This is a genomic window from Sphaerisporangium sp. NPDC049457 (genome assembly GCF_055586705.1).
This window is the reverse complement of the sequence record NZ_JBVJHR010000006.1, coordinates 241,519-299,189: the sequence shown is the minus strand read 5'-3', so window position 1 is coordinate 299,189 and position 57,671 is coordinate 241,519. Positions and strand designations below refer to the sequence as shown.

The window sequence follows — 57,671 nt, the reverse complement described above, 5'->3', positions numbered from 1 at the left end:
ACCGTTCGCCGGCGCCGGCACGCCCTACCACGACCCGCCGATCCGGCGCCGATTCCACCCAGCACACAGGGTGAAGAGCTCAACCTGGCGGTGATTCTGTTCGCCGTCATATCGGGTGAAGGGGCACCTCCTGGTGCCGATCTCATTAAGTGCCGCACCCAATGAGGTGCCGCACCTGAGGGTTGGTTCTATTTGGCGCTGCGCCGGATGAATGCGCACCGGATGAGGGCACGCGGTTATCGGGTCAGGTGTCGCCGAGGGGGTGGGCGGGGTGGAAGGTCATGGTGGCGTGGGAGGCGGTGAGGGTTAGGAGGGCGTGTTTGGGGAGGCCCAGTTCGCTGAGTTCCTTGGCGATGGGGTGGTTGCCGAGCCTGATCAGCGCTCCGCCGGGGCGGGTGCGGACGCCGCGAGGGCGTACCGTCCAGGGGATCCGCCGGGTCAGGCCGTCCAGGCGCGTGTAGGCGTCCGTGGTGATCGGGCCGCCCCCGAGCATGGGGAGTCCAGGACCGCCTCTGAACCTGGGAAGACCGGGGTCGCCCGTTATGGGCAGACCGGGCACGGGCATGCCGGGACGGATCAGCAGGTCGATCACGAGGCGGCCGTCCTTGCGCAGCACGCAGCGCTTGTACGGGGAGGACAGCCGGAGGTCGACCTCGGCCAGCTCCTTGGGGAAGCCCCAGATGGAGCGGCCGGCGGCCAGGGTGAACCCTTGGTCGACCGGCAGCCAGTGGACGAAGGCCCCCGCACCGTGCAGGCGGAGGTCCTTGAGCCCGGACAGCGTGCTGCGCCCGGGCGGACCAGCGGCGTCCGGGGGACGGACGAGGAATCCCATGCCGAACTCGTTGTAGGAGCCGAGGTCGCCGTCGGCGTAGTGGATGAAGCCGAGCACGCACAGGGCCTTGCCGGGGAGGACCTCGGTGACGTCGAGATCGGCGTAGGCGAGCACCGCGCGGGCGGCGTCGGCCCGGACCAGGTACATGGCGGCGCAGATGGCGGCGTCCCGTACCTCCACCGGCATGGTGACGCGGCGTCCCTGAATGAGGTGGCTAGTCACAACGTCCAGTACACCAATCGAGGATGCGGGGCGCCAGCCGTGGGAAGCCCCGGATCGTCCGGCTCACCCGTGTGGCCTCGCGGGCGGGTGCAGCGGTTGGTCAGGCTAGGGCGGCGTGGTGGAAGGTGGGGGCGGGGGCCGGAGCGGCTGCCCATTCTTCGAGGTGGGTGACGAAGTCGCGGGCGTGGTCGGGCCAGTGGTACTGGCCGCGGGCCTCGGCGTATCCCCGGGCGCCCATCACGGCCCGTCGTTCGGGGTCGTCGCGCAGCCGCAGGACGGCCTGGGCGACCGCGTCCACGTCGCCGTAGGGGACGATCATGCCGCAGTCGGCCCGGCCCACGATGGAGGCCGCCAGCGGCAGCGGCGTGGTGATCACCGGCACGCCCCTGGCCATGTACTCGATGACCTTGGTCGGCAGGGACTGCCGGTAGTTGGGCACGTCGTGCAGCAGCGAGAGCCCGGCGAGGGCGCCCTGGGCCATGCGGAGCGCGTGGTTGTTCGGCACGTACCCGAACCAGTCGAGCAGCCCCTCGCGCTGCGCGTCGCGCAGGAACGGGCGCACCGCGGCGTCTGCGGCGCCGATCAGGTCGAGCCGGATGCCGTGCGGCCGGAGCCTGCGGGCCAGCTCGATCATCTCCAGCGCGCCCCTGGCCTCCGACAACTGGCCGATGTACACCACCCGGCCGGCGCCGGGCAGCGGCGGCGGCGTCTCGGGGACGTACGTGGTGTTCGGGATCACCGGGTGGTCCCCGACGAACCGGTCGCGGTAGGCGGACTCGGCCAGGATCAGGTGCAGCCGGCGCTCGGCGCGGCTCTCGATCCGGCGCAGCAGGCCAGGCAGCATCCGGCGCGCGGGCGCGGGAAGGTAGGTCTTGGTGTCCAGTGCGCCCACGATGTCCTCGTGTACGTCCCACACCGTCGTCGGCCGCCGTCGCGGCAGGGCGAACAGCAGCTCCAGGTCGTGCACCAGCAGCAGGTCGGCGTCCTTGACGCCCCGCCGCAGCGCGCCGCGCGCCGCGTTCAGCGCGTGGCCGCGGTGCAGGCCGACGGCGCGGGGCACGTCGATCGCGCGGATCTCCTGGGGCGGGGTGACGTTGCAGTGGGTGAACGGCGCGACATAGGTCACCTCGTGCCCGGCGTCGAGCAGCGCGCGGATCTGCCGGTGCATGATCCGCGCGTCCTCCGGATGGTGGACGATCGTGCCGACACATACCTTCATGCGTCGATGTTGAGCGGCGTTTCCTTCTTGCCCGGGTGCGGACCGTGAATCGCGGAGGAAATGCCGCTGAACATCCGCCGCTACGGGGTGGCCTGCTCGACCCGCTTGGCCGGTCTGCGGTAGAGCCAGGTGAGGCGCGGTTCGAGCAGCCACTTGAACACCGTGCGCGTCTCGGGCAGGCACAGCACGATGGCCAGGGCGAAGGCGCTGCTCATGATCGCCATGACGCCGAGCGGGCCGCGCAGCCAGGGGTAGCTCAGCCAGCCCATCTCCTTGGCGATCATCACGGGGATGCCGTGGAGCAGGTAGCAGTAGAGCGTGCGGGTGCCGAGGTCGGAGAACCAGGTGTTCCTGCGCGGCACCAGCGCCAGGACCGCGAGCGAGACCGTCAGCGCGGCGATCAGCAGGCCCGCGCGCATGCCCATGCCCATCCACCACGACAGGTGCAGCTCGGCGTAGCTGTCCTTGTAGTACACCGGGTCGAGCGGCACGTGCGGGGCGAGAATGATCGCCACGCCCGCCGCGCCGACGAGCGCCACGACGGAGAGGACCTTCACCCAGACGCGGTTGAGCATTTCGAAGTGGTGCGGCTGCAGCCACAGGCCCAGCACGAAGAACGGCATCAGCCCGAAGAAGCGGTCCATGCTGAAGTCGCCCGGCAGGTCGGACAGGCCGGCGAGCAGGTAGACCGCGATCGCGATCGGCAGCGGGTAGCGCATGCGCTTCCACACCGGCGTGGAGAGCCGCCACAGCAGCAGGGCGAGCAGGTACCAGTTGAGCCAGGCCGGGTCGATGATCGTCAGGCTCCATTTGTGGCCGAGCGCGAAGCGGAGCACGGCGTAGCCGATCTCCACGATCACGTACGGCACCAGGAAGGTGTCGACGAGCTTGTTCGTCTTGGCGTTGGAGTTCCAGAAGTTCCGGCTCAGGTAGCCGCTGATGATGACGAACAGCGGCATGTGGAACACGTAGATGAACAGGTAGGCCGAGCGCGAGGAGTGCGCCGACAGCGTCGGCACCAGCGCGTGCCCGGTCGGCACCAGCGCGATGAGCAGGAACTTCACGTTGTCCAGGTACGGCTCGCGGGGCCGCTTCGCCGGCCTCGGCGGCGGGGCCTCCTCCGGCGTGGGGTCCTCCCAGCCGCCGGGCTCTCCGCCGGGGTGCCGGCCCGCGGGCGGCTGCGACCAGGCGGCGGACGCGGGCATGGCCGAGCCGGGCCCTGACAGGGCCGAGCCGGGCCCTGGCCGGCCCGGCGGCGTGCCCGGGCTCGCCTGCGCGCCCGGGTTTCCCAGCGTGCCGGGGTCCTCCTGCGGGATCGCGGGCCGCTGCCAGTACGAGAACCCGTCTGAGACGGCGTCGGACGCCGGCTCCTGCGACGGTGCGCCGTGCGCGCCCGAGACAGGACCGGACGCCGGCCCTCGCGACGGTGTGCCGTGCGGGCCCGTGGACGTACCGGAGCCCTGCGCGCCGGGGAACGCGCGGGAGCCGTGCGGGCCCGTGGACGTGGCGGAGCCCTGGACGCCCGGGTACATGCCGGAGCCGTGCGGGCCTGTGGACGAGCCGGAGCCCTGACCGGCAGGGTAGGCGCCGGAGCCCTGGCCGCTCGGCTCCGCCGACGATGCGTGGCCTGCCGGGCGGTCGTCCCAGGCGGGGCGGTCGAACGTGAACGTCTCGGGGTCCTCGTCGGCGGGCGTGCCCGCGGAGTGCGCGCCACGCCGGACGCGACCTGCGCTCCCCGGCGCACCGGCGGGGCCCGGGGCGCCGCCGCGGCCGTCCGTGCGGTCGGAGCCGCCGAAGCCGTCGGTGCTGCCGAAACCGGTGGCGCCGCTCGTGCCGGCGGCGCTCATCGTGCCACCGGCGGCCGTGGTGCCGTCCGGGACCGGCCAGCGCGGCTCCCCTGCGTGCTCCCCGCCCGTGGGGGGCCGGTGACGATCCCAGGCGCCCGTAGGTGGCTCGGCGTAGTCGGGAACGGGCCAGCGGGCGGTGGGCGCCTCTTCCTCCCCGGCGCCCGGACCGGTGCCCGCACCGGTGCCCGCACCGGTGTCCATGCTGGTATCCATCGGCGCCTGTCCTCGTTCGTCGGGCGGGACGGTCGCGCCGGCGTCGGTGGAGACGCCGTCGGTGCGCGAAGCCGGAACCTGGAAGGAGGATCTGGTGTCACTCACGGGGGAAACGCTCAGCTATCTGTCGGGAGACCAGGGGTAGCTTCTGACTGTGGCGGGTGCCCTCGCCCGATGGCGGAACGGAACGCGGGACACGCCCGCCAGATCATCCACCCTAACGCGCCGATCTCCAAATGTCGCGACGGAGGCCGAACTTCAGCTTGCCGGATCGCTTGACAATGTCCACCAGATCATGTCAAAAGCGCTCAGGTCGGGTCGTCTTTCGGCCCTGGTCTCCCAGCCCTGCTCTCCGAGTCCCGGTTCCGAGCCTCGGTCTCTCCAACTCACTGTGCCGACGTCGGTCTCCCGGCCTTCGGTCGGCCGACGTCGGTTTCCCGGCCTCACACCTTGCGGCGGAGTGCGCGGTGGGCGGCCAGGCCGGCCAGTGCCGAGGCCAGCGCGGACAGGATGGCGGTCTCGGTCCACTGGAACCGCCAGAACCGCGTGGGCGGGTGGTAGTAGACGGCGAACCGGTAGCCCGCGCCGAACAGGCACTGCTCATACGCCCGCTGGTTGCGGTCGCCGCGCCCGGCGTCGGGTTGGTGCGGGCAGACGTTCGCGGGGGCGTCCGTCAGTTCCCTGCCTGCGGGGTCGACCCACGTCGCGCGCACCAGCCGCGCGTCGGTGTCGGACAGCACGGTGGTGCCCGTCAGCACGGTGCGCGCCGGCTCGGCGTAGTGCGCGCTGAGGCCGAACAGGGTGAACATGGTGACGGCGATCCCGGCCACGACGAGGGCCATCGCCGGCAGCGTCCGCCGGAACAGCACCCCGGCCGCCGTGCCCAGCGCGAACGCGTACAGCCACCACGCCGCCGGCACCACGCCGACCATGTTGAACACGCCCGGGTTGCCGAACGACGAGTCCGCTCCCTCGCGGAACACCTGCCGCCACAAGCCGACCATCGCCGACAGCAGCAGCCCCCCTGCGACGACCATGCCGCCCAGTACGGCGAGCTTCACGGCCAGCCAGCGGCCGGCGGGCACCGACTGCGTCCAGGCGAGCTTGTGGGTGCCGCGCTCGTACTCCCGGCCCAGCACGGGCGCCCCCCAGAACGCGCCGATCAGCGCGGGGGCCACCAGCGGCATCCAGCCATAGATGGTGTAGATGGCGTCGTACCGTTTGGCGAGGGCCAGCGCCAGGTTCCAGCAGGCGGGCCCGGGGCCGGGACAGCCGGGTGGCGCGTTGTCGGCGATGTACAGTTTCGCCTCCACCGCCGAGCCGAGCAGGAGCAGGCCGAGCGCGGCAAGCAGCGCGGCGGTGACGAGGATCTGCGCGCGATGTTGCCGCCAGGTCAGCCAGATCACGCGCCCACCTCCGCGAGCCGGGGCAGGGCGGCGGACTGCGGGTTGCGCAGGTAGGCCATCACCAGTTCCTGCAGGTCGGCCGGGCGGGCGCTCCAACGCGGGTCGAGCACCGGCGTGCCCCGCACCAGCAGCCGGGCCTGCCGCGCGGTGACGTTCTCCTCCACCACGGTCGTCCTGGCGGCGACGCCGCCGGCCAGTTCGGCGGGCCCGGACAGCACCTGGTGCCCTGCGAGCAGGTCGTCGATGTCGCCGCTGACCTGCACCCTGCCGCCGTTCAGCACGATGAGCCAGTCGCAGGTGTCCTGGATGTCGGCGACGACGTGCGAGGAGATCAGGACGGTCATCCCTTGCTCGGCGACCTCCACCATGAGCGCCCGCATGACGTCGTGCCTGGCCAGAGGGTCGAGGTTGGCCAGCGGCTCGTCCAGTGCGATGAAGTCGGGGCGTTTGGCCAGCGCGACGGTGAGCGCCACCTGGGCCTGCTGCCCGCCGGAGAGCTTGGTGACCTTGCGGTCCAGCGGGATGCCGAGCCGTTGGAGCCTGCCGGTCGCGTACGGGCCGTCCCAGCCGGGGTTCAGCCGGCGTCCGAAGGCGAGCGTCTCGGCGACGGTGAACCCGTCGTACAGGGGCTTGTCCTGGGCCATGAACGCCACTTCGCCCGCGACCGAGATCGTTCCTGCCGTGGGGGTGAGCAGTCCGACGAGCGCGTGGATGAGCGTGCTCTTGCCCGCGCCGTTGGGGCCGACCAGGGCGGCGACCCGGCCGGCCGGGATGGACAGGGAGCAGTCGCGCAGCGTCCACGCGCGCCGGCGGCGGACGCCGAGGCCGGTCGTCTGAAGTGCGAGGCTCACGCGATGCCCTCCCGGAACGCGTCGGTCATCGCCAGGGTGAACAGCGTCTCCATGTCCTCCCTGTCGAGACCGGCGTCGCGTGCCTGGCGCACCCACGCGTCGAGGCCGTCGCGCAGGCCGGCGTGGCCGGCCAGCCGGGCGCCGCCGATCGAGCGCTGGACGAACGTGCCGAGGCCGGGCTTGCCGGTCACCAGGCCCTCGCGCTCCAGTTCGCGGTACGCCTTCAGGACGGTGTTCGGGTTGATGGCGAGGGCGTCGACGACCTCGCGCGCGGTGGGCAGCTTGTCCCCCGGGCGTAGCGCGCCCACGCGCAGGGCCTGTTTGACCTGCTGCACGAGCTGGAGGTACGTCGAGACCCCCGATCTGCGGTCAAGGTGAAAGTCGATCATCGAGTCCGGAACGCCCCTTCACTATATAAGTAGTGAAATAGTGTTAGAAGAGGTCGCCGCTTGTCAACATGCCGAGGGCCGCTCCGGCTGGAAGGCGTCCGTGCGGAGAAGGGAAACGAAGAGGCCCGGCCCCGCGAGGGGACCGGGCCTTTCGCCGGTCGGCTTCGCCGCCGGTGCCGCCGTGTGGGTCAGGTGCTGCAGACGTCGGTCTTGGAGTCCACGACCCGGGCGCTGTCGGGGATGGTGACCGGCACCTTGATGTTCTTGAAGTCGGCCCCGATGACCAGCTGGATGATGGGGGAGCCGGGCGGCGGCGTGGCGTTCGCGCCGGCCGCCGGGGTGGAGGGCGTCACGGACGGGGTGAACGGCTGGAGGAGGCCGGCCTTGACCTTGCCCGCGGCCGGGGTGACCTTGGGCACCAGCTTCGCGGCCACCGGGTCGGCGTAGTCGGCGCCGTCGGCGGCACTCTTGGCGTAGAGCAGCATGGTCTTCGGCCGGTCGGTGCCGTCGGCGTTGCGCGCGTCGCCGACCTGGGTGACCTTGAAGCCCTGCGCCGCGAGCGCCTCGGCGACCTCTCTGGCCTTGCCCGCGGTGTTGGTGCCGTTGACCACCTGGACGCGCACCTGGCCCGGCTTGACCGCCGGCTTGGCCGGCCCCGTGGTGGAAGAGGACGCGCTCGGCTTGGGGGAGGGGGTGACCTCGACGTCCGTGCGCAGTGACTCGAACATCTTGCCCGCGTCCGGCTGCTTCCACTGCACGCGGTTCTTGTCCGTCGGGTACGGCTCCCAGGGAACCGTGACGAACTTGACGCCCTTGGCGGTGAGGCTGCGCGCGCTCTGAGCGATCTGGATCAGCGTGTCGACGTCGAGCTGCGGGTCCATCACGACCGAGTGGGCGCCCGCCTTGACCAGGTTCAGCAGTTTGCCGGGGTCGGTCAGAGTGTCGCCGCTGGTGGCCTTCTTCACGACCTGGGAGAGGAAGATCTGCTGCCGCTTGATGCGGCTGATGTCGCTGCCGTCGCCCAGCGAGTGGCGGGCGCGGACGTACGCGAGCGCCATCTCACCCTTGACGATCTGCTTGCCCGCCTGCAGGTGGAGCTTGGCCTGGCGGTCGTCCACCGCCGTGGGCACGCAGATCTGGATGCCGTCCAGCGCGTCGACGATGGCCTTGAAGCCGGTGAAGTCGACCTTGATGTAGTGGTCGATGCGGATGTTGGTGTTCGCTTCGATCGTGTTGATCGTGCAGGCCATGCCGCCCTCGTTGAAGGCGGAGTTGATCATGTCCATGCGCGGGGGCATGGCCACCTTGGTGCGGGCGTTCTTGCATGCCGGGATCTGCACCATCGAGTCGCGCGGGAAGCTGATCAGCGTCGCCTTGTCGCGGTTCGGCGACACGTGCATGAGGATGATCGTGTCGGTGCGCTCGCCCTGGTCGCCCATGTGCTGGCCGTACTTCTTGTTGTCGCCGGCGCGGGAGTCGGAGCCCACCAGCAGGACGTTGAGCGCGCCGGTGGCGTTCACCGGCCGGTTGGCGTTGAGATCGCCGCTGACGTCCTCCGTGCGGACCTCGCCCAGCACGTTGCGGTAGAGCGTGTAGCCGGTGAGCGCCAGCAGCACCATGACGCTGGTGAGCGCGACGCTGACGTAGGCGAGGAGGCGCATGCGCCCGCCGCCGCCGTGCGGGGCGCGACCGCCGCCTCCGCCGCCCCCGTTCCCGCCGCCGCCGCGACGCCGGCCTCGGCCGGGCTCGTCAGGGGGAGGAGGGGGCGCCTCGACCGGAACGCCTCTCTGGCGTCTGCCGCGCGGCTCGTCCGTCACGGGGAAGTCCTGTGGCCCCGAGGGGTGGTTCTCGTACGGGCCGTAGGGGCCCGCGGGCTGTACCGGTTGCCGGGTGTCCGGAGGGACGTCTCTGCGGCGACGGCTTCCCTCGCGGGGCGGGGCGTCGGGGGGAGGCTCCATCGCGCGGCCGCGGCTGGACCGGCGACCGGGCGCGGAGGACGCCGTCCGGTGATCTCTGACCGTGGCGCCGTGTCGGTGCTCGCTCATTTCGTCAAGAGGGTAGTCACCGGCCAGACTCTGGGCGGCATGATCGGGGGAACAGGCGCAAGATCATGATTACTCCAGAGGGGGTCGATCCGGCGGCCAAGCATACCGACACGAGGATATTTCCGGGAATGACGTAATTGTGGGCTTTACCGGAAGTTCACAGGATCAGCAGCTCATGGCCGTCATGACCGCTCCGTCTGCCTCGCCGTCAAGAGCGCGGCGGCGAGACACGCCAGCGGTACGGCGGGCAGGACATAGCGGTAGTCGAACTCCGCGGTGGCCGCCGGAACGGCCAGCAACGACACCGCCATCACCCACGGCAGGCCCCACGACGGCCGTCTCGCCTCGCGCGGCCGTGCGCGGCGGTACCCCCACACGCGCGCGGCGGCGACGCCCGGGGGGAGCAGCAGGACGGTCAGCAGCACCGTGCCGGGCAACGCCGCCACGTCCTGGTAGCGGCGCATCCACCCCGCGAACGGCTCGACGACGCGCGTGTCGACCGGACCCCGCTCGTAGCGCACCGCGAGGTCGGCGCCGCGCACGGCCGGGTGGCGGTCGGGCGGCGGGGGCGTCCTGTCCGGGAACTCGTAATAGTCATAGGTCTGCTGGTCGGGGTAGACCGGACGGCCCCAGGCGAACGAACGGACCAGTTCGGACAGCACCGAGGCGGCGTAGTCCATCGGCTGGCTGCGCAGCGCGAGGAACGCGAACCGCCCGGCGAGCCGGTCGGTCTCGGCGGTGAAGGTGATGCCGGGCAGCGCCACCAGCGGCGCGTCCGGCGCCCAGACGTACTCCTGCGACGGCGGGCGGCGCGAGGGCGGCCTGCTGTCGCACAGCACCGCGAGGTCCGCAGGCGGGCGCATGACGGCGCAGTCGGCGAACGACATCGTCCGGCCGTACAGGAACACCCCGTTGGAGCCGACGATGCCCACCCGGTGGTAGGTCGCCCAGAACCACGCCCCGTACCCCACGATCGGCACCGACGCGACCAGCACGAGCGCCAGCACCGCCACCAGCCGCCCGCCGAACGCGAACCGCCCCGCGCCGCGCATCCCTGACCGGCGCGGCCCCGGCCCAGGTGTCCCCGGCTTCGGTGTCGCTGATTCAGCTGTCGCCGCCCCGGATATGTCCGCGCCGCGTACGCCTGGGCCGGGGCGGCGGACCAGCAGCCACGCCGCCACCACCACGAGCAGGGGGAGTCCCACCGTCCGGGTCAGCGTGGCCGCGCCCAGCAGCGCGCCGGCGGCGCAGAGCGAGCGCCGGGTGCGCCCGCCCAACAGCACGAACACCGCCGCCACCAGCAGGAAGGCGAACAGCGTGTCAGAGACGAGCAGATGCTCAAGCTGCACCTGGTAGGCGTCGAGCAGCACAGGGGCCGACGCGAGCGCCGCCGCCCAGGCGCGTCCACCGGCGCGCGTCACGGCGGCGTACACCAGCACGCCGATGGCGAGCCCGAGCAGATGCTGGACCAGCGCCACGAAGCCGAACCCGTGGAACGGCTCCAGCAGCCGCAGGAACATGGAGTACCCGGCCGGGCGCACCAGATCGGGACGCGGATGCAGCGCCGTCACCACATAGGTATAGGAGTCGGGGAACCACAGCGCCGGCCGGTAGCCCAGCATGGCCACCACTCTCAGCGCCACACCCAGCCCGAGCACCCCGGCGAACCATCGGTGCGCCCGCAACACCTCCCGCGAACGGGCGGACCACTCCGGGGACGGGCGCAGGCGCAGGCCACGCCGGGCCGAGGGCGGCCGGGACGACCCTGTCGTCCCGCCGCGCACCCCTGAGCCCTGCCCAGCCGCGACCACTCGACCCCCAGCCATCGTTGCGGCGCTTCCTGGCGACCGGGGAAGGCCCGGCGAAGCCCGCTGCCATGAACACCGGTGCCCGAAGGCCGGGCACGCGCCGTTACGTTACCCGTCCCCCGCCCGCGGGCGGGCTCCCGCACGCCCGCCACCCACCTCCGCTGGTCGTCCGTGGCGGAGCGTTAGGCTCGCGGCGGTGATGGACGGAATCTGGCGCGATCGCTCGTGGTGGCCGCCGGCGAGCCGGGTGCTCGCGGCGGTCACGGTCATGCCCGTGCTCGCGCTGACCGGCTGGCTGCTCGCCGGGTTGCCGCTGTTGCTGGCCGGCTGGTTCCGCCCGTTGCCGGCGTTCCTGCTCGGCGGCGCCCTCGCCGTGGTGCTGTGCGCGTACGGCGCACGGTCCGGAGGATGGCGGAGGCGGCGTCCGGCCGCCGAAGGCCTCGAAAGCGTCGAAGGTGCCAAGGGTGCCGAGAGCGTCGAGGGTGCTGAGGGCGCGGAAGGTGTCGGGAGGGCCGAGGGCGGGGCGGAGGTGGCGGACGCCTCGGGCGGGCATGTGTGGGCGGTCCTGGCCATCGCGGTCGCCTCAGGGGTGTTCAACTGGATCTTCCACACCGAGCAGCTGATCGTCCGCCGAGACCCGGCGACGTACGCGCAGTACACGGCGTGGCTCGCCGGGAACGGCCGCCTCCCCATCCCCTATGCCACGGCGGCGTTCGGCGGGCCGGACCCGGCGCTGCGGTTCGACAGCATCGGGTTCTACGACTACGGCGGCGCGGTGGTCCCGCAGTTCATGCCCGGGGCGCCGCTCGTCGACGCCATCGGCGACTGGCTGGCGGGGCTGTCCGGACTGCTGATGATGCCGCCGGTGCTCGGCGCGCTGGCCGTGCTGACCGTGGCCGGGGTCGCCGCCCGGCTGGCGGGCGCGCGGTGGGCGCCGGTGGCGGCGCTGACGTTCGCGGTCGCGCTGCCGATCCTCTACACCTCGCGCACCACGTTCAGCGAGATCCCGTCCCTCATCCTGATCTTCGGGGGCATGGCGCTGCTCGCCGACGCGCGCGGCCGGTCGCGGGGGATGGCCGTGCTCGCCGGGCTGGCCCTCGGGCTGGCCGTCCTGGTGCGGGTGGACGGGCTGCGCGACGTGCTCCCGGTGCTGGCGTACGCGGGACTGCTGATCGCGCTGCGCGGCCGGGGTGGCCGGGCCGGGGCGTACGCGCGGATGGGCGTGCCGCTGCTCGGCGGCCTGCTCGCGGGAGCCGGCCTGGGGTTGGTCGCGGCCTTCTTCCTGTCCAGGCCGTATCTCACCTATCTGTCCGACTCGGTCGTGCCGCTGCTCGCCATCTGCGGGGTGGTGCTGGCGCTGACCGCGGCGGGCGCGGTGGCGGGGCCGAAGGTGGCGCCGGCCGCGTGGAACGCCGTGCGCGGGTGGCGTCCGGCGCGCCGCCTGCCCGAGGTGGCGGCGGCGCTCGTCGTGCTGGTGATGGCCGCGTTCGCCGTGCGCCCGTGGGTGCAGACCGTACGGCGGGTGCCCGCCACGACGGAGGACACGCTCAACTCCATCTTCATCACGTGGACGCAGCAGGCGAACGGGCTGCCGGTCGACCGGTCCCGCCTGTACTCGGAGCAGTCGCTGTACTGGGTGATCTGGTACGTCGGCGTGCCCGTGGTCATGCTGGCCACGCTGGCCGCCGCGCTCATGGCGCGGCGGGCGGCCCAGGGCAGGGGCCTCCTCTGGCTGCTGCCGCTGGCGATCATCGGCTGGACGACCGTGACCACGTTGTGGCGACCGGCCATCACACCGGACCACCCCTTCGCGTCGCGCAGGCTCGTGCCGGTGGTGATCCCGGGCCTGATCGTCCTTTCGGCGTGGGGCCTGCGCTGGGCGTGGGAGAAGATCCGCGACACCGGGTACCGGCCGGCGGCGCTGCGCCGGCTGACCGCCGCGGGCGCCGTGCTGCTGGTGGCGCCCGCCGCGGTCACCTCGATCGGCACGGCCTTCACTCCCGTGGAGCGCGGGGAGGCCGCGGCGGTGCGGAGGCTGTGCGCCGCGCTGCCGCGTGACGCGTCGGTGCTGATCGTCGAGCGGGTCACCGGCGACCGGTTCACGCAGGTCGTCCGCGCCATGTGCGACCGGCCGGCCGCGCAGGTCCGCCTGGCGGGCGGGACGGACGCGCCGCCGCCGGCGGGCTCTCCGGCGCTGACCGTCCAGGACACCGGCCGGGCGGAACCGGGCCGTGACGTGGCGGCGGCCTCCGACGTGTCCCGCCTGGTCCAGCGGGTGCGCGCGGCGGGGCGCGTCCCGGTGCTGCTGGCCGCCGAGCGGCTGCAGTTGGTGCGGTACGGGACGCCCGAGCAGGTGGTGCGGCTCCGCGCCCGCCAGGACGAGCGCTCGTTGGTCGACGCGCCCAACGGCACCTGGTCGTTCTCCGTCGACGTGTGGATGGTCGTCCCGCGGCCCGAGTGAGGACCGCCGGCCTGTCGTCCGGCGGATGGAGTCTTCGTGCGGCCCGTCGTCCGGCGGATGGAGTCTTCGTGCGGCCCGTCGTCCGGCGGATGGAGTCTTCGTGCGGCCCGTCGCTCGCGGGTGGAGTCTTCGCGGTTGACGGCGGGTCGTCGAGATCGGAAGAGTTGCGGCATGAACTGGCGAGTGGAGCCGCCGGAGACCGACGAGGAGCTCTCGTTCGGGGGCGGCGACCCCGAGCGGGAGTCTCGCTTCCGGACGTGGGAGACCGCAGGCAGGCGGTGGGCGGCCGCGCACCGCAAGCTGCTCGCGGCCGGGGCGGCCGTCGTCGTCCTGCTCGCGGCGGCGGGCGGCGGTGGGTGGCGCCTGTACCAGGAGTCCCGTAAGCCGCTTCCTCCGCCGGACGTCGCCTTCCCCGCGCAGAACGACTTCTGGGTGTTCCTGTGCAGGACCGGCTACTGGGATTGCAAGCCCGATGAGGTGCGGGCCGCCAGGGATGTCGGTCGTATCGAGGCGGAACTGCGCGCCATCGATGAGGTCGCTTCGCTGAGGTTCGCCGGAGCCGAAGAGCAGTACCGGAGGGAGTCCGAGCAGGGCGTCGCCTACGACCAGAACGGCACCCCGATCCCCCTCACTCGCGACATGTTCACCGATGCCTTCGAGGGGGTGCTCGGCCACCCGGATCTGTTCGCCCCGATGTCGGCGCGCGCCCTTCGGGTCGCGGGCGTGGCGGCGGTCGAGCGGCGGCCGACGAGCTTCTGGCGGGACAAGGCGAACGTCACGGTCGCTCTGTGCGGCCTCGACGCCGAACAGATGTGCCCGCAGTTCGACTACCGGTCGCCCACGGACGACGAGAGACAGGCCATCGTGGACCGGATCCGCGAGGTGGACGGGGTGGAGGAGGTCTACTTCGAGGACCGGGAGCACGCGTTCGAGCTCGCCAAGCACTACTACCCCGAGGGCCGGTCGGGACCTCCGCCCGTCACGCTGAGCACCATGGACGAGTCCTTCCAGGTGAAGATCTCCGGCCCGGACGCCTTCAAGCGCATACGGGACGCCGTTGGGAACGTGCCGGGCGTGCGCACGGTGCGGCCGGTGCGGTGAGCCGCTTCGTGAGGCTCCACCGCCTGGCGGGCCGGACGAGGCGGATAGAGGAGCACGTCACGTGAATCACCAGGTGGAAGGCGCGGAGGCCGGTGAGGAGCTGTCCTTCGGGAGCGGTTCCGAGCGCGAATCGCGGTTGTCGGCCTGGGAGGCGGCGCTCAGGCGGTGGGCGGCCGCGCACCGCAGATCGCTGGTGGCCGCGCTGGCCGTCGTGGTGCTGCTCGCACTGTCGGGGGGCGGCGGCTGGTACCTGTACCAGCGGTCCAGGACACCGCTGCCGCCGCCGGACGTCGCGTGGCCGGTCCAGAACCGCTTCAGGGTGATCCTGTGCGACAGCCCGTGGCCGCGTTGCCCGGACGACGCCGCGCGGGCCATCAGGGACCCGCGGAGCGTGGAGCCGGCGCTGCGCGCGGTGCCGGGGGTCGTCTCGCTGCGGTACGAGACCCCTGAAGAGCAGTACCAGAAGTGGCGGGCGGCCCAGAACGTCGAGCCGCAGGAAATCGTGAGCACTCCGAACCTGTTCGCGCCCGCGTACGTCGGCGTGCTCGCGAGTTCCGCCGCCTACACGGCGGTGGCCGCGCAGGCGGGGCGGATCGCCGGAGTCTGGATGGTGCATCGCGAACCGGTGGATTTCTGGCAGGGCACGGCCGAGGTGACGGTGACGTTGTGCGGCAACCGCATCGAGGAGGTGTGCGCGCCGCTGCGGAACCGGCCGCTCAAGGACGAGGAGAGGCAGGCGATCTTCGACAGGATCCGTGAGGTGGACGGGGTGGAGGAGGTCTACTTCGAGGACCGGGCCCACGCGTTGGAGCTGGAGCGGTTCTACTACCCCGAGGGACGGCCGTACGGCGCGCCTCTCGTGCTGGCCAACATGGACGAGTCCTACCGGGTGAAGATCGCCGGCCCGGACGCCGCCCAGCGCCTGAAGGCGGCCCTGCGAGGAGTCCTGGGCGTCCAGTCCGTCGTCCCGCTGTAGTGCCGAGGCGGTGTGGGCGGGGACGCGGGAATAGGTGCTGGGGGGTTGGGAAGGGTGACGAAGGGGACGGAAGGGTCCCGGATGGGGTTCAGGGGCAGTCGGATGCCGGCCGAGCACTGTATCCTCGCCCGACGTGAGTGTGACCGAGACGCCTGAGACTGGATCCGCCGTGGACGCCAAGCCATATGTGACGATCGTTCTGCCCTGTTACAACGAGCAGGATCACGTCATCGCCGAGGTGGAACGCGTCTGCGGCGCGATGGACGCCAGCGGTTACACCTACGAGCTGGTCGCCGTGGACGACCACTCCACCGACGAGACGCTCGCGCGGCTGCGCGACGCCGCGCCCCGGTTCCCGAACATGCGCATCGTCGCCTTCCACCGCAACGGCGGCTCGGGCACGGTGCGCCGCATCGGCACCCAGGACGCGCGCGGCGAGATCGTCGTGTGGACCGACGCCGACATGACCTACCCCAACGAGCGCATCCCCGAGCTGGTGCAGATCCTGGAGAAGGATCCGACGATCGACCAGGTCGTGGGCGCGCGCACCAGCGAGCAGGGCTCGCACAAGATCCTGCGCGTGCCGGCCAAGTGGTTCATCCGCAAGGTCGCCGAGCGCCTGGCCGGGCAGGAGATCCCCGACCTGAACTCCGGCCTGCGCGCCTTCCGCAAGTCGGTCTCGCTGCCGTACCTGCGGCTGCTGCCCCCCGGGTTCTCCTGCGTGACGACGATCACGCTGGCGTTCCTGTCGAACCAGCACGACGTGCACTACATGCCGATCGAGTACAGCAAGCGGGCGGGCAAGTCGAAGTTCAGCTTCATCTCCGACGCCTACCGCTACATCCTGCAGGTGCTGCGGATGGTGATGTACTTCAACCCGCTCAAGGTGCTGATGCCGCCGGCGATCTGGCTGGTCGTCATCGCGATGGGCAAGGGCGTCGTCGACATGATCCGGCACCCCTTCTACTTCCCGGCGAGCACGGTGATGACCTTCCTCTCCGGGTTGATCATCGGGTCTCTGGCGCTGCTCGCCGACCTGATCGTGCGATCACGGGGCGAATGACGTGCGCGTCGCCATCGTCGGGCCGACCTATCCGTACAAGGGCGGCGGGGCGCAGCACACGACCGAGCTGGCCCACCGGCTGACGGCGCTCGGCCACGACGTCGTCATCGAGTCCTGGCGCGCGCAGTACCCGTCCTTCCTGTACCCGGGGCAGCAGACCATCTCCTCGCCGGAGGGCGAGCCGTTCGCGCACGTCCGGCGCGATCTCGACTGGCGCCGCCCTGACGGGTGGCTGCGCTGCGGGCGCCGGCTGCGCGGGGCCGACCTCGCCGTGCTGACCCTGCTCAGCCCCGTGCAGGTGCCTCCCTATCTCGGCATCGTGTCAGGCCTGCGCCGCGCCACCGAGGTGGTCGCTCTCTGCCACAACGTGCTGCCGCACGAGCGCAAGGCGTACGACGCGCCGCTGGTGAAGGCCCTGCTGCGGCGGGTCGACCGGGTCCTCGCGCACTCGGAGGAGCAGGCGGCGCTCGCCCGCGGGCTGGCGCCCGCGCCGGTGCGGGTGGCGGGCCTGCCGCCGCATCTTCCCGCCAAGGGCGAGTACGCCGCGGCGGCCGCGGGCGGAGTGCGCCGCAGGCTGCTCTTCTTCGGCATGGTGCGCCCGTACAAGGGCCTGGACCTGCTGCTGCGCGCCCTGGCGCAGGTGCCCGGCGTGTCGCTCACGGTGGCCGGCGAGTTCTGGGGCGGCCTGGACGAGACGCGCGCCCTGGTCGCCGAGCTGGGCCTGGGCGACCGCGTCGAGCTGCGGCCCGGGTACGTGGCGGCCGGCGAGGTGCCTGCGCTGTTCGCCGGGGCCGACGCCCTGGTGCTGCCCTACCGGTCGGCCACGGCCAGTCAGAACGCCTGGCTCGGCCACGAGCACGGCCTGCCGGTCATCGCCACCCGGGTGGGCGCGCTCGCCGACCACGTCACCGACGGCGTGGACGGCCTGCTCGTCGAGCCGGGCTCGGCGGAGGCGCTGGCGGGGGCGATCGCCCGGTTCTACGAGGACGGCGAGCCCGAGCGGCTGCGCCAGGGCGTCAAGGCCGTGGACCCCGAGCCTTACTGGGCCGCGTACGCCGCCGCCTTGCTCTCCGCGGGCGCCTGACCGCGCGCCGCCACGAAGCCGATGCCGGCCCAGACGGCGTCGGACAGCGTGAACGCCAGCCGGGACACCACCGCTATGACCAGCGCGTGCGGGGCGTCCAGGACGGGCGTGAGCACCAGCACCATGGCCCCCTCGCGGACGCCGATGCCGGCCGGGACGATGACGGTCAGCAGCCCGGTCACCCAGGCGAGCGCGTACGCCCCGGCGGCGACGGCCGGCAGCGACGGGCCGCCGGGGGCCATGTCGCGGAGCAGCAGCCAGATGTGCAGGCCGTAGAACAGCCAGCCGGCCATCGTCCAGGCGGCCGCCACGAGCATCGCCGACCCGGGGAGCACCTGGTCGAGACGCTCCTTGCGGGCGATCCTCAGCGCGAGGTTGAGCCCGAACGTCAGCACCCGGGGATGCAGTCCCACCACGATGAACGGGATCAGAAGCAGCAGGTACCACGCCTGCCTGGCCACGTCCTGCGAGGTCAGCGGCAAGGTGACCGCGGCCAGGCCCAGCGCGCAGCCGAGCGAGATCACCAGCCCGACCACGGTGGCGCCGAATGTGCGGCGCGGCGGGGAGCCGTGGTCGCGGGCCAGCTCGATCATCGCGGCGAACGCCCACACCGAGCCGGGGACGTACTTGCCGAGCTGCCCCATGAACAGCACCTTGGCGGCGACCCGCAGCGGCAGCGGCGAGCCGAAGCCGGCGAGCACCACCTGCCAGGCGACGAGCATGAATCCGAGGCCGACCATGACGGCGGCGAAGGATCCGGTCACCGTCCACCACGAGAGCCTGCCGAGCGCGGCGACGGTGCCGCTCCAGTTGCGGGACAGGCCGTATGCCAGGAAGGCGAGGGCGACGAGCGCGAGCCCCACCCGGAGCAGAGGACTTGATCGCAGCCGGCTCAACATCCGCCCAGCGTACGACGAGCTGTTACCCGCCGGTAGGCCCGCCCGGCCCGTCTTGTCCGATCATGGACTTCGGTTGACCATCCGGATCACGAGCGTCCCGCCCCTGTGGACAGGGCCCTCGGCGCGCCCGCCACGCACTAATGTTGGGCGTCGTGGGCACTGAACGGGTGGCGCAGCTTGCGTATTCGGAGATCCAGGCGGCGATGCTGGACGAGGCGAAGCGGCGCCGCAAGGCCTCCAAGATCATCGCGGTGCTCGCGCACTTCCTGGGCCGCGATCCCGCCCCCGAGGCCGGCGCCCCCGGGGTGCTCGACGGGCTGACCGTCGCCGACATCGGCTGCTCGGCGGGGTTCATCGCCGACGAGCTGGCGTCGGCGGGCGCGCGGCACGCGTTCGGGGTCGACATCGACGTGCCGGGCCTGCGCAAGGCCGCCGAGCGGTTCGGCGGGCGGGTGGAGTTCGTCTGCGCCGACGGCACGGCGCTGCCGTTCCCCGACGGCTCGATGGACGTGCTGGTGCTCAACCACATCTACGAGCACGTGGTCGACCCCGACGCGGTGGTGCGCGAGCTGCACCGCGTGCTCGCCGACGACGGCGTGCTCTATCTGGGGCTGGGCAACCGGCTCGGGGTGATGGAGCCGCACTACAAGCTGCCGTTCCTGTCCTACCTGCCGCCGTCGCTGGCCGACCGCTACGTGCGCGCCTTCGGCCGTGCCGACCACTACTACGAGCGGTTCCGCACCCGGGCGGGGCTGCGCCGCATGCTCGCCGGCTTCCACGTCTGGGACTATTCCTTCCCCGTGCTCGCCTCGCCCGAGCGCTTCGCCGGCGCCGAGCTGTTCCCGGGCGCCGTGGGGCGGGCCGCGCAGGGCACGCTGGCGCGGACGCCGCGCCCGGCGCTGCGCGCGCTGCTGCCCGTCGTGCCCACCTACCTTTGGGTGGCGACCAAGACGCCGCGCCGGCCGCTCGGGCCGGCGCTCCCGCAGCCCCCCGAACCGGTACGCACCCCGTGACCGGCACGCGTCCCGTGACCGCTCCGCCTCCTCGCGTGACCCGCAAGAAGCTGATCCGGCTGGCGTTCCTGCTGGTGGCGCTCGGGTTCGGGGTGTGGGCCGTCGCAGGGCGGTGGGCGCAGGTGGCCGACGGCTTCGCCCGGCTCTCCTGGCTGCCGCTCGCCGGTTCGCTGGTGGCCGTGATCGCGGCTCTGGCGGCCGGCATGCTGATGTGGCGCGCCCTGCTGGCCGATCTCGGGTCGCCCTTGCCGCTCGCCGGCGCCGCCAAGGTGTTCTTCGTGGGCCAGCTCGGCAAGTACATCCCCGGGTCGCTGTGGCCGGTGCTCGCGCAGATGGAGATGGGCAAGGATCTCGGCGTCCCGCGCTCGCGCAGCGCCACCGCGTTCTTCCTGACATATCCCATCTATCTGGCCAGCGGTCTGTCCGTGGCCGCGCTCACCCTGCCCGCCTTCGCCGGTGACTCCGTGGCCCGGTACGCCTGGCTGCTCCTGCTGCTCCCCGTGCTGGTCGCCGCGCTGCACCCGCGCGTCGTCAACGGCGTGCTCGGCTTCGGCCTCCGCCTGCTCAAACGGCCGCCGCTCGAACGCCCGCTGAGCCGCCGCGGCGTGCTCGTCTCGGCGGGCTGGGCCCTCGCGGGCTGGGTCGCCTACGGCGCCGCCCTGTGGCTGATCGTGGCGGGGCTCGGCGCGACCGGCCCCCGCGCCCTGGCGCTGTCCCTGGGGGCGTTCTCGCTGGCCTGGTGTCTGGGCTTCATCGTGGTCATCGCGCCCGCCGGGGCGGGGGTGCGCGAGGTGGCGCTGGTCGCGGCGCTGGCGCCGGTGCTCGACGCCGGGCCGGCGCTCGCGGCGGCGCTGTGCTCGCGGCTGCTGGTCTCGCTGGGCGACCTGGCGTGCGCGGGGCTGGCGGGCCTGGCCGCCCGGCGCGCGGAAACCGTTCCCGCCGCCGCCCATCACGACTGATTTTCGGCATTCGTTGCCCGTGCGACGTCCTAAATGCGTGTCATATCTCTCACGATTCGGGGGACCCTCGCAATAGAGTGAATCCGATAGGGGATCGGGGGGAGAGGGCCGGCGGCGGCCGGCGGGACACAGGGGTGCCTCTGCCGGCTCGTACCGATCTGGTGCTCTTCGCCCGCGCGGTCTCCGCATCGGCCGGCACGGAGATCGGAAGGGAGCGATCGCTCTTGACGCCTCGAGTGCTCGTCGACGCCGCGGCGGTGCCCGCCGACCGCGGCGCGTTGATCCGGTACGTCGACGGGCTGGTCGCGGCCCTCGACCGGGCGGGCGCCGACGTCTCTGTCGTCTGCCAGCGGGCCGACGCCGAACGCTACGGCAAGATCGCGCCGTCCGCCCGCATCCTCGCCGGGCCTCCCGCGATCACCAACAGGGCCGCCCGGCTGGTCTGGGAGCAGACGGGCATCCCGGTGCTGGCCCGCCAGGTCGGCGCGCAGGTGATCCACGCCCCGTACTACTCCATCCCCCTGCACTGCGGGCTGCCCACGGTCGCCACCGTGCACGACGTCACCTGGTTCACCGAGCCCGACCGGCACGACAAGGTCAGGTCGTCCTTCTTCCGCGCGGCGACCCGCACGGCGGTCCGCAACGCCGAGCGGGTCATCGTGCCGTCCAAGGCCACCCGCGACGAGTTGGTGCGGGTGCTCGCGGCCGACCCGACGCGCATCGACGTCGCCTACCACGGGGTCGACCGGGCGCTGTTCCACCGGCCTTCCGACGACGAGATCAAGCGGGTGTCCGGGCGGCTCGGCTTGCGCGGCCGCCCGTACGTGGCGTTCCTCGGCGCCTTCGAACCGCGCAAGAACGTCCCGAACCTGGTGAAGGGCTTCGGCCAGGCGGTCCGCGACCTGCCGTCGCCGCCCGCGCTGGTGCTGGCGAGCGGCGCCGGCTGGAGCGACGAGGTGGACGATGCGATCAGCGGGCTGCCGGTGACCGTGCGGGTGGTGCGGCCGGGCTACCTGTCCTTCGCCGACCTGCCCGGCTTCCTCGGCGGCGCCGTCGTGGTCGCCTTCCCGTCCCGCGGCGAGGGTTTCGGGCTGCCCGTGCTGGAGGCCATGGCGTGCGGGGCGCCGGTGCTCACCACCCACCGCACGTCGCTGCCCGAGGTCGGCGGGGAGGCCGTCGCCTACACCGAGCCGGACGCCGAGAGCATCAGGGACGCCCTGCGGGCGTTGCTGGAGTCCTCCGAACGCCGCCGCTCGCTGGCCGAGGCGGGGATGGCCAGGTCGCGGGAGTTCACCTGGGATGCCTCTGCCGAAGCGCATCTGCTCAGCTATCAACGGGCGGCCGATCAGTGAGCTAGCCTCACGATGTGACGAGCAGCTACTCGCCGGAGTCGGCGCACCTTGAGGCCATTCTCCTAGTCGGCGGCCAGGGCACCCGTCTGCGCCCCCTCACCCTGAACACCCCCAAGCCGTTGCTTCCCACGGCCGGCGTCCCCTTCCTCGCCCACCAGCTCGCCCGCGCCAAGTCGTTCGGCGTCCGGCGCATCGTCTTCGCCACCTCCTACCGCGCCTCGATGTTCGCCGAGGCGTTCGGCGACGGCTCCTCCTTCGGCCTGTCGCTCGAGTACATGACAGAGGAGACCCCGCTCGGCACCGGCGGCGCCATCCGCAACGCCGCCCAGGCGCTGACCTGCGGCCCGGACGCGCCGGTGCTCGTGCTCAACGGCGACATCCTGTCCGGGCACGACATCTCCGAGCAGGTCGGGCTGCACGTGGCGCGCCGCGCGGCGGTCACCCTGCACCTCACCGAGGTGGACGACCCGTCGCGGTTCGGGTGCGTGCCGACCGACGAGGACGGCCGGGTGACCGCCTTCCTGGAGAAGACCCCCAATCCCGAGACCAACCGCATCAACGCCGGGTGCTACGTCTTCCAGCGCTCGGTCATCGACCAGATCCCGGCGGGGCAGGTGGTCTCCGTCGAACGCGAGACGTTCCCCGGCCTGATCGCCTCCGGTGAGGTGGTGCTCGGGTACGCCGACCGCTCGTACTGGCTGGACGTCGGCACTCCGGCGGCGTTCGTCCAGGGCTCCTGCGACCTGGTGCTGGGCCGCCTGCCCTCGCCGGCGCTGCCCGGCCCGTGCGGGGAGTTCATGACGCTGCACGGCGCCGAGGTCTCGCCGAGCGCCAAGATCGAGGGCGGCACGGTTGTGGGCCCGAGGGCCGTCGTGCGGTCGGACGCCTCCGTCCACGGCAGCGTGCTGGACGCCGACTGCGTCATCGAGTCCGGGGCGGTCGTCGTCGGCTCGGTGGTCGGGGCCGGGGCCAGGGTCGCCTCGGGCGCGGTGCTGCGCGACGCCGTCATCGGGGACGGCGCGGTCGTCGGCGAGGGCAACGAGCTGCTGGCCGGCGCGCGCGTCTGGCCGGGCGTGCGGCTCCCGGCGAACGCGGTCCGCTTCTCCAGCGACGTCTGAACCCGCGTACGGCGGGGAGGGGAGGGGCGCGGCCGGGCCGGTCGCGCCCATAGTGTTGGCGATGTGCGAGAACGCAGGTGGCGGCCCGACTGGCCGGTGGACGTGGAGGCCACCATGGCGCCGCACCGGCGCGGCGGCGGCGACCCCGCCTGGCAGCTCACCGCCGACGGCGCGGTCTGGCGCACCTGCCGCACGCCCGAGGGGCCGGGCACGTTGCGCGTCACCGCCGAGCCGCGCGAGCGCACCGTGGTCGCCCTCGCCTGGGGTCCGGGGGCCGGGTGGCTGCTCGAAACGCTGCCGGAGCTGCTGGGCGCCCACGACCGGGCCGGCGAATTCGTCCGCCTGATGGACGCGCTCGGGCACGAGGCGCACGCGCTGGTGCGCGAGCTGGCCTCCCGCCACCCCGGGCTGCGGGTGGGCCGTACGCTGCGCGTGTTCGAGGCGCTGGTGCCCGCCGTGCTGGAGCAGAAGGTCGTCGGCCGCGAGGCTTGGCGGGCGTGGCGGTGGCTGCTCGCCAGGTACGGCGAGCCCGCGCCGGGCCCGGCGCCCGCGGCGATGCGGGTGTTCCCCGAGCCCGAGGTGTGGCGGCGCATCCCGTCCTGGGACTGGCACCGCGCCGGCGCGGAGGCCGTACGGGCGCGCACGATCGTCAACGCCGCGCCGCACGCCGGCAAGCTGGAGGCGGCGGGGGAGCCGGAGGCCGACCGGCTGCTGCGGGCCCTGCCGGGCGTCGGGGTGTGGACGTCGGCGGAGATCCGCCAGCGGGCGCACGGCGACCCCGACGCCGTCTCGGTCGGCGACTACCACCTTCCCGCGCTGGTGGGCTGGTCGCTGGCCGGCCGCAAGACCGACGACGCGGGGATGCTGGAGCTGCTCGAGCCCTACCGGGGGCACCGCCACCGCGTCGTGCGGCTGCTCGAACTCGGCGGCCGCCGCCCGCCGGCCCGCGGCCCCCGGATGGCCGCTCGCGACTACCGCTCGTTCTGAGCGCCGCCGCTCGTTTCGGAGCGGGCGGGTCGCCGCGGCCGGTTGCGGCCCGGAGGGTTGCGGTCGGCGCGTCGGCGCGTCAGCGGGCGGTTAACGAGGTCGGGCCGCCGGGCGTGGTGGGGGAACTGGGCGTCCAGTCGCGCCCGTCGCGGGTGTCGCTGCCGAACAGCGGGGCGAGCACGGCGGCGGCGGCGATGAGCAGGGGGATGAGCCAGGACATCGGGACTCCTTCGGAGCTCTCTCGTGGTTGCCCTCCAATTATGTGCCGGTGCATATATTCACGTCCATCGAGAATCGCTATGGCTAACTGTTAAGCATCACTACATGAGTGGAGTGCTCTCGCCCACTGCGCGCGCCTCGCAGGCGTGATCGGCGTCGCGGGCACGGCACCCCGGCGGATCACCCGGCTCGAACGGTTTCGTACTGTGCGATGCATGAACGTGAACCCCACAGACGCCGCCATGCGGCGGGCGCTGGCTCGGGCAAGGGACGGCAAGGCGCTCGACCTGGCGGAGGCCACGGTTCTCCTGCACGCCAGAGGCGACGACCTGGACCGCCTCCTCGACCACGCGGGCCGGGTCAGGGACGCCGGGCTGGCCTCCGTGGGCAGGGACAAGATCGTCACCTACAGCCGCAAGGTGTTCATCCCGCTGACCCGGCTGTGCCGGGACCGCTGCGGCTACTGCACGTTCGCCACCGCCCCCGGCAAGCTGCCCGCGCCGTTCCTCAGCCCCGACGAGGTGCTGGAGATCGCCCGGCAGGGCGCCGCCATGGGCTGCAAGGAGGCGCTGTTCACGCTCGGCGACCGGCCCGAGGACCGCTGGCACCAGGCCCGCGAGTGGCTGGACGCCCACGGCTACGACGACACCCTCTCCTACGTGCGCGCCATGGCCATCCGCGTCCTGGAGGAGACCGGGCTGCTGCCGCACCTGAACCCCGGGGTGATGACCTGGCGCGACCTCCAGCGGCTCAAGCCGGTCGCCCCCTCCATGGGCATGATGCTGGAGACCACCTCCCGGCGGCTGTTCGAGGAGAAGGGCCAGGCCCACTACGGCTCGCCGGACAAGGACCCGGCCGTCCGCGTGCGCGTGCTGGAGGACGCCGGCCGCTCCAACGTGCCGTTCACCACCGGCATCCTGATCGGCATCGGCGAGACCGTCGCCGACCGGGCCGAGTCGATCTTCGCGATCCGGCGGGTCGCGCGCGAGTACGGCGGCGTGCAGGAGGTCATCGTCCAGAACTTCCGCGCCAAGCCCGACACCGCGATGCGCGGCATACCGGACGCCGACCTGCACGAGCTGGCCGCCACCATCGCGGTCGCCCGGCTCGTCCTCGGCGGCAAGACGCGCCTGCAGGCGCCGCCCAACCTCATCGGCGACGAGTACGCCCTGATGATCAGGGCCGGCATCGACGACTGGGGCGGGGTCTCGCCGCTGACCCCCGACCACGTCAACCCCGAGCGCCCCTGGCCGCAGATCGAGGAGCTCGCGGCCCGCACCGCCGCCGCCGGGTTCACGCTGAAGGAACGCCTGACGATCTACCCCGAGTACGTTCTCGCCGGCGAGCCGTGGCTGGACCCGCGCCTGCGCGCCCACGTCGCCGCGCTGGCCGACCCGGAGACAGGCCTCGCGCGGGACGTGACGCCGGTGGGCGCGCCCTGGCAGGAGCCGGACGGCGGGTTCGCCTCGGCCGGGCGTACGGACCTGCACGTGGAGGTGGACGCCACCGGCCGCTCACAGGACAGGCGGGACGACTTCGCGCACGTCTACGGCGACTGGGAGGCCCTGCGCGACCGCGTCCCGGCGCGCGCGGGCGGCGGCGCCGTCGACGGGGACATGCGCGAGGCCCTGCGCCGCGCGGCGGCCGACCCCGCGAGGCTCACCGACGCGCAGGCCCTCACGCTGCTCGGCGCGGACGGCGCCGACCTGGAGGAGCTGTGCCGGGTGGCGGACGGCCTGCGCCGGGAGGCCGCCGGCGACGCGGTGACCTACGTCGTCAACCGGAACATCAACTTCACCAACGTCTGCTACACCGGCTGCCGGTTCTGCGCGTTCGCGCAGCGGCGGACCGACGCCGACGCCTACACCCTCTCCCTGGACCAGGTCGCCGACCGGGCGGCCGAGGCGTGGGAGGCGGGGGCGACCGAGGTGTGCATGCAGGGCGGCATCCACCCCGACCTTCCCGGCACGGCGTACTTCGACATCGCCAAGGCGGTGAAGCGGAAGGTCCCCGGCATGCACGTGCACGCCTTCTCCCCGATGGAGGTCATCAACGGCGCGAGCCGGACGAACCTGTCGATCCACGACTGGCTGGTGGCCGCGAAGGAGGCCGGGGTCGACTCGCTGCCCGGCACGGCGGCGGAGATCCTCGACGACGACGTGCGGTGGGTGCTGACCAAGGGCAAGCTGCCGGCCCGCGAGTGGGTCGAGGTCATCACCGCCGCGCACCGCGTCGGCATCCCGACGACCTCGACGATGATGTACGGCCACGTGGACACCCCGGCGCACTGGGTGGCGCACATCAGGCTGATCCGCCGCATCCAGGAGGAGACCGGCGGCTTCTCGGAGTTCGTGCTGCTGCCGTTCGTGCACCACAGCGCCCCGATCTACCTGGCCGGCATCGCCCGTCCGGGGCCGACGGCCAGGGAGAACCGCGCCGTGCACGCGCTGGCGCGCATCATGCTGCACGGCGCGATCGCCAACATCCAGTGCTCGTGGGTCAAGCTGCAGGACGACCTGTGCCGGGCCGTGCTGTCGGGCGGCGTGAACGACCTGGGCGGCACGCTGATGGAGGAGACGATCAGCAGAATGGCCGGGTCGGAGAACGGCTCGTACAAGACGATCAGTGACATCGTCGCGATGGTGGAGCCCACCGGCCGCCCGCTGCGCCAGCGCACCACCGGGTACGGCACCCCCTCGGCGGAGCGCGTGGCGGCGGCCCAGGCCAGCGACGGCGTCTGCGGCAGCGTCCGCCGGAAGGTCCCGCTGCTGTGACCTCGCCGTCGTTCTCGCGTGCGGGCGGTGAGGAAGGCGACGAAGGGGGCGCCGCGGTCTCGGTCCCGCTCCGGCCGCGTTATCAGACGGAGTTATAACAAGTTCCCCCTTCCCGCTGTGCGGGTACTTGCGCCGCCTATGGTGGCGCTTGGGAGAATCGTCCGACTCGTCCTCTGTACCGCGATCCAGAAAGGCGAACCGTGGCGTCTGGCCGGCCTGGGCGGCACCGCGCGGACCCGATCGCCGAGCCTCCGCGCCGACGGAGCAGGCGTCGCGCCCTGCCCGCGACGCTGCTCGCCCTGGCCCTGCTCGCGGGCGTGGCCGCGGTGGTCCTCACCCGCGGCGGCCCGTGCTCCGGCCGCGACCCGGTGCTCGTCGGCGTGGACGCCGCGGTGGACGTCGCCCCGGTCGCCATGGAGGCGGCCGAGCGGTTCAACGCGCGCAAGGCCGCGGTGGACGGCAGGTGCGTGCTGGTACAGGTCACCGAGCAGCCGCCGGCGCCGGTCCTGCGCACGCTGATCGGCGACCAGGCGGGCGTGCTCGCCGGCCGGCCCGACGCCTGGATCGCCGACTCCTCGGCGTGGGTGCGGCTGGCGCGCAAGCAGGGGGCGCCCGGCATCGCGCCGCAGGAGACCGTCTTCGCCTCCTCGCCGCTGGTCTTCGCCACCCGCCGTTCGCTCGCCCGGCGGTTCGCCGAGCGGAAGACCGAGATGAGCTGGGAGATGATCTTCCCGGCGACGGCGCGCGGCCGGCTCCGGCCGACCTCCGACGAGCCGGACGTCGTCCGGATCCCCGACCCGTCGGTCGCGGGCGCCGGCATCGTCACCGTGGCCGCCGCCACCGACATCGCCGGCGACGGCGAGAAGGGGGCCAGGGAGCTGACCGCGTTCGTGCGCATGGCCCAGGCCGGTTCCGCCCCCGACTACCGCTCCATGCTCACGGCCGTCGACGACCGCTCCTTCTGGCAGCGGCCCGTCGTCGTCGTGCCCGAGCAGTCGGTGTGGCTGCACGACCGGACGCCCTCCGGCGACCCGGTCGTCGCGCTGCACCCCAAAGAGGGCACGATCATGCTCGACTATCCCTACGTGGTCACGGCCGGCGACGCCGCGCGGGCCGCCGGGGCCCGGCTCTTCGGCGACTGGCTCAGGTCGCCGGAGGTGGCGGACACCGTACGGCGCGGCGGGTTCCGGCTCCCTGACGGCCGGGAGCCGCCGCTCGGCGCGGGACCGGAGATTCCCTCCGAGCGGCCGAGCCCGCGCCCGTCCATCACCCCCGCGGTGATCGACGAGGCGCTGGACGCCTGGAGCCGGCTGGCGCCGCCGAGCGACATCCTGGTGGTGGCCGACGCCGGGCGGCACATGGCCGAGCCCATCGCGGGCGAGAAGGGCGCCACCCGGCACTCCGTGGCGCTCAAGGCCGCCCGGCTCGGCCTCCAGCTCTTCCCCGCGTCGACCCGCATGGGCCTGTGGGAGTTCGCCGAGGGACTGGGCGGCGGAAGGGGGTACCGCTCGCTGGTGAGCCTCGGCCCGATCACCGAACCTCCCGGCGAGGACGACCAGTTCACCCGCCGCTCCCGGCTGGAGTCGCTCACCCGGAGCCTTCGGCCCTTCCAGAAGCGCGACAGCTCCCTCTACGACACGATCTTCGCCGGGTTCCGCGAGGTCACCGCCAAGTACGACCCGGCGATGAACAACTCCCTGCTCGTCATCACGGCCGGCAAGGACGACGGAGCGGGGCTGTCCCGGGCGGAGCTCGTGCGCGAGCTGCGCGACGCCTGGGACCCCGACCGCCCCGTCCAGATCATCATGATCGCGTTCGGCGAGGACGTGGACCGCGCGGCGCTCGGCGAGATCGTCTCGCTCACCAACGGCTCGCTGCACGTGGCGTCCCAGCCGGGGGAGATCATCGACGTCTTCCTGAGCGCCCTGGCCCGCCGCCTGTGCCATCCGACCTGCGGTGGCCCCCGCTGAGGCAGGCGGGGCCGTTCGGACGCCTGAACGGGTGGCCGCCGCGAGGACGCGGTGGCAGGCCGGCGCCCGCCGAAGCGCCGGCCGTCCAGACCGTTCCCAGCGGCCTCGGCGGCCTCAGCGCGTGACGATGAAGTCGCCGGGGTCGCGCGAAGGACGGTCGCGCGGCGGCGCGGCGGCGCGGCCGACGGCCACGGCGCCCATCGGATCCCACGCCTCGGGCAGGTCGAGCACCTCGCGCACCACCTCGCGGCAGAACATAGTGGAGGACACCCACGCCGACCCCAGCCCCTCGACGGCGAGCTGCACCAGCAGGTTCTGCACGCCCGCGCCGGTGGCGACGACGAACATCTCGCGCTCGGCGGCGTTGCGCCGCTCGTCGGGATAGGTGTGGGACCCCTCCATCACCAGGCAGGGGACCACCAGGTAAGGGGCGCGGCGAAGGACGTCCCCGCGCCGCACCCGCCGGGCGATCGACTCCTCGTCGAAACCGGTGGCCCGCAGGTCGCGTTCCCAGGCCGCGAGCATGGCGTCCAGCAGCTTCTCGCGCGTGGTCGCCGACTCCAGCAGCACGAAGCGCCAGGGCGTCGTATGGTGCGGGGCGGGCGCGCTGATGGCGGCGGCCACGGCGCGCCTGACGGCGGCCGGGTCCACGGGGTCGGCGGTGAACTCCCTGATCGTGCGCCGCGCGAACAGCACCTCGGCGGAGCCGTACCGGAACATGTCCTCGTCGGCGGGCCGGATGAGCGGCCGGACGCCGGGGCCGTCCTCGTCGGTCACCAGGTGGGAAAGCCCGCGGACGACGGCCACCGGCACCCCGTCCAGCTTGCCCTTGACCAGCTCGGCGGCCGAGGCGATCTCGTCGGCCAGCGCCGTGACCGTCGCCGACAGCGGGTTGCCGTAGGCGTCGGAGCGGCCGCGGTGGTCGTCCAGCGGACGCACGCCCGCCGCGCCGATCGCCACGTCGGTGAGCCCGTTGCGCCAGGGGCGGCCGAAGGTGTCGGACAGGATCACCCCGGCCCGCGCGGGCAGGCCCGACCTGATGCGGCGGGCCGAGGCGTCCGGGTCGAGCGGCAGCAGCAGCACGGTGCCGGGCTCGGTGTTGGAGGCGTCCACCCCGGCCGCCGCCATGACGAAGCCGTGGCGGGTCTGGGAGATCACGGTGTCGCCCCGCCGGGCGACCACGCGCTCGGTCTCCTCGGCGATCGCCTCGGCGCGGCCGTCCGCCCGCCGGACGCGGCCCTCGGCCTTGCTCACGATCTTGGAGGTGACCACGAGGATGTCTCCGTCGGCCAGGTCGGGCACCGCGCCCGCGATGAGCGCGGCGAGGTCGTCGCCCGGCCGCACCTCCGGCAGGCCGGCCACGCCGTGCACGGTGATCACCTGGCCAGCTCCAGGGCGGCGCGGGCGATCTCGGCGGTGGCCTCGACGTCGGTCATGAGCAGCGGCCTGGCCAGCACGCGCACCCCGTCGAGCGCGACCCCGGCGTCCTGCTCGGCGACGAGCCAGCCGTCGAGGAGGCGGGAGCCGTAGAGCTCCAGCACCGCCTGGGCGCTGGTCTCCACGCCGATCGCGGTGAGGCACGCGTCGGCCATGCCCCTGACGGGGGCGCCGCCGATGATGGGGGAGACGCCGACCACGGTCTTGGCCTCCAGGGCCTCCCGGATGCCCGGGATCTGAAGGATCGTCCCGATGCTCACCACCGGGTTGGACGGCGGCAGGATCACCGCGTCGGCCCGCTCGATCGCCTCCAGCACCCCGGGCGCGGGCTTGGCGTCGTCCGCGCCGGTGAGGACGATCTGCCGGGCCGGCACCGAGGCGCGCAGGCGCACCCACCACTCCTGGAAGTGGATCGCCCGCCTGCCCTGGTCGTCCTCGATGACCACGTGGGTCTCGGCGCGGTCGTCGGTCATCGGGATCAGCCGGACGCCCGGCTTCCAGCGGTCGCACAGCGCCTCGGTGACCGCCGACAGCGGGTAGCCCGCGTTCAGCATCTGGGTGCGGACGATGTGGGTGGCGATGTCCCGGTCGCCGAGGCCGAACCACTGCGGCTCCATGCCGTAGGCGGCGAGCTCGGCCTTGACGACGTGGTGCTCGCCGGCCCGGCCCCAGCCCTGTTCCTCGTCGATGCCGCCGCCGAGGGTGTACATGACGGTGTCGAGATCTGGACATACGCGAAGGCCGAAGAGGGTGATGTCGTCACCGGTGTTGCCGATGACGGTGATCTCCGCGTCGGGGGCGGCGGCCCGGAGCCCGCGTAGGAAGCGGGCGCCGCCGATGCCGCCGGCCAGGGACAGGATGCGCATGTGTCAAGTGTTCCATTGCCTTTCGCTTGCTCCGCCCTCGGCCGGTGAGCGGATCGGCGCGGTCGAAAAACCCCTGCTCCACAGCGGATACGGACCGAAATGACCGGACAAAAAGGGCTTATGTGATCTATGAGGTTCTTGGGTCTCGTGCCCCCAAAGTGCGGAGATGTGCAAAACTGCGGTTGCCGTATGGACCCATTGGGGGGTAGTTGTGGTCAAAGTAGAGCCCGGACGGCTCCGCGAGCCTGCGGCCTGGATCATGCTTGCGGTGGTCTGCGCACAGGTCCTCGTCGGGGTGGAGAGCATGTTCCTCGGCTCCGGGCTGCCGTTCGGCATCCGGGCGGCCTCCTCGCTGCTCACGCTGGACTCGCCGGTCAACGTGGCACTCGCGCTCGGCGCGATCGTCCTCGTCACCAGGTTCGGGCCGCCGACCCCCCGCGCCCGCCTGGCCGGCCTCGTCGCCGTCATCGCTCTCGCGGTCGCGGCCGTGTTCGGTGTGATCGCTCTCATCGGCGTGCTCATCGGCGGCGCGGGCGGCGGTCTCAGCCTGATCGAGCACCTGCTGACCGGCCTGCCCTCCCTCGCCCTGGTCGCCGTCGGGCTGGTGTACGCCATGTCGGTGCTTCCCGAGGGCGCCGCCGCGGCGCCCCGGCCCCGGCAGGACGCGTACGGCATGCCCGGCTTCGGGCCCCAGGGACACCCCGGACAGCCCGGCTCCCAGCACGGCTATCCGGAGCAGCCGCAGTACGGGTTCCACGAGCAGGCGGGCCCGCCGCAGGGGCAGGGCGCCCCCGAGCAGCCCGGTTACCCCCAGCAGCAGCCGGGCGTCCAGCAGCCCGGTCAGCAGCCCGGCCCTCAGCAGGGCTACCCCGAGCAGTCCGGACAGCTCGGACAGCCCGGGCAGAACGGTCAGCCTGGGCCGCACGGACAGCCGGGACCGCACGGACAGCCGGGACCGCACGGACAGCCGGGCGGTCCGTTCAACGGCCAGGGCGGCGGCTTCCAGCCGGCGCTGCCTCCTCCGCCCGGCGGCGGGTACGCCCCGCAGCACTCCCAGCCGGTCGACCCGTACGCGCCCGCCCAGGCGTCCGCCGACCCCTACGGCCAGGGCGCCCCGAACGGCCGGCCTCCGCAGGCCCCGGGCGCCTATGAGCCGCAGCCCTCCGGCGCGTACGAGCAGCCGCACACTCCCGGCTCGGCGCAGCCGGGCGGCGGGTACGAGCCGCGCCCCTCCGGGAACTACGAGCAGCCGGGCACCGGCAACTACGAGCCCCAGCCCTCCGGCAACTACGAGCAGCCGGGTACCGGCAGCTACGAGCAGCCGGCCGCCGGGAACTACGAGCCCCGGCCTTCCGGGTCCTACGAGCAGCCGGGCACGGGCACCTACGAGTCCCAGCCCTCGGGGTCCTACGAGCAGCCCGGCACGGGAGCGTTCGGGCAGCCGCCCGCGTCCCCCTTCACGCCGCAGCCGCCGGGACAGCCGGCCTCCGACCCCTACGCGCAGACGCCCTCGCCGTACGCACCCCCCGGGACCGGCGGCGGCTTCGCGAGCCCGGACGCCTTCACCACCGGCGCGCGTCAGGCCCTGCCGGGCGGCAACGAGACGCCGACGCCGTTCGACCTGTCTCCCACCTACGGCCAGACGAGCCCGCAGCCGAGCCCGCTGGACCAGCCTTCGTCCTACGGCCAGACCGGCCCGCAGTCGGGCCCGCTGGACCAGCCTTCGTCGTACGGCCAGACGGGTTCGCAGCCGAGCCCGCTGGACCAGCCTTCGTCGTCGTACGGCCAGACCGGCCCGCAGTCGGGCCCGCTGGACCAGCCTTCGTCGTACGGCCAGACGGGTTCGCAGCCGAGCCCGCTGGACCAGCCTTCGTCGTCGTACGGCCAGACCGGCCCGCAGTCGGGCCCGCTGGACCAGCCTTCGTCGTACGGCCAGACGGGTTCGCAGCCGAGCCCGCTGGACCAGTCCTCGTCCTACGCGCCGACCGGCCCGCAGCCGAGCCCGCTGGACCAGCCCTCATCGTCGTTCGGGCAGGGCGTCACGCAGCCGAACGGCTACGGGCAGACCGGCGGCGACTCCTTCGGGCAGACCGGTGGGCAGACCGGTGGGCAGGACGGCGGCGAGTCCTACGGCGGCTACTCCTCCGGTGAGTTCGGGCGTCCGGCCGAGCCCTCTCCGCTGTACGCGGAGGCGGCGGGGGACGCGCGCCAGCAGCAGATCGCGCAGGCCTACCAGCAGGCGCAGAGCTACCAGCAGTCACAGGGCGGCGGCGCCACCGGCACGTCGTCCGCCGACGCCGCCGGCCAGAGCGCGGGGGAGTACACCGGCACGCAGCCCGTGCGGACGCCCGACTACACCCCCGGCTACGGCGCGAGCCCGTTCGGGCACCCGCAGACGCCGGCGGACTCCTCCGGGTACGGGACGCGCCCTCCGTCCGACGCCCAGCCGTACCGGCCGGCCCAGGACCAGCCCTACGCGCCCGGCCAGGACCAGTCCTACGCGTCGTCCGGCCAGGGCCAGCCCTACGCGGCGCCCGTCCAGGATCGGCCGCTCCAGGAGCAAGCCCCGCATCAGGGACAGCAGCAGTCTCCGGCCGGCTGGGACGAGCCCGCGGAGAAGACCGTGCGCTTCGACCCCAAGGCGTTCCAGAACGACCCGTTGAACGCCCCCATGCCGCCGTCCGCCTCGACGGGCCGGCAGGACGAGCCGATCGACCCGACCGCCATCTACGCCCCCGACCGCTCTTCCTCCCCGGCAAGGCCCGAGGAAAGCGATGGTAGAGATCAGACAGGTTCAGGAGTGGATCAGGGGTCGCGCTGGTACGGTTCCGACCGCTGAGGGCATAGAAGATCGGGAATCAGAGGGCCGCCGGGCCGCCGACAAGGCGAGCGACGGACGCGGCCGCGGATGCCGCCGATGCCTGCATACCGGGGTGAGCTGGTCTTTCCCCGGATACTGTCATGCTGCTTGACGCCACACGCGGCACACGCGTGTAATTACAGCTGTGTTGTTACGCCTTTCACATGCTGGGTATTGAGGAAGGTGTTCAAAAGGGGGGCTCCGTTGCGGGGCGGGCGGGCGATCAGCAGGAGGTGTGCAGTGACCGACTTGGTCATGGCACAGATGCTCGGCGCGGAAGAGCTGGGATGGCAAGAGCGCGCACTGTGCGCGCAGACCGATCCAGAGGCGTTTTTTCCAGAGAAGGGCGGATCCACGCGGGAGGCCAAGAAGGTGTGCCGGTCCTGCGAAGTGCGGGCCGAGTGCCTTGAATACGCGCTGCAGCACGACGAGAGGTTCGGCATCTGGGGGGGATTGTCCGAGCGCGAACGACGCAGGATCAAGCGGGAGGCCGGCTGAGTCGGCCAAGCGGGCGCCGATGAGAAGGCGCCCCTGGTAACGACGACGTCACGAGCGACGCCGGACGATCACGGTCACGGCCGCCGGCCGTGGGCAGGGGAGCCCACAGCCGATGGCCGGGCGAGGGGACGTGGTCGGCAGGGCGGACGCCGTGGCGCCGGCGGGGGCACGCCTGGACGGAGACCGTCGCCGACCGGATTGGCGGACTGGCGGACCCGGCGTGCCCGAGGTGCCGTATCGTGATCGGCGCAAAGCCACACGAGCCCCCAAGGACACCGTCTCCGTGCAACCGCCGCGTCCCTCGGTCACAGCGATCGTCGTCTCGCATGACGGCGCCCGCTGGTTGAAGGAGACGCTGGAGGGCGTCCTGCGCCAGACGCGCCCGCTCGACCGGGTCGTCGGCGTCGACAACGGCAGCCGTGACGGCAGCGTCAAGATGCTCACCGAGGCGTTCGGCCAGAACGCCGTCCTCACCATGCCCCGCTCCACCGGGTTCGGCGAAGCGGTCGCCGCGGTGCTCGAACGGCTGCCGCGCACCGGCGGCGAAGAGTGGATCTGGCTGCTGCACGACGACTGCGCGCCCGACAGGCGCGCCCTTGAGGCGCTGCTGTGGGCCGCCGCCGGCGACAAGAAGGCCACCATCCTCGGCCCCAAGCTGCGCGACTGGCTCGACCGCCGCACCCTGCTGGAGGTCGGCGTCACCGTCGACCGGTCGGGCCGCCGCGACACCGGTCTCGAATCCCGCGAGTACGACCAGGGCCAGCACGACGGCGTCCACGAGGTGCTGTCGGTGTCCACGGCCGGCATGCTGATCCGCCGCGACGTGTGGGAGCGGCTCGGCGGCCTCGATCCGGCGCTGCCGCTGTTCCGCGACGACCTCGACCTGTGCTGGCGCGCCACCGCCGCCGGCCACCGCGTGCTGTGCGTCACCGACGCGGTCGCCTGGCACGCCGAGGCGGCGACCAGGCGCAGGCGGCGCATGGCGGTGAGCGACGTCCATCCCCGCAGGCTGGACCGGCACAACGCCATGTTCGTCATCATGGCGAACCTGCCGTTCCGGCAGATGCAGTGGTCGATCGTCCGCAACCTGTTCCTGTCGCTGTTCCGCACGCTGTTGCTGCTGCTGGCCAAGCAGCCGGCCAACGCCCTGGACGAGGTGGCGGCGTTCGCCTCCGTCCTCGGCGGCCCCCGCCGCCTGCTCAGGGCGCGGAAGGCGAGAAAGCAGGACAGGAAGCAGGGCTACCCCAAGGTCAAACGGCTGTTCACGCCGTCGGGCATGGCCTTCCGGCGCCTGACCGACATGGTGCAGGGCTACCTGTCGGGGTCGGGGCCCATCGACTCCGCCGGCCGGCACCACGCGGTGATATCCGAGCCGTCCCAGGAGGACGACGGCGAAGAGCTGCTCACCGACGCCGGGCTGATGCAACGCGTGTTCAGCAACCCCGGCGTGCTGCTCTGCCTCGGCCTCGTGGCCGTCACGGTCGCCGCCGAGCGGTCGCTGCTGTACGGCGGGCTGCTCGGCGGAGGCGCGCTCGTGCCCGTCGTGGGCGGCGCCTCCGACCTGTGGCACTTCTACACCTCCGACTACCACGCCAGCGGGCTCGGCTCCGACGGCTGGGCCCCGCCGTACGTCGCGGTCCTCGCCGCCCTCTCGACGATCTTCCTCGGCAAGACGTGGCTCGCGGTCTCGGTGCTGCTGCTCGGCTGCGTGCCGCTGGCCGGCCTGTCCGCCTACATCGCGACCCGGTCGATGATCTCCCATCCGCTGGCCCGCGTCTGGCTCGCCGCGTCCTACGCGCTGCTCCCGGTGGCGACCGGCGCCGTCGCGGCCGGGCGGCTCGGCACGGCGGTGGTGTTCGTCCTGCTTCCCGCCTACGCCGCGTTCGCCGCCAAGGTCATCACGGGCGAGCGCCGTAGCGCGCGGCGGGCCGCGTGGGCGCTCGGCCTGCTGCTGGCGGTGGGCACGGCGTTCGCCCCGCTGGTGTACGTGCTGGTGGCGGTGCTCGGCGGCCTCGCCGCGGTCTCGTTCGGCGGCGTCAGGCGCGGGGTGGGCGTCTCGCTCGGCATCGCGATGGCCGTGCCGATCGTGCTGCTGTTCCCGTGGCTGGCCCAGATCGCCGCCGACCCCGGGCGCATCCTGCTCGAAGCCGGCCTGCACCGGGCCGGCCTGGTCGACCTCCGCCTGCCGCCGCAGGCGCTCCTGCTGCTCAGTCCGGGCGGTCCAGGAGTGCCGCCCGTGTGGGCGACCGGCGGCCTGATCGCCGCCGCGCTGGCCGCCCTGCTGTTCCGCCGCCACCAGATGGTCGTCGTGGTCGGCTGGGGCGTCACCGTCTTCGGCGTATTGGTGGCCACCGTGGCCGCCCGCGTCCCGGTCGAAGGCGTCCCCGCCTGGCCCGGCGTGCCGCTCGCCTTCGCCGCCACCGGCCTCATCGTGGCCGCGGCCCTGACCGGTCACCGCGTCATCGAGCTTCACCGGGCGGGCGGCCTGCGGCGGGCCGCCGCCGCCGTCATGGTCCTGGTGGCCTGCGCCTCGCCCGTCCTGGTGGCGGGCCTGTGGGTGAAGGACGGCGTCAGCGGGCCGCTGCGGCGCGACGCGCCCGCCGTGATCACCGAGTTCGTCGCGGCGGCCTCGACCCGGGGCGAGAGCACGGTCGTGCTGCGCTCGGGCAAGGACGGCCTGCTGAGCTTCACCCTGCTGCGCGGGCGCACCCCCTTGATCGGCGAGACCGAGCTGCCGGTGCCGGACGCCGTGCGCCACCGGCTGTCGGACATCGTGGCGGGCGTCATCTCCGGCCGCGGCGGGGACGACGCGGTCGCGCTGGCCGCCTACGGCGTCCGCTTCGTCGCCGTGCCCGGCCCCGTCGCGACCGAGGTCCGGCGCTCCCTCGACTCCGACCCGGCGCTCGCGCGGGTGAACCTCTCGCCGGACGGCGGGCTGTGGCGCCTGGTCCAGCCGCTCGGCCGGGCCTACCTGCTGGAGGAAGGCGGCGCGCGGGTTCCCGTCGAGTACACCGAGACGGCCGGCGGCGGGCTGGCGGTCGACGTGCCGGCCGGGCCCGTCGAGCGCACCCTGGTGCTGGCCGAGCCCGCGGGCGGGTGGACGGCCGAGGCCGGCTCGACCTCGCTCGCGGCGCGCACCGTCGACGGATGGGCGCAGGGCTTCGACGCGCCCGCCGCCGGGGGCCGCGTCACCGTGGACCACGAATCCTTCTGGCACGGGGCGTGGCTGTGGGTGCAACTCGCGCTCGTCGCGCTCGTACTGATCTTCGCCTCGCCCGGCGCCCGCGGCGCCGAGGCCGTGGAGGAGTACCCCGAGATCCCGATCGAACGCGAACGCCAGGAGGTGCTGGTCCGGTGATCGTGCTTGGTCGAGCGGGAACCGCGGGAGGTGCTCGTCCGATGGGCGCGCCGGTCGAGGGCCGGCCCTGGGAGGTGCCGGTCCGGTGCGGGCGCTGATCGAGAACCGTTTCGGCTTCCTCGGACTGGTGCTGATAGCCCTCGCGGCGCTGTTCGGCGTGGCGTTCGTCACCCGCCAGGGCGTCGCGCCCGTCCCCGTCGCCGCGCCCGGCAGGGTCGCCGTGGAGTCGATCTCCACCGTGTGCCCCGACCCGGCAGGCGCCCGCGTCAGCGCGATCACTCCGCCGGGCGGCAAGGGCGACGGCGTCGCCGCCGTCGCCGAGGTGGCCGAGCCCGGCGGCAAGCCGTCCGGTGGCAAGGCGTCCGGCCCCGCGCGGCTCGATCGGCCGGGCGTGCTGTGGCAGCGCGAGGTCCCGGCCAAGTCCGCGCCGCTGGAGATCTCCGGCACCGGCGCGATGGCCGCCGGCCTGGAGGCCGCGCAGACGACCCGGCGGCTCACCGGCACGGCGCGCGGCCTGGCCGGGGTGCGGTGCGCCGAGCCCGGCGCGGGGGCGTGGTTCGTCGGCCCCGGCCCGGCCGCCGCGGACGTGGTGCTCTACCTGGCCAACGCCGACGCCGCCGAGACCATCGTGGAAGTCATGATCTACGCCGGCGAGGGGCCCGTGGTCAGCGACCGCGGCAGCAGCCTGGTGCTCAAACCCGGCGAGCACCGGGCCGTGCGGCTGCGCGACCTCGCCCCCTCGCCGCTGGTCATGGCCGTGGAGGTGCGCACCATCAGCGGACGGGTGGCGGCGTCGGCGCGGGCGGTCCTCGGCAAGGGGAAGGGCGCCGACTGGCTGCCAGCCTCCACCGGCCCGGCCAGGACCGTCGTCGTCCCGGGCATCCCGGGCGGCGGCGGGCTGCGCGAGCTGTTCGTCACCGCGCCGGGGGAGGCCGACACCACCGTCCGCGTCAAGGCGCTCACCGCCGACGGGTTCTACGCGATGAAGAACCGCGAGTCGCTGGACGTGCCGGCCGGTTCGACCGCCTCGCTCGACCTGTCCACCGGCATCGGCGGCCAGGCGGCGGCCATCGTGCTCACCTCGGACGTGCCGATCGTGGCCGGGGTGATGGCCACCGGCACCGGGTCCAAACCCGACGTGGCGTTCACCTCCGGCGCCCCCGCCATCGAGTTCGGCAGCGTGGTGGCCGACAACCGCGGCGGCAAGGGCGTGTCGTCCCGGCTGATCCTGTCGGCGCCGCTGTCCGGGGCGAAGGTGCGCGTGCAGACGCTGCCCCGCCGGGGCGCCGCGCCCGCGCCGGTGGACGTCGAGATCCCCTCCGCGCGCACCAAGGAGATCAAGCTCGCCCCGCCGGGCGGGGGCGACTTCAGCGTCGTCGTGACGCCTCTGCCGGGTTCGGGCCCGGTTTACGGGGGGCGGGTGCTGGACGAGAAGACCACCGACGGCCTGCTGCTCACCGCGCAGCCGCTCGCCCTGGCCCGCACCTGGGCCGTCGTGCCCCCGGTCAAGGAGACGTCCGACGTCGTCCTGCCCGTCGGCCCGCCACCGGCCGCCGGCGGCGGTTAACGCGCCGTCCGCGCACGTTCGCCGGTGGGGCCGGGCAGGGGATACCTGGTCGCTGGGCGGCGGGACGGGGAGTGTTCGGGGGCGGGGGCGGTGGTCAGTGGCGGTCGTCGTAGCCGGGGTCGACGGTCTCCGGGGACAGGCCGAGAAGGTTGGCGACCTGTTCGACGACGACGTCGTGCACGAGGGCGCCGAGCGTGTCGCGGTCGCGGGCACGGGCCTCCAGCGGGCGGCGGTAGACCACCACGACCGCCGGCGAGGCGCCCGCGGCGGGCTGCGCGCGGCCGAAGGGAATGGGGTCGGAGGAGAGCCTGCCCGGCCCGTCGACCAGTTCGTCGGCGGGGGGCACGTCCTCGACCGCGAACTCCACCGCCGAGAGCTGGCCGCCCCATTTCGGCTTGAGCCGGTCGACGGCGTCAAGCACGAAATCGTCGAAGCGCTCGCTCCGGGAGCGCGCGATGGGCACATGCGACGGGGCGAGCGGACCTCGCATGCCGCGGCCGTGCCGATCGCGCCGCCGCGGGCGGTTGGGGCGGGGCGTGCCGCCTGGGGCCGGACTCACATAGCCAAGCCTAGATCGTGCCTCCCGGATCCCGTGCCCACTCCCCGGACGTCCGGACGGCGGCCCGCGTCCGGGCCCCTGAGAAGGGTCGTCCGTCAAAGCCATACCAGGTGGCGATATACGGCCCGTAAATGGCGGGTAAGTGTCCGAAATGTGGCGACACGCTCGTTAAGAGCTGCCAGGTGGTGGCAATGTGAACGCGGACCGGATACGGTCCCTCCGTGAGCCCCGTCCGCAGCTGTTCCCGTACCGCCTGCAGGCAGCCTGCCGTCTTCACACTCACGTACGTCTACGCCGACTCGACCGCCGTGCTCGGCCCGTTGGCGACGTACGTCGAACCACACTGCTACGACCTGTGCGCGGACCACGCGGAGCGGCTGACAGCCCCCCGCGGGTGGGAGGTCGTCCGGCTGCCTTCGGAGGCCGGGCAGCCCACCACCGACGACCTGGAGGCCCTGGCCAACGCCGTGCGCGAGGCCGCGAGGCCCACGCCGTCGTCCGGCGAGCCGGTGGGGCAGGGGGTCGAGGTGGGCCGCCGCGGCCACCTGCGGGTCCTGCGCTCGGCCCAGCAGCAGAACCTGGAGCGCTGAGGCATCCCGGCGGCGTCCACCGCTCCACGCCGCCGCGGTCGCTCCCCCGGGCCGCGTTCGCTCACCGCGGGTTCGTCGAACAGCGCCATGGGACACAGTAGGCTCGACCGAAAAGACGTGACTGAATGCGGAGCGGCAGTGGGCGACCTCGCCAAGATCTTCAAGGCGTACGACATCCGCGGCGTCGTGCCGGGTGAGCTCGACGAGGCCACGGCCGAGGCCGTGGGCGCCGCCTTCGCCGAGGTGGTCGGAGCCGCGGCCGTGGTGGTCGCCCATGACATGCGCCCCTCCTCCGTCCCGCTGTCGGCGGCCTTCGCCCGCGGCGTGACCGGCCGGGGCGCCGACGTGGTCGACGCGGGGCTCGGCTCGACCGACCTGCTCTACTACGCCAGCGGCAGCCTCGGCCTGCCGGGCGCGATGTTCACCGCCAGCCACAACCCGGCCGGCTACAACGGCATGAAGCTCTGCCGCGCGGGCGCCGTCCCCGTGGGCGCCGAGACCGGCCTCATCGACGTCCGCGACCGCGCCGCCGAGATCCTCGCCGCCGCGCGGGGCCGGGCCGGCGCTCAGGGGACCGCCGCCGGTGGCGCGACGGGGGCCTCCGGAGGCGGAGCAGGGGCGCCCGAAGGCGCGGCGGGGAAGGTCACCCAGCGCGATCTGCTCGACGGGTACGCCGCCCATCTGCGCGGTCTGGTCGACCTGTCGGGCATCCGGCCGCTCAAGGTGGTCGTGGACGCAGGCAACGGCATGGGCGGGCACACCGTCCCCGCGGTGCTCGAAGGCCTGCCCGTGGAGCTGACGCCGCTGTACTTCGAGCTCGACGGCACCTTCCCCAACCACGAGGCCAACCCGCTGGAGCCCGACAACCTGCGCGACCTGCAGAAGGCCGTCCTGGACAAGGGGGCCGACCTGGGCCTCGCCTTCGACGGCGACGCCGACCGGTGCTGGGTCGTCGACGAGCGCGGCGAGTCGGTGTCGCCCTCGGCGATCACCGCGCTGGTCGCGGTGCGCGAGCTGGCCCGGCATCCGGGCGCGACGGTGATCCACAACCTGATCACCTCCCGGGCGGTGCCCGAGATCATCGCCGAGCACGGCGGCGTCCCGGTGCGCACCCGCGTCGGCCACTCCTACATCAAGGCCGAGATGGCCCGCACGGGCGCGGTGTTCGGCGGCGAGCACTCCGCCCACTATTACTTCCGCGACTTCTGGTACGCCGACTCCGGCATGCTGGCCGCGCTACACGTGCTGGCCGCGCTGGGCGAGCAGCGGCGTCCGCTCTCGGAGCTGCTCGAGCGCTTCTCGCGCTACGCCGCCTCCGGCGAGATCAACAGCACCGTGGCCGACCAGGAGGCGGCGACGGCCCGGGTGCGCGCGGCCTTCGCCGGCCGCCAGGGCGCCTCGGTCGACGAGCTCGACGGCCTGACCGTGTCCGGGCCCGACTGGTGGTTCAATCTTCGTCCGTCCAACACAGAGCCGCTCCTCCGGTTGAACGCGGAGGCGGCCGACGAAAACCAGATGGCGGTGGTCCGTGACGAGGTCCTCGCCGTCGTGAGGAGTGCATCGTGAAGATCGACGACTGGCTGCTCGACATCCTGGCGTGCCCGGCGTGCAAGTCGCCGCTCAACGCCGTCCCCGACACCGACGAGCTGGCGTGCAGCTCCGAGACCTGCGGGCTGGTCTACCCCGTCCGCGACGACATCCCGGTGCTGCTGGTCGACGAGGCACGCAAGGCGTGACCTCCTTCGAGCCCGAGCGGCTGGACGACGCGGCGTCGCTGACGGAGGGCGACCCGTCGGGCATGCTGCCGGCGGTCGCCTCCTCCGGCGCGCAGGTGCGCACCTCGCACCGCACGGCGCTGGAGGCGGGGGTGTCCGAGCTGTCGCGCGGCGACCGGCCCCGGGCGATCGTGGTCGTGGGCATGGGCACCTCCGCCCTGGCGGGCGACATGCTCGCGGCCGTGTGCGGGGGCGGGGTGCCGCTTCCCATCGTGACCGTCCGCTCCTACCGGCTGCCGGGCTGGGTCGGCGCCGCCGACCTGGTCATCGCGGTGTCGTCGTCCGGCACCACCGACGAGACCCGCACTCTGGCGCTGGAGGCCGTGCGCCGCGGGTGCCGCCTGCTGGCGGTGTGCCCTCCGCGCTCGCCGCTCCAGGCGATCGCCGAGCAGGCGTCCGGGCTGCACGTTCCGGTCGTCCGGGTGGCGGGCAGCTTCCCCTCGTCCCGGGCGAGCCTGTGGGCGCTGACCCTGCCGCTGGTGGCCGTGGCCGCGGAGCTCGGCCTGGTCGAGGTCGGTCCCGAGGCCGTCGAGGCCGCGGCGGCGCGCCTTGAGGACATCGCGCACCGCTGCCGGCCCTCCAGCGACTCGTTCATCAACCCGGGCAAGATCCTGGCGATGGAGATCGCCGGCACGATCCCCATGGTGTGGGGCACCTCGCCGGTGACGGCCACGGTCGCGCAGCGGCTGGTGTCGCAGCTGGCCAAGACCGCCAAGTACCCGGCGATCGGCGGTGAGATCCCCGGCGCGGTTCACGATCTGGTGGCCACGTTCGAGGGCCCGCTCGCCGAGCGTGACATCTTCGGCGACGGGCCGTCCCTGGCCCTGCGGCTGTTCGTCCTGCGCGACCAGGACGAGTTCGCGCAGGCGAGCAAGCAGCGCGCGCTCGCGGTGCGCATGGCCGAGCAGCGGGGCGTCCCGGTCACCGAGGTCACCGCCGAGGGCGCGCACGCCCTTGAGCGGCTGGCCTCCCTCGTCGGCCTGGCGGACTACGCGACTGTTTATCTCGCCCTGGGGTACGGTGTCGATCCGGCCCCGGTGGCGACCGTCGCGGAACTCAAGGCCAGGGTTACCCCCTAAGATCTGCGATGACCGCTATGCGGGCGGTGTTTCGAGCACGGTTCTGACGGGATGGGTGGAGACTGCGGGTGAGCGCGGGCGGCGGTACCAAGGCGATCATCGCGGCGCTGGGTGCGAACCTGGCGATCGCGGTGTCGAAGTTCGTGGCGTTCCTGTTCACGGGGTCGTCCTCGATGCTCGCCGAGTCGGTCCACTCGGTCGCCGACTCCGGCAACCAGGCGCTGTTGCTGCTCGGCAACAAGCGGGCCAGGAAGCGCGAGAACCGCAAGCACCCGTTCGGGTACGGCCGCGAGCGCTACTTCTACGCGTTCGTGGTCGCGGTCGTGCTGTTCACGATCGGCGCGGTGTTCTCGCTGTACGAGGGCTTCGAGAAGATCGCCCACCCGCATGACGTCGAGTCGCCGATCTGGGCGTTCGCCGTGCTGATCTTCGCGATCGGCGCCGAAGGGTTCTCCTTCCGCACCGCGATCATCGAGTCCCGGCCGCACAAGGGCGCGCAGTCGTGGCTGACGTTCATCCGCCGCGCCAAGGCGCCCGAGCTGCCCGTCGTGCTCCTGGAGGATCTCGGCGCGCTGCTCGGCCTGCTGTTCGCGCTGTTCGGCGTGGCCATGGCCGTGGTCACGGGCAACGGCGTGTGGGACGGCGTCGGCACGCTCATGATCGGCGTGCTGCTCGCGATCATCGCGGTGATCCTGGCCGTCGAGACCAAGTCGCTGCTCATCGGCGAGAGCGCGGCCCCCGAGATCGAAGACCGCATCTGCGACGCGATCGAGAGCGCTCCGGAGGTCAGCCGGGTCATCCACCTGCGCACCCTGCACCTCGGTCCCGAAGAGCTGCTGGTCGCCGCCAAGATCGCCGTGGACCACGACGAGACGGCGGCCGACGTCGCCAAGGGCATCGACGAGGCCGAGCGGCGCATCCGCGAGGCTGAGCCGATGGCCAAGGTGATCTACCTGGAGCCCGACCTCTACCGGCGCGAGGACGCGCCCCGCTCGCCCGTCGACCCCTCCGCCTCAGAGTCCGACACCCCCGCCCCGGCCGACCACGCCTGACCCTCCAAGGTCCTCGCCCCACCCAAGGTCCTCGCCTCCGTGCGTCCAGCGCGTGAGGACCTTGGACGGGGTCAGCGGTTCTGGCGTAGGAGGCGTAGGGCCTTCTCTTTTTCGAAGTCGAGGGCGCGGCGGGGGGCCTGGATGCGGCCGATGCGCAGGCCGAGGTCGCGGACGGCCTGGGCCACGGCGGGCTCGCTCAGCACGCGCAGGCCGAAGGCCAGCTCGGCGGGGGAGACGTCCAGGCGCCGCTCCAGCTCCATCGCCTGGGTGACGGCGGCGAGCTCCTCGGGGCCGAAGCGCCGGTGCGAGCCCTTGTCGCGCGTCGGAGGCAGCAGGCCGAGCGCCTCTCGGTAGCGGAGCATCCGGGGCGACATTCCCAGACGTTTCGCCGCCTCAGTGATGCGCATGAGGCTAATTCTTACATGATTATGTCAGGTTCATAGAACTGGGGATGCGTTGGGGTCCGCGAGGCTCTTAAACTCGCAGAGACGCAATGACCGGGTTGAGGGGAAGAAACCATGGACTTCAAGGTCGCCGACCTTGCGCTGGCCGATTTCGGCCGCAGAGAGATCCAGCTCGCCGAGCACGAGATGCCGGGTCTGATGGCGGTCCGCCGCGAGTACGCCGAATCTCGCCCGCTGGCCGGGGCCAAGATCATGGGCTCGCTCCACATGACCATCCAGACCGCGGTGCTCATCGAGACGCTGGTCGCGCTCGGCGCCGACGTCCGCTGGGTCAGCTGCAACATCTTCTCCACCCAGGACCACGCCGCCGCCGCGGCCGTCGTCGGGCCCGAGGGCACCGTCGACGACCCCAAGGGCGTGCCGGTGTTCGCCTGGAAGGGCGAGACGCTGGAGGAGTACTGGTGGTGCACCGACCAGGCGCTGCGCTGGCCTGACGGCAGCGGCCCCAACATGATCCTCGACGACGGCGGCGACGCCACCCTGCTGGTGCACAAGGGCGCCGAGTACGAGAAGGCCGGCGCCGTGCCGTCCGCCGCCGAGGGCGACGCCGAGGAGTGGAAGATCATCCTCGACCTCCTCCAGCGCACGGTGACCGACGAGCGCCGCTGGACCAAGGTGGCCGCGGGCATCAAGGGCGTCACCGAGGAGACCACGACCGGCGTCCACCGCCTGTACGAGATGTTCAAGGCCGGTTCGCTGCTGTTCCCGGCGATCAACGTCAACGACTCGGTCACCAAGAGCAAGTTCGACAACAAGTACGGCTGCCGCCACAGCGTGATCGACGGCCTCAACCGCGCCACCGACGTGCTCATCGGCGGCAAGGTGGCCGTGGTGTGCGGCTACGGCGACGTGGGCAAGGGCTGCGCCGACGCGCTGCGCGGCCAGGGCGCCCGCGTCATCGTCACCGAGATCGACCCCATCTGCGCGCTCCAGGCCGCCATGGACGGCTTCCAGGTGACCACCCTGGAGGACGTCGTCGGCATCGCCGACATCTTCGTGACCACGACCGGCAACTTCAACATCATCACGGCCGAGCACATGGGCCGGATGAAGCACAACGCGATCGTCTCCAACATCGGCCACTTCGACAACGAGATCGACATGGCCGGCCTGGCGAAGATCCCGGGCATCGTGAAGACCGAGGTCAAGCCGCAGGTCCACACCTGGACCTTCCCCGACGGGCACCAGATCATCGTGCTCGCCGAGGGCCGCCTGATGAACCTCGGCTGCGCCACCGGCCACCCGAGCTTCGTGATGTCCAACTCCTTCACCAACCAGGTCATCGCGCAGATCGAGCTGTTCACCAAGACCGACCAGTACCCGATCGGCGTCTACGTGCTGCCCAAGCACCTGGACGAGAAGGTCGCGCGGCTCCACCTCGACGCGCTGGGCGTCAAGCTCACCACGCTGACCAAGTCCCAGGCCGAGTACATCGGCGTGGACGTCGAGGGCCCGTACAAGCCCGACCACTACCGCTACTGATCGACGATCACGGCAGGGTCCCCGCGCGGGTTCGCGCGGGGACCCTTCGCACAGGGAGCAGGGGAACCGTGGAGGCCGAGGACGCACCGCTCGCCGAGGAGGGGGAGCGGCGCATCGACTGGGCGCTGCGCTCCATGCCCGTGCTCCGGGCCATCGGGGCGCGTTTCGCCGAGACGCGCCCGCTGGACGGCCTGAAGATCGCCGCCTGCCTGCACGTGACCGCCGAGACCGCGGTGCTCGTCGGCGCGCTCAAGGCGGGCGGGGCCGAGATCGCGCTGGCGGCGTCCAACCCGCTGTCCACCCAGAACGACGTCGCGGCGGCGCTGCGGTCGTACGGGGTCCAGGTGCGCGCGCGGGCCGGAGTGGACCGCGAGACCTACTACCGGCACATCCACGAGGCGCTCGACATCGGCCCCGATCTGGTGGTCGACGACGGATGCGACCTGGTCAACACCCTGCACACCGAACGGGTCGAGTTGCTGCCGGGGGTCTCCGGCGGCTGCGAGGAGACCACGACCGGCATCATCCGGCTGCGTCAGATGGCGGCCGAGCAGGCGCTGCGCTTCCCGATGGTCGCGGTCAACGACACCCGCACCAAGCGGATGTTCGACAACCGGTACGGCACCGGGCAGTCCACGCTCGACGGCATCGTGCGGGCCACCAACACCCTGCTCGCGGGGCGCACGGTCGTCGTCGCCGGGTTCGGCTTCTGCGGGCGCGGCGTCGCCGAGCGGGCCCGCGGCCAGGGCGCCCGGGTGATCGTCACCGAGATCGACCCGGTCAAGGCGCTGGACGCGGCCTTGCAGGGGTATGAGGTGCTGCCGATGGCCGAGGCGGCCCGCGCGGGCGACCTGTTCATCACCGTCACCGGCAACCGCGACGTCGTGCGGGGCGAGCATCTGGCCGAGATGAAGGACGGCGCCATCCTCGCCAACGCCGGCCACTTCGACGTCGAGATCGACGTGCGCGCCCTGGAAGGGCTGGCGCAGGACGTCAACTTCGGCGTGCGGCCCCACACCGACGAGTACGTCCTGGCGGACGGCAGGCGCCTGCTGCTGCTCGCCGAGGGGCGTCTGGTCAATCTGACGGCCGCCGAGGGGCATCCCGCGGCGGTCATGGACATGTCCTTCTCCGCCCAGGCCCTCGCCGTCGCGTGGCTGGCCGGTGAGCGCTCCCGGCTCGCTCCGGGCGTTTACGACGTCCCCGCGGAGATCGACACCGAGGTGGCGCGGCTGAAGCTCGGCGCGGCCGGCATCGAGATCGACACGCTCACCGCCGTCCAGGCCGACTACCTGAGCTCCTGGCGGGTCGGCTCATGAGCGCGGGCGACGGCGCCGCCCACGCGCACGCGCGACCCGGCCAGCACCGGGCACGGTGAGCGGGCCAGGCCGCCGAGCAGCTCCGGGACGGCCGAGGTCTGCCGGATGAGCAGTTCGACCACGTCCGTCACCCGGTCACGGCGGCGGTAGGCGGCCCGCTGGCGGGCCGCGGCCGAGCCGTGGCGCCGCATGCGGCTCAGCGCGTCCGCCACCAGCGGAAGGTCACCGCCGGCGTCCAGGCCGGGCCGCACGCGCTCCAGCAGCCGTTCCGCGAGCGTCCACGCCGGGACGACCCGGCCGGTGAGCACGTCGTAGACGTCGCCCTCCATGCCGTCGCGGGCGGCGCGCCAGTACGCGGCGCACAGCAGCGTGTGGTCGACCGGCGGGGCCGGGACGCCCCTGCGCACCTCGCCGAGGGCGGTCGCCGCCAGCGCGCGGACCAGCCCGGCCAGCAGGACGGCCTCCTCCACCGTGGCGCAGGCGTCGGCCGTGCGGAACTCCAGGGTCGGCAGGTGGTGCGACAACCTGACCAGCCAGTACACCATGCCGTGGTCGAGGATGGCCCCGCTGGCGCGAAGGCGGCGCAGCAGCCCGTCGTAGTGGCCGGCCGACTCGAAGAACGGCGGCGGACCGGCGCTCGGCCAGCGCGCCCACAGCATCGCGCGCCAGCTCGCGTAGCCGGTGTCCTTGCCGTCGGTGATGGGGGAGTTGGCGGTCAGCGCCTGCAGCAGCGGCAGCCAGGGACGCACGTGGTTGCTGACCTGCACCGCCTCCTCGCGGTCGCCGATGCCGATGTGGACGTGGCAGCCGCACACCCCCTGCCCGTACAGCAGGGCCCGGTACTGGCCGTACATGCGCCAGTAGCGCGGCGACGAGCTGAGGGCGGGCATGCCGCCGCAGCCGACCAGGCACGTCCCGCAGGCGGACAGCGCGGCCCCGGCGTCGCGGGCCGCGCCCGCGGCGAGCGTGCGCAGCCGCAGCAGGTCGGCGGCGAGCCGGCGCAGGTCGGTGTGGACGGCGCTGTTGGTCTCGACCTGGCACTTGGTCAGCTCCGGCACGACCTGGCAGGCCGCCGCCCCGCCGAGGCGGCGCAGAACCTGGTCCGCGGCGGGACGAAGGCGTCCGCTGCGCGGGTCGATCAGCAGGAACTCCTCCTCCATGCCCATGGTCAGCACGGGAAAGGGAGGTTGCGGGTGCGAGGTCGCAGGTGTCATCGGCTGTACCTCATTCGGGTTCATCCCAGGAGGAAGCAGATGTTCAAGTATGTGGATGCCCTTACCAATAGTCCGGAAACCGGGTTTACCTCGGGCATGTCGTCCCTGGGGGCAGCCTTTTAACGCGCTGGAGGTGGCCACCATCGCCGCAGGTCAGGCGAATGTGTACGGCTATTCGACGATTGTGTCGCGATTTGCTGATGTTTCGGCACCGAACCGGCATCACTTATGGATCGCGCCTCGCCATCGGTTGGGTAACCGGTCTCGACAGCGCCCCCCAAAAATGGGTTCCTTCAATCAGAGCGGCTCTCGATCTCCAGCAAGCGCGTCACCCGAGCACCCAATCCGCACGCCGCAGGGACGAGCGACACGATATCGCGCGCCCGCCCTGCGTACGGCCACCAGGACCCCCGTCTCGGCACGAGGGGGCGGACGGCCAGATCAGGAGGAGGGCAGATGGCCAGATCACGAGGAGGGCGGACGGCCGGATCGCGAGGAGGGCGGACGGCCGGATCGCGCCATCTCACCATCGCGGTCGCCGCCGCGGCGACCATGCTCGCCGCCGCATGCGCGACCGACAGCGGCACCGGCGGCGCCGGCGGCGCCGGGAGCTCCGCAGGCGCCCCGCAGCCGGCGGGCAATCCCGTCCAGGGCGGCACGCTCCGGCTCGTCGGAGGCGGCGACGTCGACCACCTCGACCCCACCAGCTCCTACTACACCGTGACCAACGGCATCCTGCGCGCCTACGCCCGCCAGCTGTTCTCGCTGGCCGCCCAGGCGGACCTGAAGAAGGCGCTGGAGGTCGTCCCCGACGTCGCCGCCGAGATCCCCACCACGGCCAACGGCGGCCTGAGCGCGGACCTGCTCACCTACACCGTCAAGCTCCGCGACGGCGTCCAGTGGGACACCACGCCGCCCCGGCCGGTGACCGCGCGGGACTTCGTGCGCGGCTTCAAGCGGCTGTGCAACCCGGTGGCAGGCGCGGGGGCGCCCGGGTACTACACCAGCACGATCAAGGGCATGGCCGAGTACTGCGCCGCCTACGCCAAGGCGTTCGAGAAGGACAAGCCCACCCCGAAGGCCCTGGCCGGCTTCCAGAACTCGCACGAGATCGCCGGCGTGCGGGCCGAGGACGACAGGACGCTGGTGTTCACGCTGGTCCAGCCGGCCGGCGACTTCCTCAACATCCTGTCGCTGAACTTCGCCTCGGCGGCGCCGCAGGAGTACGACCAGTACGCCCCGGACGACGCCGAATTCCGCCGGCACGTCATCTCCGACGGCCCCTACAAGATCACCAAGTATGTGGCGACGAAGGAGATCAGGCTGGAGCGCAACCCGGCCTGGAAGCAGGAGTCCGACCCGATCCGCCACCAGTACGTCGACGCCATCGAGGTCAAGCAGGGCGTCACCGAGCCCGACAGCGTGCAGCAGCAGCTGGAGGCCGGCACCGCCGACCTGTCGTGGGACCTGCCCGTGCCGACGGCGCAGCTGCCGCGCCTTTCCTCCTCGGGCGATCCGAACTACAAGGTCTTCCCGGGCGCCATCACCAACCCCTACCTGGTGTTCAACCTGCAGAGCAAGAACGCGGGCGGCGCCATGGGCAAGCTGAAGGTGCGCCAGGCCATCGAATACGCGATCAGCAAGGTGGCCGTCGGCAAGATCTACGGCGGCAAGGAGCTCAACACGCCGCTGCACACCGCCATCCCGCCGGGCAACATCGGCTACCAGGAGTACAACCCCTACCCGACGCCGAACGACGAGGGCGACCCCGCCAAGTGCAAGCAGATGCTCGCCGAGGCCGGCTACCCCGACGGGCTCACCCTCATCGGGGCGTACCGCAACGCGGGCAACCATCCGTCGGTGTTCCAGTCCTACTCCGCCGACCTGCAGAAGTGCGGCATCACGGTCAAGGGCCTGCCGGTGCGGCAGGGCGACTACTACGGCGCGTTCCTGCAGAACGTGTCCCTCGCCAAGGACAGCAAGTGGGACATCTCGGCGCCCGGCTGGGTGCCCGACTGGTACGGCAACAACGGGCGCGCGGTGGCGCAGCCGCTGTTCCAGACCAACTGCACGGCGGGCACGTCCAACTACGGCTGCTACAGCAACCCGAAGGTCGACGAGTTGATCAAGCGGGCGCTGGCCGAGCCCGACGCGGCCGGGTCGGCGGCGCTGTGGCACCAGGTGGACCGGCAGGTGATGGCCGACGCGGTGATCGTGCCGTTCCAGAACCAGAACACGCCCGTCTACCACGCCAAGCGCGTCAAGAACGCGCTCTACCTGCCCGCGTTCCAGCTCTACGACGTCACCAACCTCTGGCTCGACCCGCCGAGCCCGTGATGGAGGACGCCCAGCCTGTGATCGGGGAGAACGGACGAAGGACCGGTCGATGAGCCTTCTGGAAGTCACCGACCTGAGGGTCGGCTTCCCGACCGCGGACGGCCTCGTGCAGGCCGTCCGCGGGCTGTCGTTCAGCGTCGAGCAGGGGCGGACGCTGGCGATCGTCGGGGAGTCGGGGAGCGGCAAGACGGTGAGCACGCAGGCCATCCTCGGCCTGCTCCCCGAGGCCGACATCTCCGGCAGCGCCCTGTTCGAGGGCATGGACCTGCTCACGATGGACGAGGAGCGGCTGCGGCGGATCCGCGGATCGGCCATCAGCGTGATATTTCAGGATCCGCTGACCAGCCTGCACCCGCTGTACAAGGTCGGCTGGCAGATCGCGGAGCTGATCCACGTCCACGACGCGGGCGTCGGCCGCGCCGAGGCGCGGCGGCGCGCGGTGGAACTGCTGGGGCTGGTCGGCATCCCGCGCCCGGACCGCCGGGTGGACGACTACCCGCACCAGTTCTCCGGCGGCATGCGGCAGCGCGCCATGATCGCGATGGCGCTGGCGCTCAACCCCAGGCTGGTGGTCGCGGACGAGCCCACCACCGCGCTCGACGCGACCGTCCAGGCGCAGATCCTCGACCTGATCACGCGACTGCAACGCGAGTTCGACATCGCGCTGCTGCTGATCACCCACGACCTGGGCGTCGTCGCGGGCGTCGCCGACGAGGTCATGGTCATGTACGCCGGGCTCCCCGTGGAGCGCGCCGGTCGGCGGACGATGTACTACCGGCCGCATCACCCCTACACCAAGGGCCTGCTGGAGTCGCTTCCCGGCAGCACGGGGACGCGCAAGGGCCGGCTGCGGCCGATCCCCGGGCAGCCCCCGAGCATGATCGCCGTGCCGCCGGGGTGCGCCTTCCACCCGCGCTGCCGCTACACCATGCCCGTGTGCGCCGAGGAACTCCCGCCGCTCGCGCGGGTCACCGGCGACGGCGACCACGCCTCGGCCTGCTGGCTGCCGCACGAGGCCGTCGGCCTGGGCGAGGAGGCCGAGGCGGCGCGGCTGCGCGCATCGCGGGCGGAGGAGCAGGCGAGCGGAGACGTGGCATGAACCTCCTCGAAGTCGACGACCTGGTCAAGCACTTCCCCATCCACGAGGGAGCCGTGCTGCGCCGCAGGGTCGGGCAGGTGCACGCCGTCGACGGGGTCAGCCTCACCCTCGCCCCCGGCGAGACGCTCGGCCTGGTGGGCGAGACCGGATGCGGCAAGTCCACCCTGGCCCGCTGCATCGCCGGGCTGTACCCGGTCACCTCCGGCAAGGTCGTCTTCGACGGCCGGGACATCACCAACCTGTCGCGCGGGGCGATGCGGCCGTACCGCCGGGACATCCAGGTGATGTTCCAGGACCCCTACGGCTCGCTCAACCCGCGCAGGCGGGTCGGCTCGATCATCGCCGACCCGCTGGTCGTCCACGGCGTCGGCACCCCCAAGGAGCGGCGGCGCGCGGTCGGCGAGCTGATGGAGCGGGTCGGGCTGAACCCCGAGCACTACAACCGCTTCCCGGCCGAGTTCTCCGGCGGCCAGCGCCAGCGCATCGGCGTCGCCCGCGCCCTGGCGCTGAGACCCCGGCTGATCATCTGCGACGAGCCGGTGTCGGCGCTCGACGTGTCGATCCAGGCCCAGATCCTCAACCTGCTCAAGGACCTGCAGGACGACTTCGGGCTGACGTACCTGTTCATCGCGCACGACCTGTCGGTGGTCCGGCACGTCAGCGACCGCATCGCCGTGATGTACCTCGGCCGGGTCGTGGAGCTCGCCGAAGCCGACGAACTGTACGCACACCCCCGCCATCCGTACGCCGACGCGCTGCTGTCCGCCACGGCCGTCGCCGACCCCGACGCCGCCGACCGGCGCGGCCGGGTCATCCTCACCGGCGACGTGCCCTCGCCGATCGACCCGCCGCCCGGCTGCCGGTTCCACCCCCGGTGCCCGCGCGCCGGGGACGTCTGCGCGGCCCGCGAGCCTCTCCTGGAGGGCGCCGCGCACCTGACGGCCTGCCACTTCCCGATCGGCGGCGACCTGGCCAACGGCGAGAGGAGGACAAGTTGACCCGCACCCACACGAGCCGGCGGGCGGAGCCGTCCGATGGGAGGGGGACGAGGTGACCCTCACCGAGATACGCGCCGAGGCCGTGCCGGGCGGGACCATCGCCGGGCGCAGCCCCTGGGCACTGGCCTGGGCCCGCGTCCGGACCGACAAGGTGGCCCTGAGCGCGGCGGTGGTCGTGCTGCTCATGCTCGTGCTGGCCGTTGCCGCGCCGCTGATCGCCCAGTGGAGCGGCCACGGCCCCGACGACCAGTTCCGCGACGTCGGCATCACCGACCAGGGTCTGCCGGTGCCGCCCGACGGCACTTTCTGGTTCGGCACCGACCGCCTCGGCCGCGACCTGTTCATCCGCGTGCTGTACGGGGCGCGGGTGTCGCTGGTCGTCGGCGTGCTGTCCACCGGGATCGCGGCGGTGCTCGGCGTCGCGATCGGGCTGCTCGCCGGCTTCTACGGCGGCGTCGTCGACACGCTGCTGTCGCGCCTGATGGACGTCGTGCTCTCCTTCCCCTACCTGATCTTCGCGATCGCGGTCGTCTCCATCGCCGGGCCGTCGCTGACCGCCACGATCGGGGTGATCGCCTTCTACTCCTGGGCCGCGATCGCCAGGATCGTGCGCGGGCAGACGCTGTCGCTCAAGGAGCGGGAGTACGTCGAGGCGGCCAAGTCGCTCGGCGCGAGCGACGCGCGCATCATGTTCGTCGACATCCTGCCGAACCTGCTCGCCCCGGTCATCGTGCTGGTCACGCTGCTGGTGCCGGCGGCCATCGTGTTCGAGTCCACGCTGTCCTACCTCGGGCTCGGCATCGTCCCGCCCACGCCGTCCTGGGGGAACCTGCTCAGCGAGGCGCAGGGCTTCTACCGGGTGGCGTGGTGGTACCTCACCTTCCCCGCGGGGACCCTGCTGCTGGCCACGCTGGCGTTCAACCTGCTCGGCGACGGCGTGCGCGACGCCATCGACCCGCGCACGGAACGCCTGTTCAGCCGCCGCAGAGGCGTCCTGCGCGGACGCGCCCGCGGCAGACGCGCCTCCAGCGGGCGCACGTCCGGCGGACGTGCCTCTGACGGACCTGCCTCCGGGGGACGTGCCTCCGCCGGGCGTGCGTCCGGCGGGCGTACGGACGAGAACTCCACGGAGGGGTGACCGATGTTCCGCCGCTTCATCATCCGCCGCGTGCTGCTCGGCGTGGTCGTCCTGTGGCTGGTCACGCTCGGGACGTTCTTCATGTTCTTCGTGGCCCCCGGCGACCCGGCGCGCACGCTCGCCGGACGGCAGGCCACCGCGGAACAGGTCGACCTCATCCGGCGCGACCTCGGCCTGGACCAGCCCGTCCTCGTGCAGTACGGCCAGTACATGGGCCGCCTGCTGCACGGCGACCTCGGCAAGTCGTACTTCAACGGCGAGTCGGTGGGCAGGCTCGTCGCCGCCGACCTTCCGCCGACGCTGTCCCTGGTGATCGGCGGCGCGGTGCTGTGGTTCCTGGTCGGCGTCAGCGCGGGCGTGCTCAGCGCCACCCGCGCCCGCTCGCCGCTGGACCGCGGCATGACGTTCCTGGCGCTGGCCGGGGTCTCGATGCCGACGTTCGTGATCGGGCTGCTGCTGCTGTACCTGCTGTTCTTCCAGCTCACCAAGGCCGGGCTGCCGATCTTCCCGCCGGACTCCTACGTGGACTTCTCCCAGAACCCGGCCGAGTGGGCGCGGCATCTCATCCTGCCCTGGGTGACGCTCGCCACCGTCCAGGCGGCGACGTACCTGCGGCTCACGCGGGGCTCCATGCTCGACGTGCTCGGCGAGGACTACATCAGGACGGCGCGCGCCAAGGGCGTGCCCGAGCGGCGGGTCATCGTCCGGCACGGCCTGCGCTCGGCGCTGACGCCTGTGGTGTCCCAGCTCGGCGTGGACGTCGGCACGCTCATCGGCGGAGTGGTCGTCACCGAGTCGGTCTTCGGGCTCGGCGGCGTCGGCCAGGCGGTCGTCCAGGCGTTCGTGAGCGGCGACCTGCCGGTGATCATGGGCGTGGTGCTGATCACGGCGGCGGCCGTCGTCGTCGCCAACCTCCTGGTCGACGTGGCCTACGCCTTCCTGGACGCCCGCGTCAGACTCACCTGAGCCGAAGCCGCCATCGCCGGGGGCGCGTCGGGAACAAGGGGCCGTTCATGGGTATGGCCGGCGCGTCCTCTCCCTCGCGCGCCGGCCATACCCGTTCCCACGTAGCGAGCCAATGCCCCAGTGGCCCGCTGAACGTCCCATTGCCCCTTCTTGGGGCCTGTATGCGTCAGCCGGCGCGAAATCTAGACGGGCGGGAGGAAACCACCTGCCGTGGGTTGTGACCGTCCAGGTGGGACAGGGGGAGCGGCCGCACTGAACGGCACGGAAGAATGTGCGGGGACCACGGTGTGCGGCGGCCCCGGGACCGCGGCGGGCGGCGGCGCGGGGAAGGCGGCGGACGGCGGCGCGGGGAAGGCGGACGGAGCGGACGGCGAGCCTGGCACTCCGGCGAAGGGGGACGCCGACGACATCGACCGCGCCTGCCGCGCCTGGTGGATCAGCCGCTCCTGCGTGCGGCGGCGGCGCTCGGCCAGCACGGCGGCGAGATAGGCGTAGGGCGGCGCGGTGGGCGGGGGCGGCGGCGAGACGAACGACGCGAACTGCCCGGCGATGCGCACCCCCATCTCGTGGCGGACGGCGGGGGAGAGCTGGTGCCAGCGCGACAGATATTGCCGGGCGGTGGCGGCGAGTCCCTCAGGCAGCCGGGACAGCTCCAGCGTCGTGGCCCACGCGGCCAGCGGCGGCGGCATCTCCGGCGGCGGCGCCTGGCGCGGAGCCCGCTCGGAGATCACGATGGTGCCCGCGAAGACGTCGCCGAGCCGCTTGCCGCGCTCACTGATCAACGAGCTGATGAGCGCGCTCGCCCCGAAGAGCAGCCAGAACTCGATCAGCCCGGCCAGCCCGCGGAACATCGCCTGCCGGAACCGCTCAGGCCCGCCGTCGTCGCTGACGACCCGCAGCCCGAGCGCCAGCTTGCCGAGGCTGCGGCCACGGCTGAGCGTCTCGAAGATCACCGGGTAGCCGACCAGCACCAGGGCGCCCAGCAGGATCGTCAGCGCGACGGCGAAGGCCTCCTCGGTGACGACCGTGAGCATGCCGAGCAGGACGGACAGCCCGATGATGGCCGCGAACTGCAGCAGCATGTCGATGGCCAGGGCCACGGCGCGGCTCGGCAGCTGGGCCACCCGCACCTCGACGACGACGGCCTCACCGGTCACCACATCTGCCACGCCTCCACCTTATCCACCGGGCCAATAGGCTTTCGTGCGTGGACATCGACGCGTTCGTCTCCGTGCACAAGCCGACGTGGGATCGGCTCGAGACCCTGGTGCGGCACCGCGGGTCGCTGACCGGCCCGGAGGTCGACGAGCTGGTGGACCTCTACCAGCGGGTGGCGACCCACCTGTCCATCGTCAGGTCCGGCTCCGACCAGCTGCTCGTGGGCCGGTTGTCGGCGCTGGTGGCACGGGCGCGCTCGGCCGTGACGGGCGCGCACACGCCCGCCTGGCGGGAGTTCGCCCGCTTCTTCACCGTCTCCTTCCCCGTGGTGGCCTACCGCGCCCGCTGGTGGTGGGCGGGCACGACCGCCGTGTTCCTGGCGGTGTCGGTGGTGCTCGGCGTCTGGGTCGCGCGCAACCCCGACGTGCAGGCGGCGATCGCCGGGCCCGAGCAGATCAAGCAGCTCGTGGAGCACGACTTCGCCGACTACTACTCCGAGCACCCGGCGGGGGCCTTCGCCGGGCAGGTGTGGATCAACAACGCCTGGGTGTCAATGCAGGTCATCGCGATGTCCGTCCTTCTCGGGCTGCCGATTCCCTACATCCTCTGGCAGAACGCCGCGAACGTCGGCATCTCCGCCGGCCTGATGGCCTCGCGCGACCGGCTGGACATCTTCTTCGGCCTGATCACCCCGCACGGCCTGCTGGAGTTGACCGCCGTGTTCCTCGCCGCCGCCGTCGGCATGCGCCTCGGCTGGACGGCCATCGACCCAGGGCCGAGGAAGCGCGCCGAGGCGCTGGCCGAACAGGGACGCGCCGTGGTGAGCGTCGCCCTCGGCCTGGTCGTGGTGCTGCTGGTATCCGGCCTGATCGAGGCCATGGTCACGCCGTCGCCGCTGCCCACCTGGGCGCGCGTCGGCATCGGCGTGCTGGCGGAGGCGGCCTTCCTCGCCTACGTGGTGTACTTCGGACGCCGAGCCCTCCGCGCCCACGAAACCGGCGACCTGGAACGAGCCCCCGACGTAGCCCCCTCCACCTGATGGGAGCT

Annotated in this window: 45 protein-coding genes; 29 read left to right on the top strand and 16 right to left on the bottom strand. The window is 72.6% G+C overall.

Features of this window, described 5'->3' with window-relative positions; all coding sequences use genetic code 11:
* Positions 1-244: 244 nt before the first annotated feature.
* The 8 genes from ACZ6QO_RS12215 to ACZ6QO_RS12180 form a co-directional block, all read right to left on the bottom strand.
* Positions 245-1,054, bottom strand: coding sequence for an acetoacetate decarboxylase family protein (locus ACZ6QO_RS12215; protein ID WP_465850086.1), 810 nt, complete (start codon positions 1,052-1,054; stop codon positions 245-247).
* Between the two features lie 100 nt (positions 1,055-1,154).
* A complete protein-coding gene (locus tag ACZ6QO_RS12210; protein WP_465850085.1) occupies positions 1,155-2,273 on the bottom strand; it encodes a glycosyltransferase in 1,119 nt (372 codons plus the stop codon).
* Positions 2,274-2,353: 80 nt separating this feature from the next.
* The gene (locus tag ACZ6QO_RS12205) at positions 2,354-4,438 is read right to left on the bottom strand and encodes an acyltransferase family protein (protein ID WP_465850084.1); all 2,085 of its coding nucleotides are present in this window, start codon (positions 4,436-4,438) and stop codon (positions 2,354-2,356) included.
* 338 nt (positions 4,439-4,776) lie between these two features.
* Complete coding sequence (locus ACZ6QO_RS12200; protein WP_465850082.1) at positions 4,777-5,739, bottom strand: hypothetical protein; 963 nt, start codon at positions 5,737-5,739, stop codon at positions 4,777-4,779.
* Positions 5,736-6,590: an ABC transporter ATP-binding protein gene (locus ACZ6QO_RS12195; protein WP_465850080.1), complete on the bottom strand. Its 855-nt coding sequence runs from the start codon at positions 6,588-6,590 to the stop codon at positions 5,736-5,738. The genes ACZ6QO_RS12200 and ACZ6QO_RS12195 overlap by 4 nt, the downstream gene beginning before the upstream one ends.
* Positions 6,587-6,979, bottom strand: a complete 393-nt coding sequence (locus ACZ6QO_RS12190; protein ID WP_465850078.1) for a GntR family transcriptional regulator — start codon at positions 6,977-6,979, stop codon at positions 6,587-6,589. The genes ACZ6QO_RS12195 and ACZ6QO_RS12190 overlap by 4 nt, the downstream gene beginning before the upstream one ends.
* Positions 6,980-7,167: 188 nt before the next feature.
* A complete protein-coding gene (locus tag ACZ6QO_RS12185) occupies positions 7,168-8,640 on the bottom strand; it encodes an LCP family protein (protein WP_465850077.1) in 1,473 nt (490 codons plus the stop codon).
* Between the two features lie 566 nt (positions 8,641-9,206).
* On the bottom strand, positions 9,207-10,850 hold the full coding sequence (locus ACZ6QO_RS12180; protein WP_465850076.1) for a phospholipid carrier-dependent glycosyltransferase: 1,644 nt from the start codon (positions 10,848-10,850) through the stop codon (positions 9,207-9,209).
* Between the two features lie 181 nt (positions 10,851-11,031).
* Between ACZ6QO_RS12180 and ACZ6QO_RS12175 the strand changes: the two genes are divergently transcribed.
* The 5 genes from ACZ6QO_RS12175 (at position 11,032) to ACZ6QO_RS12155 (ending at position 17,517) form a co-directional block, all read left to right on the top strand.
* Positions 11,032-13,293 carry a hypothetical protein gene (locus tag ACZ6QO_RS12175; protein WP_465850165.1) on the top strand — a complete coding sequence of 754 codons (2,262 nt, stop codon included), beginning with the start codon at positions 11,032-11,034 and terminating at the stop codon, positions 13,291-13,293.
* A gap of 171 nt (positions 13,294-13,464) precedes the next feature.
* Positions 13,465-14,394, top strand: a complete 930-nt coding sequence (locus tag ACZ6QO_RS12170; protein ID WP_465850074.1) for a permease-like cell division protein FtsX — start codon at positions 13,465-13,467, stop codon at positions 14,392-14,394.
* Positions 14,395-14,455: 61 nt separating this feature from the next.
* Positions 14,456-15,370 (top strand): permease-like cell division protein FtsX, encoded by a 915-nt coding sequence (locus ACZ6QO_RS12165; protein ID WP_465850072.1) that lies wholly within the window; start codon positions 14,456-14,458, stop codon positions 15,368-15,370.
* A gap of 133 nt (positions 15,371-15,503) precedes the next feature.
* The gene (locus ACZ6QO_RS12160; RefSeq protein ID WP_465850070.1) at positions 15,504-16,433 is read left to right on the top strand and encodes a glycosyltransferase family 2 protein; all 930 of its coding nucleotides are present in this window, start codon (positions 15,504-15,506) and stop codon (positions 16,431-16,433) included.
* Position 16,434: 1 nt separating this feature from the next.
* A complete protein-coding gene (locus tag ACZ6QO_RS12155) occupies positions 16,435-17,517 on the top strand; it encodes a glycosyltransferase family 4 protein (protein ID WP_465850069.1) in 1,083 nt (360 codons plus the stop codon).
* Here the strand turns inward: ACZ6QO_RS12155 and ACZ6QO_RS12150 are convergent.
* Positions 17,472-18,416 carry a lysylphosphatidylglycerol synthase domain-containing protein gene (locus ACZ6QO_RS12150; protein ID WP_465850067.1) on the bottom strand — a complete coding sequence of 315 codons (945 nt, stop codon included), beginning with the start codon at positions 18,414-18,416 and terminating at the stop codon, positions 17,472-17,474. The genes ACZ6QO_RS12155 and ACZ6QO_RS12150 overlap by 46 nt on opposite strands.
* Positions 18,417-18,568: 152 nt before the next feature.
* Here ACZ6QO_RS12150 and ACZ6QO_RS12145 point away from each other — a divergent pair, with 152 nt between their 5' ends.
* From ACZ6QO_RS12145 to ACZ6QO_RS12125, 5 genes are all read left to right on the top strand, one after another.
* Positions 18,569-19,429: a class I SAM-dependent methyltransferase gene (locus ACZ6QO_RS12145; protein ID WP_465850065.1), complete on the top strand. Its 861-nt coding sequence runs from the start codon at positions 18,569-18,571 to the stop codon at positions 19,427-19,429.
* Positions 19,430-19,464: 35 nt separating this feature from the next.
* Positions 19,465-20,388, top strand: a complete 924-nt coding sequence (locus ACZ6QO_RS12140) for a lysylphosphatidylglycerol synthase domain-containing protein (RefSeq protein WP_465850063.1) — start codon at positions 19,465-19,467, stop codon at positions 20,386-20,388.
* A gap of 224 nt (positions 20,389-20,612) precedes the next feature.
* Entirely contained in the window at positions 20,613-21,740 is a 1,128-nt protein-coding gene (locus ACZ6QO_RS12135; RefSeq protein ID WP_465850061.1) for a glycosyltransferase family 4 protein, read from the top strand.
* A gap of 14 nt (positions 21,741-21,754) precedes the next feature.
* Entirely contained in the window at positions 21,755-22,858 is a 1,104-nt protein-coding gene (gene manB / locus ACZ6QO_RS12130) for a mannose-1-phosphate guanylyltransferase (protein ID WP_465850059.1), read from the top strand.
* 63 nt (positions 22,859-22,921) lie between these two features.
* The gene (locus tag ACZ6QO_RS12125; protein WP_465850057.1) at positions 22,922-23,845 is read left to right on the top strand and encodes a DNA-3-methyladenine glycosylase family protein; all 924 of its coding nucleotides are present in this window, start codon (positions 22,922-22,924) and stop codon (positions 23,843-23,845) included.
* A 79-nt stretch (positions 23,846-23,924) separates the two neighbouring features.
* Here the strand turns inward: ACZ6QO_RS12125 and ACZ6QO_RS12120 are convergent, their stop codons facing one another.
* Complete coding sequence (locus tag ACZ6QO_RS12120) at positions 23,925-24,065, bottom strand: hypothetical protein (RefSeq protein WP_465850055.1); 141 nt, start codon at positions 24,063-24,065, stop codon at positions 23,925-23,927.
* Positions 24,066-24,279: 214 nt separating this feature from the next.
* On the opposite strand from ACZ6QO_RS12120, the gene ACZ6QO_RS12115 reads away from it, so the two are divergent.
* Both ACZ6QO_RS12115 and ACZ6QO_RS12110 read left to right on the top strand, forming a co-directional pair.
* On the top strand, positions 24,280-26,838 hold the full coding sequence (locus ACZ6QO_RS12115; RefSeq protein ID WP_465850053.1) for a bifunctional FO biosynthesis protein CofGH: 2,559 nt from the start codon (positions 24,280-24,282) through the stop codon (positions 26,836-26,838).
* 200 nt (positions 26,839-27,038) lie between these two features.
* Positions 27,039-28,808, top strand: coding sequence for a substrate-binding and VWA domain-containing protein (locus ACZ6QO_RS12110; protein WP_465850052.1), 1,770 nt, complete (start codon positions 27,039-27,041; stop codon positions 28,806-28,808).
* Positions 28,809-28,922: 114 nt separating this feature from the next.
* Here ACZ6QO_RS12110 and ACZ6QO_RS12105 read toward each other — a convergent pair whose 3' ends face one another.
* The gene (locus tag ACZ6QO_RS12105) at positions 28,923-30,188 is read right to left on the bottom strand and encodes a coenzyme F420-0:L-glutamate ligase (RefSeq protein WP_465850050.1); all 1,266 of its coding nucleotides are present in this window, start codon (positions 30,186-30,188) and stop codon (positions 28,923-28,925) included.
* Entirely contained in the window at positions 30,185-31,111 is a 927-nt protein-coding gene (cofD, locus tag ACZ6QO_RS12100; RefSeq protein ID WP_465850048.1) for a 2-phospho-L-lactate transferase, read from the bottom strand. The genes ACZ6QO_RS12105 and cofD overlap by 4 nt, the downstream gene beginning before the upstream one ends.
* Positions 31,112-31,379: 268 nt before the next feature.
* Between cofD and ACZ6QO_RS12095 the strand changes: the two genes are divergently transcribed.
* The 4 genes from ACZ6QO_RS12095 to ACZ6QO_RS12080 all read left to right on the top strand — a co-directional run bounded on the left by ACZ6QO_RS12095 (position 31,380) and on the right by ACZ6QO_RS12080 (position 39,394).
* Positions 31,380-33,950: a DNA polymerase III subunit gamma/tau domain-containing protein gene (locus ACZ6QO_RS12095; RefSeq protein WP_465850046.1), complete on the top strand. Its 2,571-nt coding sequence runs from the start codon at positions 31,380-31,382 to the stop codon at positions 33,948-33,950.
* A 276-nt stretch (positions 33,951-34,226) separates the two neighbouring features.
* Positions 34,227-34,469, top strand: coding sequence for a WhiB family transcriptional regulator (locus ACZ6QO_RS12090; protein ID WP_184889896.1), 243 nt, complete (start codon positions 34,227-34,229; stop codon positions 34,467-34,469).
* Positions 34,470-34,752: 283 nt separating this feature from the next.
* A complete protein-coding gene (locus tag ACZ6QO_RS12085) occupies positions 34,753-37,827 on the top strand; it encodes a glycosyltransferase family 2 protein (RefSeq protein WP_465850045.1) in 3,075 nt (1,024 codons plus the stop codon).
* An 85-nt stretch (positions 37,828-37,912) separates the two neighbouring features.
* The gene (locus ACZ6QO_RS12080) at positions 37,913-39,394 is read left to right on the top strand and encodes a DUF5719 family protein (RefSeq protein ID WP_465850043.1); all 1,482 of its coding nucleotides are present in this window, start codon (positions 37,913-37,915) and stop codon (positions 39,392-39,394) included.
* A 94-nt stretch (positions 39,395-39,488) separates the two neighbouring features.
* Here the strand turns inward: ACZ6QO_RS12080 and ACZ6QO_RS12075 are convergent, their stop codons facing one another.
* Positions 39,489-39,953 carry a metallopeptidase family protein gene (locus ACZ6QO_RS12075; protein ID WP_465850042.1) on the bottom strand — a complete coding sequence of 155 codons (465 nt, stop codon included), beginning with the start codon at positions 39,951-39,953 and terminating at the stop codon, positions 39,489-39,491.
* Between the two features lie 221 nt (positions 39,954-40,174).
* On the opposite strand from ACZ6QO_RS12075, the gene ACZ6QO_RS12070 reads away from it, so the two are divergent.
* From ACZ6QO_RS12070 to ACZ6QO_RS12050, 5 genes are all read left to right on the top strand, one after another.
* Entirely contained in the window at positions 40,175-40,543 is a 369-nt protein-coding gene (locus tag ACZ6QO_RS12070; protein ID WP_354837025.1) for a DUF3499 domain-containing protein, read from the top strand.
* 138 nt (positions 40,544-40,681) lie between these two features.
* Positions 40,682-42,109, top strand: a complete 1,428-nt coding sequence (locus ACZ6QO_RS12065; RefSeq protein ID WP_465850041.1) for a phosphomannomutase/phosphoglucomutase — start codon at positions 40,682-40,684, stop codon at positions 42,107-42,109.
* Positions 42,106-42,279: a Trm112 family protein gene (locus ACZ6QO_RS12060; RefSeq protein ID WP_465850039.1), complete on the top strand. Its 174-nt coding sequence runs from the start codon at positions 42,106-42,108 to the stop codon at positions 42,277-42,279. The genes ACZ6QO_RS12065 and ACZ6QO_RS12060 overlap by 4 nt, the downstream gene beginning before the upstream one ends.
* On the top strand, positions 42,276-43,397 hold the full coding sequence (locus ACZ6QO_RS12055) for an SIS domain-containing protein (RefSeq protein WP_465850038.1): 1,122 nt from the start codon (positions 42,276-42,278) through the stop codon (positions 43,395-43,397). The genes ACZ6QO_RS12060 and ACZ6QO_RS12055 overlap by 4 nt, the downstream gene beginning before the upstream one ends.
* Before the next feature lie 68 nt (positions 43,398-43,465).
* Positions 43,466-44,449 carry a cation diffusion facilitator family transporter gene (locus ACZ6QO_RS12050; RefSeq protein WP_465850037.1) on the top strand — a complete coding sequence of 328 codons (984 nt, stop codon included), beginning with the start codon at positions 43,466-43,468 and terminating at the stop codon, positions 44,447-44,449.
* Between the two features lie 71 nt (positions 44,450-44,520).
* Here the strand turns inward: ACZ6QO_RS12050 and ACZ6QO_RS12045 are convergent, their stop codons facing one another.
* Positions 44,521-44,856, bottom strand: a complete 336-nt coding sequence (locus ACZ6QO_RS12045) for a MerR family transcriptional regulator (RefSeq protein WP_465850035.1) — start codon at positions 44,854-44,856, stop codon at positions 44,521-44,523.
* Between the two features lie 111 nt (positions 44,857-44,967).
* Here ACZ6QO_RS12045 and ahcY point away from each other — a divergent pair, with 111 nt between their 5' ends.
* Both ahcY and ACZ6QO_RS12035 read left to right on the top strand, forming a co-directional pair.
* The gene (ahcY, locus tag ACZ6QO_RS12040; RefSeq protein ID WP_465850034.1) at positions 44,968-46,395 is read left to right on the top strand and encodes an adenosylhomocysteinase; all 1,428 of its coding nucleotides are present in this window, start codon (positions 44,968-44,970) and stop codon (positions 46,393-46,395) included.
* Between the two features lie 134 nt (positions 46,396-46,529).
* The gene (locus ACZ6QO_RS12035) at positions 46,530-47,714 is read left to right on the top strand and encodes an adenosylhomocysteinase (RefSeq protein ID WP_465850163.1); all 1,185 of its coding nucleotides are present in this window, start codon (positions 46,530-46,532) and stop codon (positions 47,712-47,714) included.
* On the opposite strand, the gene ACZ6QO_RS12030 is transcribed toward ACZ6QO_RS12035, so the two are convergent.
* Positions 47,684-48,928, bottom strand: a complete 1,245-nt coding sequence (locus ACZ6QO_RS12030) for a carboxylate-amine ligase (protein ID WP_465850032.1) — start codon at positions 48,926-48,928, stop codon at positions 47,684-47,686. The two genes, ACZ6QO_RS12035 and ACZ6QO_RS12030, sit on opposite strands and share 31 nt — an antisense overlap.
* A 456-nt stretch (positions 48,929-49,384) precedes the next feature.
* Between ACZ6QO_RS12030 and ACZ6QO_RS12025 the strand changes: the two genes are divergently transcribed.
* The 5 genes from ACZ6QO_RS12025 to ACZ6QO_RS12005 are packed head-to-tail and all read left to right on the top strand — an operon-like array spanning position 49,385 to position 55,466.
* Positions 49,385-51,265: an ABC transporter substrate-binding protein gene (locus ACZ6QO_RS12025; protein ID WP_465850031.1), complete on the top strand. Its 1,881-nt coding sequence runs from the start codon at positions 49,385-49,387 to the stop codon at positions 51,263-51,265.
* A gap of 49 nt (positions 51,266-51,314) precedes the next feature.
* Positions 51,315-52,364, top strand: coding sequence for an ABC transporter ATP-binding protein (locus ACZ6QO_RS12020; RefSeq protein WP_465850029.1), 1,050 nt, complete (start codon positions 51,315-51,317; stop codon positions 52,362-52,364).
* Positions 52,361-53,362, top strand: a complete 1,002-nt coding sequence (locus ACZ6QO_RS12015; RefSeq protein WP_465850028.1) for an ABC transporter ATP-binding protein — start codon at positions 52,361-52,363, stop codon at positions 53,360-53,362. Before ACZ6QO_RS12020 ends, ACZ6QO_RS12015 begins: the two co-directional genes overlap by 4 nt.
* A gap of 52 nt (positions 53,363-53,414) precedes the next feature.
* Positions 53,415-54,500, top strand: coding sequence for an ABC transporter permease (locus ACZ6QO_RS12010; protein WP_465850027.1), 1,086 nt, complete (start codon positions 53,415-53,417; stop codon positions 54,498-54,500).
* A gap of 3 nt (positions 54,501-54,503) precedes the next feature.
* On the top strand, positions 54,504-55,466 hold the full coding sequence (locus ACZ6QO_RS12005) for an ABC transporter permease (RefSeq protein WP_465850025.1): 963 nt from the start codon (positions 54,504-54,506) through the stop codon (positions 55,464-55,466).
* 182 nt (positions 55,467-55,648) lie between these two features.
* Here ACZ6QO_RS12005 and ACZ6QO_RS12000 read toward each other — a convergent pair whose 3' ends face one another.
* On the bottom strand, positions 55,649-56,635 hold the full coding sequence (locus tag ACZ6QO_RS12000; RefSeq protein WP_465850024.1) for an RDD family protein: 987 nt from the start codon (positions 56,633-56,635) through the stop codon (positions 55,649-55,651).
* 38 nt (positions 56,636-56,673) lie between these two features.
* On the opposite strand from ACZ6QO_RS12000, the gene ACZ6QO_RS11995 reads away from it, so the two are divergent.
* Complete coding sequence (locus ACZ6QO_RS11995; RefSeq protein ID WP_465850022.1) at positions 56,674-57,663, top strand: stage II sporulation protein M; 990 nt, start codon at positions 56,674-56,676, stop codon at positions 57,661-57,663.
* Positions 57,664-57,671: the final 8 nt, after the last annotated feature.

What these genes read in the sequence shown, in the direction of transcription:
- ACZ6QO_RS12210 (WP_465850085.1), bottom strand. Translation starts at nt 2,273, where the DNA reads ATGAAGGTATGTGTCGGCACGATCGTCCACCATCCGGAGGACGCGCGG.
- ACZ6QO_RS12190 (WP_465850078.1), bottom strand. Translation starts at nt 6,979, where the DNA reads ATGATCGACTTTCACCTTGACCGCAGATCGGGGGTCTCGACGTACCTC.
- ACZ6QO_RS12185 (WP_465850077.1), bottom strand. Translation starts at nt 8,640, where the DNA reads ATGCGCCTCCTCGCCTACGTCAGCGTCGCGCTCACCAGCGTCATGGTG.
- ACZ6QO_RS12180 (WP_465850076.1), bottom strand. Translation starts at nt 10,850, where the DNA reads ATGGCTGGGGGTCGAGTGGTCGCGGCTGGGCAGGGCTCAGGGGTGCGC.
- ACZ6QO_RS12175 (WP_465850165.1), top strand. Translation starts at nt 11,032, where the DNA reads ATGGACGGAATCTGGCGCGATCGCTCGTGGTGGCCGCCGGCGAGCCGG.
- ACZ6QO_RS12170 (WP_465850074.1), top strand. Translation starts at nt 13,465, where the DNA reads ATGAACTGGCGAGTGGAGCCGCCGGAGACCGACGAGGAGCTCTCGTTC.
- ACZ6QO_RS12150 (WP_465850067.1), bottom strand. Translation starts at nt 18,416, where the DNA reads ATGTTGAGCCGGCTGCGATCAAGTCCTCTGCTCCGGGTGGGGCTCGCG.
- ACZ6QO_RS12120 (WP_465850055.1), bottom strand. Translation starts at nt 24,065, where the DNA reads ATGTCCTGGCTCATCCCCCTGCTCATCGCCGCCGCCGCCGTGCTCGCC.
- ACZ6QO_RS12115 (WP_465850053.1), top strand. Translation starts at nt 24,280, where the DNA reads ATGAACGTGAACCCCACAGACGCCGCCATGCGGCGGGCGCTGGCTCGG.
- cofD (WP_465850048.1), bottom strand. Translation starts at nt 31,111, where the DNA reads ATGCGCATCCTGTCCCTGGCCGGCGGCATCGGCGGCGCCCGCTTCCTA.
- ACZ6QO_RS12090 (WP_184889896.1), top strand. Translation starts at nt 34,227, where the DNA reads ATGGCACAGATGCTCGGCGCGGAAGAGCTGGGATGGCAAGAGCGCGCA.
- ACZ6QO_RS12045 (WP_465850035.1), bottom strand. Translation starts at nt 44,856, where the DNA reads ATGCGCATCACTGAGGCGGCGAAACGTCTGGGAATGTCGCCCCGGATG.
- ahcY (WP_465850034.1), top strand. Translation starts at nt 44,968, where the DNA reads ATGGACTTCAAGGTCGCCGACCTTGCGCTGGCCGATTTCGGCCGCAGA.
- ACZ6QO_RS12035 (WP_465850163.1), top strand. Translation starts at nt 46,530, where the DNA reads ATGCCCGTGCTCCGGGCCATCGGGGCGCGTTTCGCCGAGACGCGCCCG.
- ACZ6QO_RS12030 (WP_465850032.1), bottom strand. Translation starts at nt 48,928, where the DNA reads ATGACACCTGCGACCTCGCACCCGCAACCTCCCTTTCCCGTGCTGACC.
- ACZ6QO_RS12025 (WP_465850031.1), top strand. Translation starts at nt 49,385, where the DNA reads ATGGCCAGATCACGAGGAGGGCGGACGGCCGGATCGCGAGGAGGGCGG.
- ACZ6QO_RS12020 (WP_465850029.1), top strand. Translation starts at nt 51,315, where the DNA reads ATGAGCCTTCTGGAAGTCACCGACCTGAGGGTCGGCTTCCCGACCGCG.
- ACZ6QO_RS12015 (WP_465850028.1), top strand. Translation starts at nt 52,361, where the DNA reads ATGAACCTCCTCGAAGTCGACGACCTGGTCAAGCACTTCCCCATCCAC.
- ACZ6QO_RS12005 (WP_465850025.1), top strand. Translation starts at nt 54,504, where the DNA reads ATGTTCCGCCGCTTCATCATCCGCCGCGTGCTGCTCGGCGTGGTCGTC.